Raw genomic sequence first — 57,671 nt, 5'->3', positions numbered from 1 at the left:
CGTCTCCCTGAACCTCGTTTGCTTTTTTCCGTGTTTCAATAACCAGAGTCCCTGAGCCAAAGTTTGGGTGAACAAACTCAGAGAGAAGGTCATAATAATCTAGTGATTTAGGGATTGGTCCTTTCTTTAACGCTCTTAAAGCATCATTGGAGTGTGTTTTTCGTACAGCTTCAGTTTCAACGTGTTCAGATGATTCACGTCCAGTTAGTTCGTATATAAAAGATGCCCAATCGAAATCTGAGCCCTCAAGCGACTTACGCAACCGCTCTATAGTCTCCAATTGCAAAGTGATAAATTCAGAATTCCAATTTTGTATTTTTTGCTCAGACGCTCCTACAAGTTTTGGGTAAGCGGCCAAAAGCTTTTTAGTCTGATTTGAATTTTTCAGAATCTTATTGTTATGAAGATAGAAATGGGCAATTTCTTCAAAAAGTGCTCGACAACAAGTCATTGCAACCAACCAATTTGCCGACTTTAATGCGTCTAAGTAACCTGTCCACAATGATTTCATCTTGTGGCCTGATTGATACAGCCATCTCCCTAAGAGACTTTCTACAACGTTTGATAGTGCTTCCACAGGACTCTTATACAAAACCTTCAACGATGATGGAGAGACCTCGTAGAATTCTCTGATACGTGCGCCTTTTAGATGGCAAATGATTTTGTCGAACTTACTGCACTCGTCTAAAAAATCAGAAAATTCCGACCGATTCTTTTCGGATAGAGAACCTTTAATGTCTGTATCTAACTGCCTAATCCAACTTGGAAAGAAGTCTTCCATCATCTGCCTCGTTACGGATAGAGTTTTTTAGTTTAAGACATATCCCATTCTTCAACTAAGCATAACGACTCTGGTGAGCAGCGCTTAATAATATTCTGATTTACTACGATATTCGGGATGTAATCTGCGCTGACATAGTAGTCATCACCGATCACATTTGAACCATACTTTTCCGGCTCTTTGATAAGTTGGGGTAGAACATAGTTAAATGGAACGGTATAGCGATTTGGGTAATAGTTGTTGCCGCCTCGATATTCAGCAATGCCTTGTTTTTCCAGTTTTTGTATCCATAAGCCGCTATAAGGGCCTACCTTAAAGGTGGCGAACAAATGACTGTTTCTGAGGCTGGCAAACTGGTCAATAGGGTGTTCTTTAACATCCTCATCAATCAGAAATATTTCATATTCAAAGCCAAGCAAATCAGTCTCCTGTACCTTTGAATATGTCAATTTTTGTCTCAAGACACTTTCTTAACATGAGGTCATGGGTTCCGATACCGAACCAGCTATCAGGCTTCTGATAAAAATCGAGGCCTCTGCCAATTTTAACCACCCAGCCGTTGTCGATGCGGATTTCTCGATCATGAAGGTGTTCATTGACCTTAATGTCCAGTTTGATGTCCAGTTCGAGCAAGCTTTGTTTAACCTCGCCGAGTCGTTCAGCTACCTCTTTTACATCAGTATCCTCATCGTAGCTCGTAATTAATCTAATGGTCTTGACCGTTGGCGTCTTAATTACTGCCTCGCAGAATCGAACGAAATTGTGAATTTGATGAGACAGTCGAATGTAAGGATCTTCTATTTCGACCGACTTAGCGCCTACTAGGTAAGGTGAAATAAGTGACTCGTAGCTATACCCGGTTGCCCCATAATGAATCGTAAAATGTTGTTCCTCAGGTTCAACCGTTTCGGCTTGTATTTCGTCTTGGTCAGCGACTTTAACAACGTTCTCTTTTGTCTTAATGACGGGTGCCGGCACATCATCATCAACAGGCAACTGCTCTTCATCAGCTTCGCCATGAATGTTCTTGCGAATTGGTTCTTGTGTCGCTGAAGCCTCTTTTGATTCAGGGCAGTAAACAACCACTTCTTCGCCTGATGATGAAACATAGGATAGGTTAATTCTTGCAAACTCATCATCCGACTTGCGTTTGTTCATTTGCTCTTTCACGCGGCGACGAGCTTCAACCGCATAAGCAACGTATTCTTCAAACTCTTCATCCGACGCCGTAACGCCCGGGTGCAATATCTTCAAGAAAGCAGCAACCGTCTTCTTTATGCCTTTCTCGTCTCGTCCCTCAACAGCACGACCCAGTCTGATGCGCTTACTCACCTCTTCATAGCGATTGGTTTGCTTAAGCTGATAATGAAAAGCTTCAGCTAAATAATCGGTAATGAAGCCATAGTTTGCGGTCAAAAAGTCGCTGCTGTTCTTTGGCATTTCCCAACCTGGCAAGTAGCATGCAAAGCGATCCATTACAGCGAGGTCAAATTCCTTGGGCAAAGGTTGAAATAGGTCATAGACATCTGAATTGACGATCTGCTCAACAGATAAATCAAGGTTTCCAACAAACGCCATCGACGCATCTGCAATCACCTCAACACCTCGGGAAAAGCGACCGTTCGCCATAAAATCTTTCATGATTTGAATGGTGTCGGGATCTTTGACTTTAATGCCACCTACTTCGTCGAATGCCACGGTATCCCAATAGCCGACCAAACCAATTTTTTTGCGTTGGTTATTGTAGAAAAGCGTCGCCTTTGTCGCTTGGCCACCACTAATTAGTGTTGAATAGGGCGAGAATTCACTGAAAAAGTAAGACTTACCGGTCCCGCGAGGCCCTAACTCGATAAAGTTAAAGTTTGGCTCAACTAATGGCAGTAGTCTGGCTATAAAATGCATCTTAACGCGATGCTCAAGCCTTGAAGGTTCCAAACCGACGGATCTTAGAATGATATTAATCCATTCTTCTCTGGAACAGCTTTTACGCCCTTCACAATATTGCTCGAAGCTAAAACGACTCAACTGTATAGGTCTTAAGTCCTCGATATAAAACGCGTAGTTGTCTTCCTCAATATCGTTGTAGGCAATCGTTACTTCAGCCCAAAGTCCTCCCTGAAGAAGGCGATCATTTTCTCGATAAAACTTTTCACCAATAGCGACTTTGCGCGAATCGAAATTTTCCAATGCCGCCCAATGTCGGCGGTCTTTCTCAACATAGTTCACGTGCACTTTGTCGATGAAGCGGTATTTACCCTTTGTTGCCACCTTCGACTGTGCTTTGTTGGCTTCGTTAGGCCTCACATAGTTGTCATTCAGTGTATCTAATACCGCTTCCATGCCGGCTTGAATTTCAGCTTCATCATCACTGGCACAATATCTGGCGAGCAAGAACTCAAGCACGAATGTAGGAACGTTTGTCCCTTTTTTTATGCGGTGTACCAGGTCTTTTCTGACAACCTTGCCTCCGAAGAGATCATTAAGCTTTTTATCAATTGAATCCATATTTACACCGTATAATCCGTCTCAAGTTCTACTTGGCAATAAGTCGCCATGGTCGTCGGGTTGAGTGCTTTAACCTTAAACACACCCTCGAATTCTAAGTGCATCTTAAGTGTAATTTGCGCTTTGTCACCTGGCCTTAAGGTTATAGTGCCCGTTGCTGGGTTAACTGCTCCCCCAGGTTTTGATTCGCCAACCACATTGTTTTTCTTGTCGTGGGCTTCAAGTAAGATTTCGAAATCACTGCCTTGTGAAAACATGTCTTGGGTCTCAACGGCAATTTCTATAACCGGCAACCTTGTCGTGATGCGTTTCGCGCCATTTTTGTAGCTCAATATCACGTTTGCCTGCTCAATGGGGGCTTGATCTGGAGCATCGAGTTGTAAAGTGATCACCGGTACCACGCACTCCTGCAATGAGGTGCCACCATGGTAATAAAGCATGCCCGATTTATATGACGCCATAGTAAGTGGCCCAGCAAGTTTAGGCATGTTGCTACGTATACCAACTTTATCTGAAGGCATGGCGAAATGATGCTGATCGGTAGCACCATCACCTAACAGACAGCGCTCGTGAATATTGAGCCAATCACCAGACAGTTTGTTACAAGTATCGCCCGCTTGTGCATGGGTATTCATAAAGAAACCATGGTCGGTAACAATCACGACATCACGGAATCCGGCAGATTTAAGTTTATGCGTGGCTACTCGGATGCGTTTGAGCGCATTCATTATTTCCGTTGGTGCCGTGTCAGGATGATTTTCAAAATGACCGTCAATTTCTACACTGCGCAAGACCAATAACTCGGTACCGTCGTCCACTTTAAACCGGTTTCGCACATAATCCTCCAGACGGCCTTCTTGAAAGCGGGCACCGTAACGCTTTCGAATCAGCTCCATGCGTTGGGTAACCGTTTTTATCTCTTGACCATTGATGGAAGGAACGAGCTTTCCATCTACCTTATTGAGCTCGAGACTCTTGCCTGCATCTGGTAACAGACTTGCCATACCAACTAGAGTGATACTAGGGAGCTGCGCAAGTGCTGGGGTAAGTTCAACTTTGCCGTCTTCTGCTAGTTGTTGCTCTAATGCAACACCTAGTTCGTAGCGAAGAGCATCTACCATTAAATAAGCAACTTTGTGACCGCTCTGGGCAAGTTTTGGTGCAACCAACTTGTCAAACACGTCCGTGTTAGAAAGATAACTAGTGAGTGGCCAGCCTTCACTCTGAAGGTGTTTGGTAAACAACAACTGAAGCTTTTCAATTAGTCGACCATATTGCTTGCGAACCTGCTGCTGAAGAGGGTGAAGGAGGCCTTGCGTGTCTTGCCAATCATAATCGCTCACTGCTTGCTCAAATTCCCGATGCAGCCGGTCAACTTCACGGAATTGCGAGATATAAAAAGTGACAAGAGCATCCATGGAACGAGTATGTTCCGCCAAAAGTCGTTCGTTATCCTGACACGCTTCGACTAACGCTAGGCTGGAACGAAGAAGATCCCACTGTGATTGACTCTCACCTTTACCCGTCCATACTGACTGAGCATGACGCGAGAGTATTTGACGTATTTTGTCAGTGTCGTCACGTTGCAGCGCCTCTATGGCTTGATTTAAAAAGGTTCGCTCTTCAAACGGAAAGGTATCCCGCTCTCCTAAATCTTTAATGCCGCTACATAAGGCTTTGAGATCTAATTCTGCCTCGGCACTTTCAGCGCGCTCGATATACGTAGCCTGTGTGCGTCGATCGCTGCGCAGCCGCTCACAAATATCTGTCAAAAGCGGCTCTGCTGCATCGGCAGCACGGGGCACGTCAACCAGTTGAGCCGGCAAGTCTTCTGGTAGATCAAATGCAAACTCACTAAATAACACAAAGCGCCATAACTCTTCAGCGATAGCAGACCAAGTCTTTCCTCGTGTTTTTAGTGTAAGACCAATGCTGGTATTAAGTAGATCTTTGGCTTCTTGTATCCAACTATCACTTGCCTTCAGGGCACTTTGCTGAGCATCGCTCGGTACCAACAGACTGAATAAAATATCGCGAGTTGACTCTACGTCCAATGTGGCTCGAAGATTTGGCCAGTTTAATCCACCACCAATGGCGTCGATTACCGCAAAACTAGGGTTAGAATCTTGATCAAATAGCGCTCTGACTTGGGTGGCGTGATCTGGCTTGGCTTTTAAACAAATACTTAAATAGCTATCACCATCGCTACTTGGGAAAACAGCACCGCAAGCACTGTATAATGCGTACGGGTCTTTTTGCTTGTCTTCATCTTCTAACGGTTTAGAGGCGGGTATATAAACTAACAGTTGGTCAATTTTATTTGACCCGAGCTCGTTCAACGCATGAATGGCCGCACCGCGAGCTTTAATGCTGGACTCCGTTGCATCAACTACTTCGCACTTTTCACTAGCTAGGGCTAAACAAGCTTCCCGGTAACGTTGCTCTGCGTCATACACAACTAGCACTTGGTATTTTTCTAATCTCGGCGCGAATACCTGCTCTTGAATGAATTTTTGAATACTCACTGTTTATTATTCCCCATTTGTCGCTCACTTTTGAGCGGCAAATTACTTTATAGATCATTTAAAGGCTAAAGTGGCCCACAAATATCTTCGTGGATATTCTATGCACGACAAGTTGGCTTGCCGTGCATATTTCTAAAAATATGAGCTAAAAAGCATTCACACCTTCGGCCAAGTTTAATAATTCCGGAAATATGTACACGGTCGCACGACGACCAGCGCCCTTGCGCATCGGCCGCAAAATTTCAGCATTACCTAATTCGGTCAGCAAGCGTTTGGCTGTTGCATCAGGTATGCTCGCATGGCCAGTAAAATCGGTGGATTTAAAAATGGGACGCTCAAATATCCAATCCAGCGCATGTATCGCATATTGGGATCGGGTGACCGCCGCTACTTTGACCTTCATTTGGTTATACAGGGCTAAAATATCAGCCGCCTTAGTTTGGTTGAGCTCGGCCTGTTGTTTAATCGCTTTAAGGAAGAAAATACACCATGGTGTCCAATCGCCTTGTGCAGAAACGGCTAAAAGACGGTCATAATATTCATCACGATTGGCCTCGAAAAAAGCAGAGATGTAAAACATTGGTGCTTTAATTAGACTACGTTGCCATAAAAACAGTGGCACTAGCATTCGCCCCAAACGTCCATTACCATCTAAAAATGGGTGTAGGGCTTCAAATTCTGCATGTAACACAGCCAGCTGTACTAGCATGTCTGGTTCTTCAGTATGAATGTACTTTTCAAAGGCAGACATACCATCGGGCAATTTGTCCGCACTAATTGGAACAAAGCGGGCAGTATCAATCGTACATCCGTGTGGGCCGATCCAATTAGGAATTTTGCGATATTCACCCGGGCTTTTATTGGTCCCGCGAACACCGCTCATAAGCACCGCATGAGTTTCTCGAATCACGCGTTGGCTCAAAGGAAATGTTCTCAACATTGATTCAGCATGTCTGATAGCCGCTCGATAATTTAATACTTCTTGAATATCGGCTTTTCTGTCTGGTGCAAATTCCGCGGTATCGCTTTCACCTTGTGCTTCATACTGCAATACCTCCCCCATAGTTGCTTGGGTGCCCTCAATTCGGGAAGATAGCACTGCTTCTTGTGTAGTAAGGGGGCTCAGCAACACTGCTGCATTGGGGATGGCGGCCAAAGTGCCATCATAGCGGGCGATGGCCGCATTGGCCGGACCTATATGCGGAATAAGTTGCTCCCAGTCGATGTCTTTGGGAGGAAATAACCCTAAGTGATATTGAACTGCTGCCATTATTTTACCTCTTCCGCGAGCTTTTTAACCAAAGCTGTCAGCTCTGCTTCATTAAGGTCTTTCGGTTGCCATTCAAGCTTGGTTTCTCCGGTGAGTTTTTTGCCGCGTTTTACCGGAACCTCAACCTCGTGCCAAAAGTGATCTTCTACATCATGAGCGATGGCGAGACTGCGATCTTGATGACACTTTCGCAATACTCGTTCTGGCCAAATGCTGCAGGCCAAGTGCGCCCAGTCGTAGTCTCCGTTTTCCAGCTTCTCCCAGGTTTCTTTGAGCTTCTTCTGCCAGGCTCTGTGTTGGAATAACTTCCACAACGGCGCAGCAGTAATTTGCACGCCATCATTTAAATTGGGCTTCCAGAATTTAGCCAAACGCAGCAATTCATCACGAAAGTCACGAAGCTCCGCGGCCAAGTCGCTGAGTTTCTCAAGTTCTTTTTCTTCCTGGTTACTACGGGCGGATTTGCTGCGAAGGCCAGTCAGGTCTTGTTCGACTTGTGTTAACTTTCCGTGTGGTCCATCAATGAAATCGTTGACGCAGGCATAGAGGGTTTGTTCATTTAGGCGGTTATAATAAACCCATAGGGTCATTGATTTAGAATGTGATTGCATTGGCAGATATATCGGGGCTTTTCGTCCGTTCTTACTGTATCGAGACAAATGAAAATCAAAGAATTTATTGGGATTTTTTAGTAGCTCAGATAAAGTTTCTATGTCTGACAGAAGAGCCGTTAATTGTTCGTCTGCTTGAACTTTAAGGCTATTAAATATCGCTAACAATTCTTCTCGTATACTAGCGATTGATTCTCCATGTAAACAGATAACGGAACGTCTAGACTCATCACTATTCAATGCAAGTGACTTCAAGGCTTCTTCTGCGAATGGATCTAGATTTGCTATGCAGGCATGCTTATCTTCGATCGAAACTAGTTTCCAACGTCCAAATAGCAAACCGAGTAGATATGAAAACGAGTCAAGCCAGTTGTATTTGTACCAATTCACTGCGCGTCGATTAGCCCATTTTGGCATTATTTGTTCATTGATGAATGCCAAATCTGATTCCTCTAGATTTAGCTTCTCTAGCATTAACTTGTTTGCATTTTCTTCTGAAAGATCGATCGCGGTGAGAGCCGTTTCCTTAGCGTGATCAAATTCTTCTTTACTAAAAGGAGGCCTCAAAAACGCGTGATCGATTTCGTCAAATGACGACAGGAAACGAACATTCTGATAATTCTGAAGTGCATATTTTTCAAGTGTGGCTTGTTCATTTTCACTCAATCTAGGAAATGGAATCCTAGCAACATCACCTTCTTGATATTGCGGGTTCATCGACCAGCTTTCCTTTCTTAAGGACACTAAATATTGGCATGCAGGTGTGTTAATAGCTTGCATTAACGCTGCATTGCTAATGTTCCTACCAAAAATGCCTTTCCCTGCGACACTAAAATAGCCTCCAGCAGGAATAATGCTGGTGCGCAAGAATGTAGTACGTTGACCAAACGTCAGGCCAGGCTCAAAATAATCGTTCTCAGGGTGTAAAACCCAATCTAGATTACCATTTAGATACGGATATTTTTGGATGAGATTTGCTTTAATTTCAGCAAGATCGCCAATGTCTTTTAATACAAGTTCTACATCTGAATAATACGCAGTTAGCTCACCGCCTTTTGCGTATGGCTTCCATCTAGTTTCATTTTGTGGCACTTCCCACCAAGCTCGTGAGTATCTGTACTCATCCCTTGGGGCAAGTCCCATTTGTACACTCGCATAATTATCATCCAAAGCTTTCAAACGAGGCAGTGTATTAAGAAATTCGTTACTCACCCAATAACAAAGTGGCGCATCTGGAAGCCTTAAGAAATCCTGAATCTTTCTTAGTCTTACCCTTGGATCCATCAAATCAAAGGATGCAAGAGCATATAAAGAGCTAGGCTTGTTTTCAATATCATGAAACATTCCAAAGCTAGCATTTGCCGAAAGGTTGCTTTGACTTCTAATGACATAGCATGCGGTTTCATTCATGGCGTCGTCTAGAATCCCTTCTCCTAGATCGGCCATAAATTCAATTTGGCTTTTGCCAATCGCAATATCTCGTCGCCATTGGCTGAGAGAGTTTAAATAAAAACATGTTCTTGAAGTAATTGATCCAAACAGGGCATTTGGATGGGTTATATCAATGGCTCTTGTATAAAAAGAAGAACCAAGTTCCGCGACACCGGAGCCCGAGTACTCAGTGTCCAAATACTTTGCGACTGATTTATTACCTTGACCGAAAGGAGGGTTCATTAACAGCACGTCAAATCGCTTTCGACATAAATCAATAAATGCAAATCCCTTAGCGGCATCCTTAGCAAACAATCGTTTCTGGTCCGCATTCGATTCCGCCTGGTCGGCGTATTCTCTCAGCGCCTCCAGAATACGCTGCTCGGCATCGTCCCAAAAGGTTTCATCATCTATACCACGCAAGTCAAACGTCTGAGTGGTTTTTGACGTCGCTGCTTTTAACTCTGCCGGAAACATATCTTTAGACATGTTTTTACCGCTTTCCTTCTGCCACTGCTCACGGGCTTTATGAATGGCGGTTTGAATTTCTTCTTCGATTTTCAGCAAGGTTCCGGCTTCACCGGCCAACTGCATTTTGTCGAAGATCACTTCTAGCATCTGGCCTAATACAGGAGGGTTCAGATTGCTAGTAAACTCTTGCAAAAGAGCTTTCTCGCCCGGCATAGGTTCGGCGCAGACGATATTGGATTTAACAACGGTCGGGCGCTGTTGAGGTTTAATACCTTGCTGGTGCCAGGCCCGTTGGGCGCGCTGCCATAAACTCAAACCGGCGATTTGTACCGCGCGAGGGTCAATGTCTACCCCGTGGATATTGTGCTCAATGATGAGTTTAGGTATCTGCTGCTGAAATGCCTTCAATGAATCAAACGTGCTTAGCAGCGACTGCTGACCTTCCTCCCGAGTGAAGGCATCTTTCCCCAATTGCTGTTCTAGCTGCCAGGCTTCGAGGTAAATGCGTTCAAACAAGTCAAAGGCATACAAACCAAAGTGCATGGAGCCGCAAGCCGGATCGAGCATGCGAATACTGCGAGGGTCTTTAAGAGGTCGATGGGGAATATATACTGGCTGTTTTAGCAGTTCCTCTTGGCTTAAAGCTTCTGTTTCGTCGTGCTCTGACTCAGGTGCATTCTCACCGGGCTTTAAGAAAATTTCAGACGGGCGACGTACCAGGTAACAGCAGCTATCCACCAGTGCGGTGTTGCCCTGGGTCATCTCGTACCAAATGCGTCCAAGGGTATTGTCCGTTAAAAACTCGACCACATAGCGAGGCGTAAAAAACTGGTTGCGTACCGCTAGCTCGCGGCTATTGCGCGGTGCCTGAGATTCGGCGCGCATTTTCTTGCGCTCTTCTTGGGAATTAAAGTACTGGTAAATCCATCCAATTGTCTCGTCTTCCGCCCACAGGTGCTCGATTTCATGGTGATTTATTTCGGCTAGAAGTTCTAACAGCGCACTTTCACGAGGAAACAATAAACCCTGGGTACTGTGACGGTCGAATAAGACAGCCAAGTCGAGACTAAATTCATCAAATAAGCTAAATAAGTAGTTGCGGTAAGCATCACCAGTTTCGCCCAGAGCTGTACCTGAAAGCTGTCGATAAAGCTGAAAGCCTTTTGAGTTGTGAGCTTTGGCAACAGACTCCAGCAAAAAGCCGCGTGCCTCGGCCATTCGCAGTGCAGACAGCCTATTAAGAATGGTAAATGCCTGTTCGCGGACTATACGATCTAATACTTGTTTAATTCGGTCCTTTTCACCTTTTCCCGGAGTCGTCGTCAAATAATGCGCGAGCGTTTCCCGCAATAGATGAGCGGTTTGCCGCTGGCGGTTGTCCAGGTGAGTAAGGCTTTCAATAGTCGCTATCGTACCTTGTTTTGGATCCAAGCCATAAGTCGCCTGAAGCTGGCGAGTAAATTCTTCACTCAAAATTGCCCGTGCATTACTCACAAATTTTTGCAGACGATTGCGAGTGCTTTGATCAAATGCCATTCAATGTCTTCCTATTATTCTTTTACGCCCATTGCCCCGGTTTTCCAGGCTAGTTTTGTTTATTCGTCAGTGTCATTTACATTGATTTCGAGTTCGAATTCATGGGCGAATTTTAATTCTCCACGCAGTTGCTCTAGCTGGGTAATAAGCTGGTTAAGCTCTGTCATGCTAGTAATGCGCTTTTTGGGCTGAAGGCTGCGGGTGATTTTCTGCTGGCCAGCTTTTCTTGCTTCTTCCTGCTCTTCTCTAAGCTTATCCTGCAGACGCTGCTGTCCAATATCTTGGATACGTCCCTTTAAGTGTTGCAACTGCGACTGGATGCTGTATTCCTGATTGACTAAGGTACGCAAGCCAACGAGATCTTCTGTCGCGGTTACTGCCAGATTTTCTAAATCACTTTGTATATTGTTTTGTTCTTGCTGAGTGAGTTCTTTCCACTCTGCAATACGCGCCAGGTCCTGCTCGGCATCTTTAATACGCTGACTTTGTTCGTTCTGCAGGGTAATAACCGTATCGCGCACGCGGCTCTTAATATGCGTAAGTTGACTTGCAAAGTCGGTGTGATATTTAAAAAAGTCACTTTGGCTTAAGCGGTCACTCAATTCGCTTAACGTGTCAGCCAACTCAGTCTTTAAGACTCCTGGCGTACCACTGGTTGGCAGGGCATCCAATGCGTTACGGTATTCTTGAAGCTCAGTGATCGTTTCTTCTAGCCCTTGCTCCAGACTGCGCTTGAGTTCAGCAGCCCACTTCAAATTATCGAAGAGCTCAGATTCCTCACCACCTAGTCTCGCAGGCGCATCGGAGGCGTCAATAAAAAGTACATCTTTGATTTCACCACTAAGGGTATCTACACGTTCTGTGCCTGGTAAACCCAGTCGACGCAGCTTTTCTGCTAAAGGCCCGTATTGGTGTTGTAACTGAGGAAATAACTTAATGGTAGCCTTACTGATTTCATCTTCTAATTGGATGACAACTTCACCGGAAAGCTCAGTCAGTCTTTGTGCAGCCCTATCCAGAGCTTCCATACTGGGTTTTTCGATCCTAAGCTCTACACCGACTGACTTAAATGAATTATTGGTTTTAAGAGCTTCTATTGCTTGTTGACCGATTACAGTCACTTCGCGGCCAGCAACCTTAAGTTTGATCTCTCCGGCATATAGCATTGCAGCTAATAAATAACGCAATGTATCCTGTGACCAGCCGTAAGGAGCATCAGTAAATATTTCGCTTAAGCGCTTGCCCTCAATGGTACCTTGGCGCTCGATAATGTCGCTGATACTCGTAATAGCTTTATGCTCGGTATTGATGGACGGCCTACCACCATTGCGTTGCACCAAGCCCAGCGGGTCAATTTCACTGGTGATGCCTGCCAAACTGTTGGCACTGAGAAACTTCTCGGCTAGGTTAGTGTTAGCTCTAACCGGTGCTTCGTTATAACGGTCAAAAACTTGTTCAGCTACCTGACTCAGGTGTTTTTTTGCGGCTTCCAGTAGCTTGAGGTCGAGACTTTCGATGGCCGTTACTTCACCCCTGAAAATAAAAGATCCTTGAGTCAAGCTGCGGCGCAGCAAGCCTTCTAGCTCGGCCATCTTGCGATTGGCGATATCGCTTTGGCTGGCACAATATTCTTTAACCTCTTGGTCTGGTTCATTGCGGTACTTGTTTGCAATTTCCTTGCAGCGGTATATATCTCCGACGAGCTCATCCATTTCTGGAGAAGTGCGCCCGAGTGCGAAAATTGTGTACTGCGTTGTTTTGTGTCGACTCTCATCAGTTAAGCGCGCCTTAGCCGCGTCGTAGTCTTTTACATCAACAAGCTCTACGATGGTCTGAACGGTATTACGTTCTCCGGCAATTGATGCAGGAATACCTCCAGCATATTGAGCCTTAAGCCCCGTTTGCACAGATAGTGTCCCGTGTAGGTGTGTTGATGGAAGAGGGGAGTAGGATTCTTTAAGGGCTTCACTCTGAATCCTGCGTAATTCAGCACTACGCAAGGGAATGCTGGCTCTCTCTTGCTCTATATCATTGAGCTTTTCGCTGAAGAAGCACAGATTGCCTTCCTGTTCACCGAAGGGGACGATTGCATCGTTAATCAGTTCATCAACAGCCTGCTTGACTGCATCGGCATTGGACACATCGCTAATGCCGGCATGCATTAAGCTGGTGATGTTTTGCAGCGAGATAGGTAAGTTACCCAAAATCTGCAGCACACATACGGTCTTTGCAATATTTTGATGTAATACCGAGTCAGGAAAGCGAATCTTCACTTTACTCACTGACTGGTAAAGAGAGAGATAGCCCTTTTCGATATCTTTCTTCAATGCATCGAACAAAGTAACGGTGTTGGCAAGCCAACCTACTGGCTGATTTGCTATTGGTGTAGAGTCATCAACGCCTTCGACTAGCACATCTTGAATCACTTTTATCGCAGAGCGCAGGCCGATACCGCCTGTTGATTTGGCGAGTGCGCCAAGAAGGTGCAGCAAAATATCAAAGTGTGCGGGTAAGAACGGGTATAGATTAACGAAGGTCTGCTTGTCAAAATCTGCACCATACGCGCGAGCGTCAACCAGCTTGGTGTGATTGCGAAGCGCTTGGCCATGCTTATCAAAAAGAGAGCCCAGTTCAGCTTCGCCGGAGGGGGATTTGCCCAAGAGTCTGCTATAGCATATTTCTTTGATGTCATTGGCTTCGAGATCGATTTGAATTGGGAAGCGGTCTTTCAGCTTGTATAACTCTGGTGAGTTTAATGACGCTTTTGGGTCATCCTCAGTCAACGTTTGTTGCGCTGTACCGATCACCCAAACTTTTCCATCGCCAATGTTTTTCAGGTTTTTAGCTAGGCCGTCCAAGTTCAGAATCAGGTTTTGGCGAGAGCCTACATACTGACCCACTTCGTCTATGATGAAGATGATATGTTCTTTACCTGACGCCTCACGTGCGATTTCTATCATTTCTTCAACGCGATCGTTTTCAAAACGAATAACCTCACTGGTTTCCGTTGTGAACGATGTTGGTGTTTTAAATAGAGCCGGATACATCTGGTGAGCCAATTCGGGAATGACACTGTCGACAACTAACTCGTCGTTACGATAATCGCCCCAATCTAGGCCTTCTGTGTAATCACTAAACAGTTTTAAGAATTCACTGTGACGATCATCTTTCTTTACTCTGCGTTCAAACGCAGCCACTTTAAGGTTTCGTGAATATCCTGCCCATTGCAGCACCTTGTAATAGAGCACGGTAGACACTTCTTCCATCGTTGCTCCAGCTACTTGCTCGCTGGCAAGGTCTAACATCAGTACAGCAGCAGGGAATTGCTTGGCAACCGACGATAACAAGGCTTTTGTTGTTGATTTTTTTAATCTGTCTTGAAGGTGCTGAATGAATGGGGTGCCGTCGATTTTGATATTGTCATCAAATGCAAGACCAAGATATTTAGTAAATGAGCTTTTACCAGAGCCATAGAAGCCCGACACCCAGACGCCGACCTCATTTTCTCCGCCGGCCGCCATTGCCGCTTGCATTTTTGAAAGTAATTTTTCGAATTGCTCTTCAATACTCTCAGTAACAACGTATTCTGAAATTTCTGCCTTGAGTCTAGCTTCTTGAGAAACGCCATAGGTGATGACTTTCTCAATATTACGATAGATGTCTTTGTTATTGTCGAATAGTGACTTGATTTCCATTTCTACTTCCTGAATCTTTTGCTATTGAATTAACCGCCAACGTGTACTGAACGATAGTTCCCATCTTCCGGATAAAACCCAAGAAACTTCAATCGGGTTTTTCCAGTTCGTACCCCAGGGTAAAAAAATACGGTTGGAACGTGGAACTTGCCTTGTAATTGACTTTCTATCGAGCCGATCCTGAGATAGGGGTGAAGCGCCTCTATATCGGTCACCAAAAGTATATTGCTTGGTTTATCCTCAAGCTCTGCAAGCACGGTCTCGAGCTTGTTTTGCAATGCGCCTTTTTTGGTAAGAGCTTCAGCCAACGAATTATTGGTTTTTTGCCATTGAAGCGGCGCTGCTGAATCCTGCTTTTCCCACGTTTTTTTTATGAACGGTGGCATCTCATCAAAAACCTCTTGGATTGCCTGAGCGATAGAAAAACGATGAACAGTCCAACCGTCATTCTTGAGCTTAGCCTCCCACGCTGGCATTTGGCGCTTTACTTCCAAAATTTGCTCAGGTCTAAAAACCAAATAGAAAATAGGTTCAAAGCTGGCGTGGGCAAATTCTCGCCCTGCGCGAACGCGTTCCATCAGTTCATTGAAATCAGCCTTCAATGATGACATCGATTACATCCTCCATCGTCTTTAACTGCCAACTTATACGGGTGACATCCCCCGCAGATTGAACAATCAACCATCCATTCTTAGCCAGCTTCTTCAGCTCCTCTCTTACATCTAAAGGTTCCAGGCCTAATAGTTTCCAGCATTTATGATTTATTACTGCGTTATCGCCTAATCCAGAAAAATGAAGCCAATAAGAGAGATAAAGTGCCGTTGACTGCTGCAATCTAACGGGTTGAATTGTGCGTTTAGACACTCGGCCAGAGGACAAAAGACCATAATCGGCGCAGCAACCAAGAAGGTACGAAGACACTCGTTTGATCATTGAGTCGGCCCATGGTTTTTGTGTTTTTCCTTCTCGGACAGCATTCAAGACGAACTCCCTTGCGTCATCATTAGTAATTATATCGTGGCCGCCGGAATACTTGCCCCAGAAAATATCTGTAATGAAATCGAATAAAACTTGATTTGCTAGTGCAGTGTGAATAAGTAAAAATTGAACAAATTCAGCAGAGGTGGCCTTTGAAGCCAGCCTTTTAAGATTTGTTGCCACGCCGGACTTGATATAACGAGGTACAAAACATTCGCTAATGATGTTACGTAACCTTCTTGCTGAAATCATCGGAAAAAGGCCTGAATTCAGCGATTTATTATACAATTCAGTACTCGTCATGCCCTCATCATATAAAGAGAGTAAAAGCTTGGTCTCCTCAACTAAACCGAGCCCAGCCCCTAACTGTGTGGTGTAAAGCTTTTCTGAGTTAGGCTTCGGCATTTTGTCCCCTCATGAATGGGAGGCATTTGATACCTTGTTTGAATGCACTTAGATATAAACCCGCACTAGTTAGCAGTAGATGCTCCAAATTCTTATCTTCAAACAATCCTATGTTGGTGGGGCCATCTTGTGCGATAGCTTCAATAGCCAATTCCGATAATCGTTGCTGCGCATCTTCTATGGACTTCAGATTAGCAATGGCTTGGTGTTCGGCTGTCATTTGTTGCACGGCATTTGCAACGTCTCGTTCAATTGAAACGGGAAGCCTGTAAAGATGATAGTTATGCCCGACTCCAACATACTCATCATGCACTAACAATGCGGCCTCAGCGACACCGTGATATTGCGACAGTAGGGTAGTCCTTGGAAAAGTATGTTGTAAGAATGCACCGCTAGAAGCGCCCAAAAAATTACTTCCCCACCAGTTGTGCTGTGCCTTTTCTCCAAGGTATCCGACAAGAAGCCTAATTTCTGCAATTACCTCAGCGACTTTATTTTGCATCCGATACTTTCTCCAGTAACTCGCCCACTTCACAATCAAATAACTCACACAGTTTGTCGATAGCATCAAGGTCGATGCGTTGAGCTGTCTCTTTGTAAAGAAGGGTGACTGTATTCCGGTTTAAGCCGGTTTCTCTGGCCACATCCATTATCTTCATCTTTTTTTCGCCCATCAAGCGAGCTAAATGACACCTAATCACACCGTTTAACCTCGTAAATGACTTAATGTCATTCAGGATGGCAAAAAGCCATTGACAAATGCATTTTGTGATGCATAATGTCATTTAGAATGACAAATTGAATTCTGAAATGAATATTTGCTTTTTAATCTATCACAAAATGAGGTAATAGCCATGCAAGTCATTTCTCACTATCTAACCACCGCGGAGCTATCGAAGCTCATCAAATACGACTGTCGTACCATTAGGGAGCGACTTAAAGACTCTGTTTTGATTGAGGGAGTTCACTACATCCGTCCTTTCGGAGGCCGGAAAATACTGTATGACTGGGAAGCGATCCAACGGGATATGAAAAAGTTTTCTCAGGATGCCATGGGTATTCCAATGACTAACGGAGGTTTGTCTCATGGCTAGCATCAATGTCAGAAAGGAGACAGGGAAATTATATATTGATTTTCGGTATCGAAATATTCGCTGCAGGGAGCAAACAGAGTTACGAGATACACCGGGTAACAGAAAGCGACTGCAGACACTGGTTGATAAGGTAGAGGCAGAAATATTACTTGGCCAGTTTGATTACGCTGCAACGTTTCCGAACAGTAACAAGTTAGCGAAGTTTCAGAAACTCGATGCGGCCAATAATAGCGTAGCGGTTGTTCCTACGTTCGCTGAGTTTGCACAGCTTTGGTTTGACGAGCTTTCCGTACAGTGGCGAGAGAGTTACAAAAAGACGGTGGAGCTGCTGTTGTCATCCCGTCTTATTCCCTACTTTGGAGAACTTTCATTAGATGAAATATCTAAGCCACAAATTCTGCAATTTCGTGCTGAATTATGTAAACAGCAAAAGCCTGATGGCACGTGTTTATCTCCCTCATATATCAACCGGTATATGAAATTGTTACGCGCAATCTTGAATGAGGGAGCAGATAGGTATGAGTTCCAGACACCTTATAAAGGAATAAAGCCGCTAAAAGTTAAGCGGACTGATATCAACCCTTTTACACCTGACGAAATAGTCACGTTGCTTGAGACTTTGCGAGAAGACTTTCGTGATTACTATACAGTTCGCTTCTTTACCGGAATGCGGACCGGCGAAATTGATGGGCTCAAATGGCGTTATGTCGACTTTGAGAAACGTCTAATCTACATTCGCGAAACCATCGTCGGTGGCAGAGAAGAGTATACCAAGAACGACTTTAGCCAGCGCGACGTGCAGATGAGTGAGCCGGTATATCAGGCGTTAAAGTCTATGCAGGAAAGAACCGGGCAAAATACGTTTGTCTTTGTGAATCAGAATGGAAATCCATTAGATCACAATTTGGTCACAAAACGGGTTTGGTATCCATTGTTAAGAAAACTTGGGTTTGAGAAACGCAACCCGTATCAGACTCGTCATACTGCAGCCACGTTATGGCTCGCATCTGGGGAAAACCCCACCTGGATTGCTTATCAGTTGGGGCATGCCAATACTGAAATGCTATTTCGTGTGTACAGTCGTTATGTTCCCAATCTGACTCGTCAGGACGGGCGCGAAGCGGATAGCTTGTTTCTTCGTATTCTTAATAAACCTAATGAGAAGTGACCTAAGGGAGGCGATGATGAATCATAAAGATGATATTTCAAAACAACCTATGCTGACCCGGGTCAATGAACTGAACCGGTTCATCGGTAAATATGTGATAACTCGCGTGCGACACGGATACGATGCCAAAAAGAGAAAATTCACAACATTGACGTTGTCAGATGCGTCAGCAGTGATTCAGGTGTATTGCGATTACGCGCGATATTTGGAAGCTGCCGTTACCCCGTCATATCCCGCGTTTGTCGAAGTCACATTACTCCAAAACGGTAATGTTTACTGCTTTTGGTGTAAATATTTGGAAAGGTGTGAGTACGGGAGCGCTATAGGAAATCATTTATCCGCGATCCCCTTAGATCTTTGCCAAAGCCCATCCTCACTGGCAGACCTGGTTGATTTGTACGAGCAAATTACGGACTGCTACCTTAGAGAGTTTCTGACAAGCGTTTTGCTGCAACCGGAAGTGTGTCACAAGTTTATACAGTGTCCGGCGAGCATTAACTATCATCATAATTATCCCGGCGGCCTGCTTGCTCATTCTGTTGAGACTGCCAAGATCCTTGCTAATGAGTGTTTCTTTGGGACTATAGACAAACAAGTCGCCATCGTTGCAGGTTTACTTCACGATATCGGGAAAACTCAAACATTGTCGCCTGATATACAAAGAACGCAGATTGGAAAGCTTGTGGATCATGGGCAACTGACACTGGAAATATGTGCAGTTCAACTCAAACGACTCAGTGAACAATCGCCTTATTTCGCTAATCAACTTCGGCATGCCTGGACATGTTACTCACCGAATGCAAGGTTTGGTTTCAAACCTCAAACAGCCGTCGCGAGGGCACTTCAATATGCTGACAAGCGCAGTGCTGACGGTGCTTTACATCGTCCATACAGACTGACCAGCTAAGATGATTCATAACCGTGGTTATGAAATTAATTAAATTAAAGAAATTAAACATATAGGACGACACTATGGCGCGTCATCCCGAAGTTTCAGAAAAAGAAATCATCCAAGCGGGTCAGGAGCTCGAGTCGGCAGGAAAAATGGCAAATCCCGGGGCAATCAGGGCACACCTTGGTTATCGGGGAGGATTATTGCGCATAAAGGAAATCTGGGAGTCTTTCCAACGGCGGAAGTCTGAATCGCTTCATGATAAGCAAGTTTTCGACATTGATTTTGAAGCGTTGCCTGAGGACTATGCGCAGAATGCGGGACAATTAATTACACGAGTCACAACTGCACTAGAGCAAATGACCATAGAAGCCTATATGCACAGTCAGCAGCTCTTTGAAAAAAGAATAAAGGCATTGGAAAAATCACACGCGGCGCAAATGGACACACTCAGGCAGGCAGAGATTGATGCTGACCGGTCAATCACAAATCTGGAGGATGAACTTGAACTCGCCCAGTCAGAAGCCAAGTCTCTGGCGGAGCAGAACGCCAAATTGCTGATTGAAAATGCAGAACTCAAAGGACGTCTATCTGCTTTTGAAAGCAAATAGCAGATTCGCAACTCTTATCGAACAGACGCTTCAATCTTGTGTACTCTAGATTCGTCATATGTAGTAGCTCATGTCTGAACTGTGCAGGTTGAGTCATCATCCGACAGGCAGCCTTAGAAGAAGCAGAGTACTTAACGAGCTTCAAGTCTGAATTATCAAAGTCGAGAAGTATTGATCTCAGCGGCTGATATGCCGATAGGAGCATGCTGATCGCATGATAACCCCCAGAATTTTATAGCCTATCCAAAGAATATGAAAGGCTCGTTAAAGGACTTTTTCATGTTCACTTTGATGAACGTGATTAATTGCAAAATATTCATTTTTACTTAACAATCAATCTGATTATATTTTTGTAGTTACGCCGTTAAAAGGAGTTAAGGCTGTGGACCACAATACGCAACTAGTCATGACTACAGTGGTAACATTGGTCATGTTACTAACGATGATTGGCACCTATCTGGTCAGCAGGAAAGAAGATTGTCTCGTAGATTGGATTGGCGCAGCGGCTGCGTTTTTCCTGAACAACCTTATTTCACTGCTTTATCATTTTGTTACGTTACCCACACTCCCCACTCTATTGGTCGTGAATCTGTTATTTGCCATGGGTCACGCATTACTGTTTAGCGGAGTGAGCAGAGTGACCACTGGGAAACCTGCCTATCGGGTATGTTTCGCAGCGACGGCCCTATTTTTTGCAGTTCATTTTTACCCAGGAGCTCTAGAGTCACCTGCACTACGTATTATTCTGTCGTCGCCGGTCGTCATTCTGCTCAATCTTGCTTCCATTATTTTGCTATGGCGGCATCGTAGTAGTGAATTAAAAGCAGCCTATATAACGATTATGGGTATTTTCGGCATCTACGCTTTCCTTTATGCGCTACGAGTGGCTGTCTTGGCATCAGGTAATATCACGCTTTCACTTCATGATAACGCGGCGCTTCTTTCCATGTACCTTGTGCTTGCCATAACTTTTTATTTTCTTATCACAGTCAGTTTTGCGTTTCTAATCGCGTTAAAAAAGGAAATGCAGCTCAGGTTAAATGCGATTACAGACCACCTCACGGGAATGCTCAACAGGAAAACACTCGATACCCTAGCTGAGAAAACCATCAATCAGGCAGCACGAAACAATGAGCATGTTGCCTTCATCGCGATTGATATTGACCATTTTAAAAAGATTAATGACAACTACGGACATGATGTAGGCGACGCTGTAATTAAGAAGGTCAGTGAGGCAATTAAAGAAGAAACACGTGACAGCGATGCCCTTTTTCGTTTGGGAGGCGAAGAATTCCTCCTGCTTGCAACGCTCAAACAGAAGGAAGAAGCCTCAGATCTTGCCGAACGCGTTCGAAACAACGTTTTCACGAGAACATTTCAAGTAAATAGCGATGAAATGAGTAATATCAGTGTGAGTGTTGGATTTGCAACCATCTCTGGTTCCGCAATCAGTTGGAAGGAAGCCTTGAAGCAAGCCGACCAAGCACTCTACAAGGCAAAAGAAAAAGGCCGCAACCAAGTGATACGTTGGACACAGGAGGCCTTAGTGTAAAGTTGGTTATCGTGGTCCTGTCTACTTTCTCTTTAATTGGACAGTTCTAAATTTTGAGTCCTCGCCGCTTTCCCGCACAGAAACTCCAGTACCTGGAGATGATGTCAATATTCCCGAGCCATCCCCGTTAGTACTATTACTACTTAGTCTGATTATGATCGTGTTCAGGCGCACATTAGTGCTACGCGGGCGAGGGTAGGGCCCCATTCACAAGGAAGTCCTCTATCCGGAACAGTATGGGAAAGCGTTGAGGGATCGAGAATCGCACTGTTCCCTCCACTGCATGAGTCTCACAAAGGACGTTGGTCATATTTTCCGGAGCAGGGGAGACAATGACGTCGATATTATCAATCGCCACGTTCACCCCCTGTTTCGTCCTGGCAGACTGAAAGCGAATGAGCTCCGCTCCCTGATTTCGTAGCCATGCACCTACTTTCTGGGTGGCGTTATAGTCTAGTTTGCTAGTCAGTATGGACTGCATGTCCTTGTCAGTGATCCTGGCCAGGTCCACGGCATTGGTGGTTTGAGCACGTACACTGAAATACTGGTGTTCACTGACTACCTTGTCCTGATAGGGCGTTTCCATCCCGTCAAATAACACGAACCGGTAGTACGCCGCTTCGGCCAAACAGGTTTCAACGTCTTCACTGGCATAATAAAAACTGTGTTCTGCCCGGGTGCCAAAGCGTGAGCCTTCTTTTAGCGGTGGGTATCGAAAGGGCGTTGCAATGAGGTAGTGGTAGCTATCGTAACCGTCACGGTTTGGCGGCTTATAGCCGTCAATGATGTCTTCCAGCAGGCTTTGCTCATTGAGGTCGTCCACCAACGTCAGCGTTGCCGCACGCTCCTGGGTTTCGACGATACGAAACACATCATTGTCATAAGAGCAAAATCCTCCCGCTTTTGCCAGACACGCCTCTGGAGTCATACTTTTGCTCTCATGGCATCCAGGTATTCATTGATGCTTACGAGGCCGGTTACGCGCATGACAAGTTCCGCGGGTACGCCGTTAAGGTGTTTGTTGCGTGTGGTGAACCAGTGCAGCATGGCGTTTTCGTCGCCACCCATTAAGGCATACAGTGACCGGTAGGCACGGATAAACAACACCTGAAGTTCATATTCCTTCGCATCTTCAGCAAAGCCGGGTTTGCGTTCCAGCGTTAAGCGGCTTTTGCCCAGCACCTTTGCTGCTTTTTCATGGCTCATGCCCAACGCTTTAGTAGCATTTTTGAAGGCTTTCATCACCACTGCACCTCGGTCACTGGCGGCTTGCGCACTCATTTTGCTCTCCGGTTTGATTGACTCTGTCTATAACTATAGTTCATTGTGTAAAGCTATACAATTTGATATCAAAATGTATTATTTTTATCATAAGACTTGGTGACGGTTTTAACGTTGCCGTCAGGAGATAAAACAGGTATCGGGCCTAATCCTGTGAAGTCGCCTGTAAGGTGTAGATGCCATCAGGTTCCTTGTAGGAATAATCAGTACCCCATGTCATATGAGCGCTATGCTTGTTCAGATACCAATTAATCCCGCCGTAAAGGACTAGAAATCAAACCGTTGCTGGTACGAGTCATCTTTATTAATGCTCTTCACATCTTTTATGTTCTTGTATTTGATCGTACGTCTATTGCATTTCAATGTGATAGTTACTTCAACCACTATGACAGCAGAGCACCGTTTATTTCCAATGCTATCGAGCGTCTCTGTTATGCTTAGATCAAACTTAACCTGCCTTTCTTTTTTTTGCCGGAACGAACCGTGAGCGGGGACAAAAATGTTGACGCAACCAAGTAACCAACAGGGTACGCTTATATATGCAACAACCGTCATCACTTCATTTTTTTGGACAGCTTTTTCAACGGGTAAAGGAAAAAACTCTATTTGACAGTTGGGCAATTTCATCACAAGTGGTTCAGGTAGCTTTTGCAAAGAGGCTAATAGTGTTTTGGCAAGTGCGTACTCCGCTCTTGAGTTAGTCGTAATAAAATGGTTATCAGCATCATCTGACGTTTCTAACAGATCTTGCTCAATGATACGTATTCGCTTGTCTTTTCCTGCCTGAAACTCTGAAGATAAACGTTGTAAAAACGCGGCCAGGGATGCTGCCGCACGGTGGGCTATCAATTCGTGTGACGCATTGCCCAGAGGAGGACAAAAGAGAAATGTGCTGACATGGTCTCCTTTCCTGTCTACGCCAGGCATTACTGACAACTCCGTTTGCACCCCGTGCTCATCCAGTTGGCGTTTTACGTAGTTTTTCGCCGCTTTTAAAACCTCTTCATATTGGCTAGTTTCATCAGCAGCATGCCTTATCCACGTTATATGATCGACAATAGTAGATGTGTATGACTCGAAAATTTCACAGAAAATAGCCATAAAGCACCTCTTCCAGTTTTTATCAAAAGTTGAAAGGCGCGACATTAATCGGACGAGTTTTCCTGACGTCGCTCTCTACAGCTAGTGTGTTAAAAAACGACGGTTCTGGGACTGTTGGTGCAAAAAAACTAAGAAGAGTACTCTGTGGCACAGTCTTCGTTTCTCCAGCATTTTGATTTTTATTACTATTTTTGTTTTTCGGTGCGCTTTTAGCTTTTCTGTCTCTACAATCGTTTCCCTGACTTCCAAATGATGTCCAGCGGGAATATGTCCAGCCCATGATGACAAGGTCTTGTTATCCGGGAAGTAAACATACGTTTTGCATTCGCCAACAATGCGTTCAAAAAGGCTTATGAGTTGCTCAAACTGTCGAAGGGTAGATATAGCGTTGCCTTCATATCTGGGTGAATACGACTTTCCCCAGAGTGACAGGCATTGCAGCATATCGGTGTGATAAAAGTCACCGGTATCAATGTCAGGCAGCGCTTTGTTTAGCCGTCGACATTCCTCTACCGGAAAAAGTCCTCCTCCGCTATTCGCTTCACCAAGTTTATAGCGTGTAAAGCCTGTTTCATTTTCCAGATCTGCGGCAAGTTCATAGATGGCTGTCTCCACTGCGTGCCCGGTATATAAAGGCTGTGATGGATCCTGTGATGTAAAAGAGCCTATTCTAAGGATCGAGTCAATATCCTGAAGTGAAAGGGTGTTTACTTTATTACTCTGGCCGACAAGCTGAATCGTTAATTCCGGTGGTACTTTTGTAAAAGAACGTGTATTCCTTTCTCGAGTGCCTTTGCTTGTCACCAATGCTTTTTTTTGTCTGAGTCGCTGCCTTCTTACACTGCCGTAAGCAACTTGCTTGCAATATGCCGCAGCCTTATCGGATAACGTTAGGGCGACTGCCTCAAGTGACATGTGAAGCAATGAGTCGAAGCAATGGCAATAATGAGTGAATGTCGTCTCAGGTAATGCATGCCCCATGCTTCTTGCTATCCCAAAGAGCCCATAAAAGTGGCCATTAATTTGTTCACTGCCTGATGTCACCCATTTTGCGGTTTCGGTATGGAAAAAGTGTTGTACCGCATTGGTGGCCTTGGTGTGACGAAAATGGTGAAAGTGTAATTGATAATCTCCCGTCAGGTTTTTCAAAAAGTAGTGAATGGTCGATCTTATGATTTGTGGCGCCAGCCTTTCTCGGCCAGCGCCCAGCGTTGTGTGAGCAATTGAAGCTAAGTGGTCTTCTCTTTTAGCGAGGTACTGTACTTTTTCTAATCGCAGTAACAGGCTATTTTCTATTTCATTGATGTCTCCGAAGGATAAAAAGCGCGGAGCGTTTTTTGTTTTTCCATTCCGATAGATATTGTTTCGCATATTGACATACAGTCTGTCAGATAAAATAACCACATCGGAATAAGTCAGTCCGAATGCTTCGTTAAACCGCAGACCGAACCGGTAACCCAATAAAGCCACCATCATCGTGATATCCCGTTCAATCGTTGACAACGAAGGCTCGAGATAAATATGTTTGAGGAGGGCTGAATATTCAGACTCTGTGACGTAATTTGCGTCTACCAGGGAAGCATACTTGCGAATACCAAGCTCGGCATAAATAGGACTAAAGTCAATCTGCACGACATCGAAATATTGGACAAGCAAACTATGGAATTGGCTGAAAACATTGATAAGTTTGGTGAGATCTTTTCGCTTTGATGTCCGGAGTGCTTCGATATACGTGTTTTGCCAGAATTCTTCATCTTCGGCCAGTAAATTCTGAGGCGTGGACAGTTTAATAAATGCGTTGATTAAGCTTTCCGTGTAATCGCACACCGTACTGTACGCGGGAGTCTCTGTTTTCTTGGTTCCGTATTCCACGATATGGAGAAGAAACGCACCGCACAAACAGCTCACCGTATCCCAGGACGAGGCCTGCAAGCTGTTTCGGACTAATTCTGCCAAATGGGTCTTTCGTTTCGTGTCGACATTTTTGTTTTCCCCAAAAGGCAGCAGAGATACCGCTTTCTTATGCTTTATGAAAAGTTTCTTAAACTGGCTTGTCGTCTTTGTTTTATTAGACGGCAGCAACGATAAAGTCCGGGGAAATAGCAATCTCGAATTATCCTCTCGCACATAATGAGGGTCGGCGTCTGGTAAAGCCTCGCCTTTTCCAATTCGCTTAAGTGTTAATGCGGGAAGTGGGGTGGTTTGTAGTTCGCCCGTAGCATGACTGAAGAGGCTACCTGCAGCGGCAACGCGCAATATTGAAGTGGATAAATAGCTCAGTTCACTATACGGTGAGCTGGTGTCAATATTCATTGTGTTCAGCAAAGAGCAAAGCGCCGATTCGATTTTTTTCTCACTAAATTTTTCACGCCCATTGAGCCGACTGTACCCCGAGAGTAACATGCGAGTAACGCTATCAATCTGCCATCGGTACTGAGCGCCATTTGAAAGTGCAAAATTAATATGCGTATCAGTGACACAGTTGATGGGTGGTGATGACAGTTTTGCCGCTAGCGCTTTTAAGTGCTCAGGGACTGCAAGTCCCCCATTTAGTGCTGCTGAGAAAACCACTTCCGCTATCCTACGCGGTTTATCTGGTTTAGCAGACTGCTCAGAATGAGTTAAGTAGCGCGCAAAGCCTGCTTTGGTATTGATTCCTATTTCATAATCCTTGGCAATTCTCTCAGCAATTGGGCATTTCTCGGTAGTATAGAAACCACCGGAATTGCTTTTACCTGTCCCATTTCGTTTCTTTCTTGCTCTGATGTAACGCGCGAGGCGGCTTTCGCATTGTAAAGAAACCACATCACTGCCTGACCGCTTCTTCAGCGATTTAGATAAGGATTTGAGTTGGGCAGTACTCAGGGTGTTAAAGTGGCGTACGCCAAAAAGCGCTTGTACAGCATTCTGTAGGGTATTAAAGGTGTCGCGCTTTTGAGCTTTTCTCGTACTTTCCCTCATTTCGGGCCCTAATGCCCTGATTGGTAAACGGTGGTTACTCAGGCCGTCGGGTATTTGCGTTGTCTCTCTAATTGGACTAGGTGTGGCCTGCCAGTTGTACCGATGAAGTAACGCCTCTAAATGTGGTGACAATAACTGGGTAAATTGCAAAATACTGAGCGGGGAGTTAATACCAAACGAGTGATGGTTACTGTAGTTGTGACCTAACTGGATTTTTATGAGTTCACCTGATACATCACGTCTAAAAAGCTCCGTAGCCAATATTTTTCTGTGAATATTGGCCGGGTAAGAGCCTAGAGCGCGGAGCCTTTCTTTAAACCACGATTCGGTGATTGATTGGATGCCTCCGGTAGCACCGTGACTGAGCGTAAAAAAATAGGCAATCTTATCCTCATGAGCTAATGAGTTCTTTAAGCCAATACCCAGCTTTTGGTGCCCGCTGTCAAAAAGCTTTGAGGGGAGAACAGACAGGTATTTATCATAAAATTCAATTTGTTTTACAGCTGTCTCACACAGGCTGGCAACACGCCATTCCCACCCTGGTGTTACCACTTTATCTGACAATACGACAAACTGTCCGGACGAAGAAAAATGAAAGCGTGATGCGAAAGGATCCAGTACCGCTCGGTGACCGGTGGTAATAAAAAGTAGCATCAGCGTGTAAAACGTGTAGGCGTTGTGGAGTTCTATGATATCGCCGCTCGCTTTTGCGCTTTTTATGGCCTCAGTCGCATTGCTTTGCAATGAAAAAAGCGCGTCAGCAGTGGGGTAATAACAGCCGGCCGAAGGTTTTTCATCCGTGTCACCGACTTCAGTTGACAACGGGCATACTGAACCTGCAGAGGAGTACTCCAAGCGTTGAAGTGCCAGACAATAAGTTGTTGATAATGCAGATGGTGAATGGGCAAGGTAATAACTAATTGGCGGTGCCAGGTGCTTCTCTTTTCCTGCAATAAGAAAAACCATGCTCTCAGTTCCGGTAAGTAGTTTCAGTTCAATGGGCAGTGCTGCTGGTATTAAACCTTGCCGAATTCTTGAAAAACCGGTCTGCTTCCTGACCTTTTTGAAAAGTCGCTTCTTAACTTTTTCAAGATCTTCTAGAGAAAAAGGCAGTGATTCATGGAGGGACTTACCTTCCTGGTAAACGTTTACCAGCCAGCAGGCCAGATCGGGCGGCAAGTCAAAGCAATGTGTTTGTGCGAGTGGCAACCAGCCCTCGGTCTCAGTGGGTTGATAAGCGTTTTCAGGGAGTTCTAATTTTCTTCTCAGTCGTCCCGTTGGTGTGATGTCAGCGTTGGCACCAAATTGCAGTTTTAAAACCCGGGAAAATTTTTGCCCAGAGCAATACATCAGCAGGGAAATGCCCGCGACAACTCTGCTGGCCAGGTCTGAGCCTGACAAGCACGAGGTAAAATATGAGATAAAAGCCTGCTTCTCTTGCTGTGTTAATCGGGTCTTGAAGTTAGACGAGAGTGTCGCATGACGGTTGACCCATCGCCGCGTTTTTGTCGGTAAGGTGGGTGGTAACTCGAAGACAGAATTTTTGGTATGGGCTATATTTTGTTCTGTTTGAGTTGCAGATGCAGGCCACTCAGTGGATTCATGATTAGCGACAGGTGATTCGCCAGAGAGCAATTCGTCCTCACTGGCCATCGAACCGCCAGCCGGAAGTGTGATTTCAGTCGAGCGGGTGACTTCCCGGGTCGCCTCTAGCAAATCTTTCAATGCACCCAAAAATTGAAATTTCGCTGTATCTAATTCTGTTGTGTTGAGTTTGTTGTTTATGTCGCTTAGTAACTCCCTTTCGTCCTTTTTATTTTCTAAATAAGCCAGACGTTTATAACTCTGGTGTTCCTTTGACAGAGCTACCCGTAAATCTCTTGCCACCCCTTTCAAATTGTTATGATTGTTAAGTAGCACTGCACACAGCAGCAGTGCATTTATCCACATTTGTTCGCGGTGATATTGTGGAGGGGAGGGCATCAAGAAGTAGGCCGGTACAGGATATTGGGTCATTACTCCAGCAAGAGGGTTTTTGTGATAAGAGGGCGTGAGGCTCACATCCTGTGCTTGATAGTGATCTATCACCTGGCCTAAAAGTGTTGATAGCTCTTTTCTCTCTTTGTTTAAGTCACCCGTCCACATCAAAGAGTAATCAACCGCGTCCTTCAGACGAACCGCTAAATCAAACCTGTAGGCAAATTTGCTGTCGATACCCAGCCTCTCGTCCAGAGCCTCGGCAGCTTGGTGTAGCTCAGGTGATACGCAGGCTGAGTAAGGTAGATTTACTATAGTGATGGAATCCCTCATTTCCTCTTCTCTTGTTATCTGAAAAACGGCCTTTGTTGATTAATGTGTAAAAACAGCGGAGAAACGGGTTTGAGGTTTTGGGAAAAACAATTCGTGGCTACGTCTGAGCAGACTGTTAAGAAGTTGTCGCAGTTGCAGCTTTGAGGCGTCATGATATTTATCTGGCTAAAGACACCGAAAAGAGGAAATAAATATGGAGGCCTGGAAGATATGGGGGCTTGCGGCACTACTGGTAGTGCCATTCGTTCTGGCTGCACTGACTACATTTTTTTATCCAATGGACAGATCAACAGGAAAGCGTCAGTGGCGGTTTAGGCGAAAACAAGATAAATAAAATGCGCTATGCATTTATTAGCAGGTTAAGCAGGTAGGGCTTTCGAACGCTTCTTTAATATGGGAGAAAGCCTTGCACTGAAGCATGGGGAATAAATGATACCCAGCGTTTTGTACTGAATGAGTGGATAGAGTTAATTCCTGCAAGGGGGTAGCAACATAAGGTAGTCCTTTGTGTTCAAACGAATTATTCGAAAAAACGGTAAGGCTTATGGTCAAAGAAAGTAATAAGCAACAAGTCTCTGAAGGCAAAGAAGAACCAAGGGTAGATTTTTCAGAACAGGCTGAAGCCTTGAACACATATTCAACTGCTCAATTGTTACAAACAATTTTTGCTCAAGATAAATGGCTTACGGCAAAAGAAGTGAGCGAGAGAGCGGGCTATGCCGGAATTAATCCGTCCAGTCAGCCAAGCAAATGGAAAAGATCTGGAAAAGTCTTTGCATTAACCTGTCAGGGGAAAAGCCGATTTCCAAGTTATGCGTTCGGTGATGACGGTAAACCAGTAAAAGCGCTCTCTGAGATAATTCGCATCTTCAGGGATGCCGGGCGTTCTGATATTTCATTAGCTTTGTGGTTCATATCTATAAATAGCTGGTTGTCAGGCTATACAGCTAAATCAATGCTCAAAAAGTACCCTGATGCTGTCATCGGTGCCGCTCACAAAGAAGTTTTGGGTTCTGGACATGGTTGACTGTTGTTAGCATCCAGCGCAAAAAACTGCAGCTTTCTGCGCAGGACGAATCGCCGAAATCGGAGCGAAGCTATACAGGGAAGTAATATCCTGGCGGCGATTACCAGAAGTTGCTCACGTGTTTGAATTTATAGAGTAGAAGCAGAGTGAGTGCTGCTGGTTATTCTGCTGGCAACGGATCATGCGGTGGCTTCTTCGACGTTCTAAAAGATGCGCATCTACTATCGACAATACCGAACTGAGATGTGAGACCAGAGCTTTGAAATATTCGATGGTTCCGTTATCCACGTTGACGTTTATAGCAAACCGTCCGTGAAAATGGGGGAGAACCGGCCGTTGGTTTTGGCTGCTCTGAGGCATTCTTTAGCTCAATACATATTTTTACGGGAAGGTACTGGTGACGGCTCAAGCAAAACAGATGAATAAAAATGCGTTGTATATTTTTTTAAGCTTAATCCCAAGATAGGAGTTTTTTTACAGAGTAAGTAGTAAGTGCCTTAGGGCGCTACCTCAAACCTAATCTGGGAGAAAATTATGCAAAAATTCGAGTGGACCCATGTGTCAGATGCGTTTTTGAGAGAAAATTGGGTAAGTATGCGAGTCGTAGATATTGCAACAGCATTGGGTGTATCAAAATATGCTGTTTTGAGAAGAGCAAGAACCCTGGAGCTGGATAAAAAAGGAAATATTGGCGCTACAAGACCTAACGACTACGCATGGACCTGCGAGCAAGACGGTTATTTGAAGAGCAATTATTACATTCAGACAAATGAAGAATTAGCTGAATACTTTAATGTATCAGTGCAGGCAGTCATGCGAAGAGCAAAAATGTTGGGCCTGAAAAAAAGCGCAGGTGTGAAGCACCATAAATGGTCAAGTCATGACTTACGTATTCTTATTGACAGGTTTTATCAAGGGGTGAAGCTCACTGATATTGCTAGCGAGTTAGATGTTTCTTTGCAGGCTGTGAAACGTAAACTTAAGTCCGAAGGATTTTCTCGGCGTAAGAAAATGCTGGAAAAATGAATGGGGAAGTGGACATCAATACTAGTGACATTGGAATGTCGTTTGACCATTGATAGCCAAAAACTACCTCAACGCTCTTCCCACTACAGCCCAAAAAAATAAGCAAATAAAACATTGGGTTACAAGAACTCATAAGATTTATTCCTCGCAACTCTTGCATTACATTATCAATGTAATCTATATTTAGGTTACATTATCAATGTAACTTTATTTGGAAGCAAACATGTCCTTGAGTATCAAAGTGAATGAAATAGTACATAATCCTCCGTTCTCAGAGTTGGACATCATGGAGATGGCTTTCTATGTCAAACAGACTGTACATCGATATTTAGATCTCATAAACATGGGTTACCTGGAAATGGAGCATACTTTTGCTCAAGAGGAAAATGACACCATCACTATCCAATTTAACCAAAATAACTCAGAGCATGTTGAATATGCGAACACAACGCTGTACCGCAACCTATTAAAAATCTACCAGTTCTGCTTTGTCGAAAAGGATAAAGCAGTGTTCGTTTCAGATAAAAACAATACAGACATGTTCGAAGGTTTAACAATGGGAGGGATGAATGATTTCCTATCTGAGACCCTATCTCCATGCCTAAGCTATCACTCTCTATCAGAGAATGGTGTGATGGATGACTATTACGAAGGTGACAAAATCCACAGATTGTTCATTGCCTTTTTTGCCCATCTAAAGCTTCACTTCGGTTCCCTATTGGATAGCGGCAACTGCCCAAGTTTCGAGATGCATCACCAGAATGTCTATCGTCTGGGAGTTCATGAAGAGCACTTTAGTTTTAGAGAATTGACAATGTTAAGTGGCTACCAAACTGAACGCGCTATTAGAAATTTGGCGTCTCCATCAACGCCAGAGCATAGGCGTATTTCGGTAATCAAGGAAGGACGACTCACATATATAACTTTCGAAGAAGCGACGCGATGGCTGCGTGCAAATAGTCGACTGGAATTTTAGAAAAAATGCGTTGATACCCCAGCGGGCGGTGGGGAGCAATAACACCCGCAACCGAGCCTCAACTCTCTCGTTGTCTATGGAAAGTGATATTACCTACTAATGCGGTAGCGAATGGGGGTTACCACATGAAAAGTGACACTTCTGAGGTGATCGGCTGACGGCGGGAAAGACCGCATACTTAACCTTAAGGAGCTTAATGTGAAATCCAATTATTTTGAGCAGTTCAGGGACAGCATAATTAATTATGTGAAAGGGACACCTTTTACAAAGGAACTGCATATTGATAGCAGTAATGAGACTGACGTTTATTTTTCTCCATTTGACTCCGTTAATAAGGATGCAAAAATTTGCATCATAGGTATTTCACCTGGCTCTACTCAAGCTGACATTGCTAACTGCTGCGCCCGAGATGCACTTAATAAAGGCGAGTCTTTGACAACAGCATCTGAAAAAGCAAAAGTTACGGCCAGTTTTTCCGGTGCACTAAGAAGTAATCTAGTGGCACTTCTAGACCACGTGGGCCTGACTCAACATTGGGGTTTGAACTCAGCAGAACAATTATTTTCGTCTGAAACACATCTGCTCCATAGTACATCAGTGTTTCGTTACCCAACTCTTCTTAACGGGAAACCTATTACCTCGGCCAAAAATGCTCTCAAGCAGCCACTATTGAAAAAAATGGTAGACAGCTACTTGTTATCCGAATGCTGTGAATTAGGTCGTGACACACTTTATATCCCTTTGGGAAACGGTGTTGAAGAGGTCTTAAATTATCTCGTGACAAGAGGCGTGATTGAGTCGAATCAGATTTTATCGCACTTACCACATCCATCCGGCGCAAACGCAGAACGAATTGCTTACTTCCTTGGAAAAAAAGAACGAGATGCACTGTCGATGAAAACAAACCCAGTATCTATTGATAGCTCGAAGGCTAAGCTTTTTACTCAACTATCGAACCTTGGTGTTACAACTCCTACTGAGCGTGGTACTCAAAAAGAAGGGAGCATTTACTCATCAAAACAAGACTTACCGATAGTTCGTCACAGCCAAATGAAAAGCCGTACCAATACTTCCAAGAATGGGGTTAAACATACTTTCCGTTCAGTTTTGGTATCCCCTAATGACGGGTTTATGCTTGAAAGTGTGGAACGCCAGATAAAGGAAGAACTAGCCAAGATAGGTCTCAGTGTCAGACCCAACAAATCGAGAACATCTAAGGAATTAGCCATTCTCAAAGGTGAAAAAGTTATTGCTTACATCAGCAGAAAATCTGGGTTAAAAAACGGCACTCTAACCCTTAGTGTTCATCCCAAAGCAGCTCGTAATCTGGACCGTCAGATTGGCGGAATTGATGGGGTGTCCATACACCAAAGAAGAGGGTCGCGGTATATTTCAAGTTCGAACTACAGTGGTTTTAATAGTAAAGGCTACTGCCCGCAGTTTAAAACGAACGAACATCAAGCCGCTGCATACAAAATAGATGTTTCAAGAGGCTTTTCTGGTCTTAGGTTGTTGCTCAATGAGTATTAAGAATAAAACAGTTGAATATCAGCATATGAAACCCTATCGGAATGGTTTGACATTGAATCGCCACTAAGTTCCTAGACACCTCTTAGTTAGATAAACTAACTGAAAGAGAGGTGCTTATGAGCGGTAAACGCTACCCCGAAGAATTTAAGATAGAGGCGGTTAAACAAGTTGTTGATCGCGGTTACTCGGTTGCTGATAAGGCCAAGCGACTTGATGTGCCTAGTGTGCTAGGGGAATTCCAGTCATTTGGGTTCAGCCCCGTTTTAGTTTATAAAGATGACATAATTGGCTGAATGTCAGTGGGCTTACTATCCAGCTCAATAACTCTGTCTACAAAACCTTCTTCTAAGTTATTCCGCTTGTTAAAGCCATACACCTTTCCGTTATAAAAAATGCGTTTCATTTGGCGCGTATCGATAGCCATGAACATATAAGGGTTGGAATAAATGCCGTTATACAAGCGCTGCGCCATGGGCGTCATCAGCAGGTTTTGCGCATTGGCTGGCTCTTCAAAGGTGAATCGATCTGCAAAGTTTTGCTCAGAAAATTGGATTCCACTTCCTTGTTCGTTTTCAGGAAGTCCATAAATACTTACTAAGAACCCTCTGACCATCGCGTTGTTGCTGTACTGTGATTTAAACCCGAGAGCGATATCGCGAATGGGATCTTCCGTTGCCTGCCAGATGTTTGGGTGCAGATAGAAAACATAAACTTTCTTTTGGGTATACCCAGGCATATTCAGGTTTGTCACATCGATTTCGTAGGTGCCACTGAACTCATCACAGTGTGAAGAGGCGCATCCCATAGTCAGGTTATGCTCACTGACAAAACGGTCGAGTGACGACTCAAGCTGGTCGTGCAGGAACCGACGGGCCTCATCGGGAGAATCTATTTTGATGTCGTCAACCAGTGAGGGGGCGAACCCTCTTTGCACAATTACCTCCTGCTCACCAGAGAAGAGATCTCTTCCCAAATTGAACGCCAGGCTGCCCATTGAAAAAAGCGTACCAAGCTTACTGTTTACTGAACCTGAAACTGCGTCGCCAAAAAGGTGTGACATGCCGATGCGGGAGACTTCATCGTGCTTTTGCAGTTTTTCAACATCGTTGATGATGGCAGGGTCCGCTGCATACGCTTTATAAACCTCACGCATGTCTTCGCCCTGCGTTAAATCTGACGCCAGAACACTGATACGCTTTCTCTCCAGCGTATCTGTTATGACTGTTCCTTCGCGCTGAACGTTGATATCAGATACTGCTGTACTTTCGCTGGTGGATGAGCAGCCTATAATTATTGTTGTGGAGATGCCGAGAATCATTGCACTGAGATGACGAAAATCCATATTCATATTCCTGAAATTGCGCGTTTAAACAGCGTGAAAAACAATCCTGCGACGAATAATAAATCCTTTTACATTTGAAATGAAGCTAATCAACCAATCTGTTCTCAATTCTTTCAAAAAGTTCGTAATTGAGATTTTAAAAACTTCGCTTAAATTTTATATTTTGATTAGGACTAATTTTTTGGTATTTTACCTCGGCGCTAGGGTCAATCTCGTGACCAGGATGTGACCATAACGATAGAAAATTGTAGACACAAACTGAGATATGAACGTTTCTGTGTCTGAAAAAGTAGGCGTTAATCGTTACAAATTGATATCGCTAAACTTTTTATAAAACAAGTGCTTAGGGTTTTATTTCGTCACTTTTCGCCGTTTGCCGCCAAATAAAACCTCTATTTACGACAACATTTTTAAGGCTCTCCGGAGGCAAAGGTCATAGGTTCGAATCCTATCGGGTGCGCCAGATAAATTAAGGTCTTAGCTGAAAAGCGAGGCCTTTTTTTATGCCCGGTGACCAAATGGTGACCATATTGTGACTCATCTTGTTTTTTCTAATCAACTAGCACATAGATTTTGACCCTTGCCCTAAGTTCCTTTTCTGGTAATGTGCATTACACGCTGTTTACCATGGAGCGGTAATAAAGCCGTTCCTATTCAATAGGGTAGCTGAAGATATGCGGCTTAGAGAAGTTCTTGGAGTACTTTCTAAATCCTCGCCTTATGCGGTTAAAACTGAGCGTGAGCTTGCAAAAAGTGATGCGCTAGATGAAGTTAAAAATTACCTTTACGTCGAAACCGACATCGAAAATGACTTCCATAACCAGCTTAAATCGCTCAGTTTTGGTGAGAAGAAAATTATTTTCCTGTGTGGAAGCAGCGGTGACGGTAAATCAGAAATATTAACCCGCTACTCCAAGCAATATAAGCATAAAGCCCACTTTCACCTAGATGCTACTCATAGTTTTGGCCCACAAGAAACGGCAATACAAAGATTAGATAAGGTTTTTGCAGATTATGATTCGGGTAGTTTGTCGTTAGTTGTCGGTATTAACACCGGTATGCTTGGTAACTACGCCGAAGAGGGCGGTAACGACAAGATCAAACTGGCTGTAAAAGCGTTCCTGCAAAAGCGTGAAGTTAGCAGTGAGTTTGTTTTTCTCGATTTTGAACAATATCCAAAATTCAAACTTGAGTCTCACCGCTACAGCTCAAAATTCACCGAGCAGCTAATACAGCGTATCACAGCACCAGAGGATAATATTATTCGTCAGTATTTTGATAAAGAGCGTGCTTTGCCGGAGCCGGCAAATGTTCTTTGTCAGAATTTCGAGCTGTTATCGCTACCTTCGGTACAACGCATTGTTGTTGAATCACTGTTTAAAGCTAGATTGATGAAAGATCAGTTCTTAACAGCCCGTGCCCTGCTTGATTTTATTTATCACTTGTTCGCGGGTGACAACTACTTATCGGAAAATCTGTTTACCTGTTCAGAAAGTGAGATTGTCGCCAAGATTGCTGACTTTGACCCGGCGCTATTAAGAACAAAATTAATTGACCAGTTTGTGCTAAGCCATAAACTCGGCATTGACGAGCCTGAATTTGAGGAGTTTAAGCAGGCATTAAGAGACAAGGGATTTGATTTTAGGAAGCTGCGCTCACCTGAGAGTAATATCCGGTTGTTTTATCTGTTACAGCATGAGGATATCGGTAATAACTATCACCACCGCTTCAAAGCAGACTTTAACGATAGCCTGTTAGGCAAATACGCCACCATATGGCGTTTACACAACATGCCAGAGCACGCCGATGCGAAACAAGAACTAAAGCTGTTCTATCGGGATGTGCTGCTCACAGCCATCAGTAAATACAATAATCGAAATGCGCCCCAGTTAGGAAAGGACGAATTGTTGCTGACGACGCGCGGTGGCTACCATATTGCTGCTCAGGTTGATGTTAAGCAGGACAATGCTGCTATTAAGTTACAAGCGGCCACAGATTCTGAGCATGTTGGTTACTTTTATGCCTGCCTTAAAGTTGATGAACAACCGTTACGCAAAATGGCAGTAAACATTAATTTACTCGGTTTGTTGTACAGGATCTGTGAAGGTTATCAGCCAAATAAACACGATAAAAATGCGGTGGTATTACTCGACGAACTGGTTGAAGAGCTGCATGACATCGCGAGTAAAGCCAAAACACTGCTCATTCTTCGAGGCTCTAGCCGTTATCGTTTATACAACGCAGAGGGTGATGGCAGTGAACTGGAAGTAAGTGGAGGCTAAGCAGGTGTATTTAAGTACTAAATTAGAAGTTTCAAAAAATCGCCTGAATACGTTTTTTCCATTAAGAACCAAAGATGAGCGTAAAGAGTTAGACTGGGATAGCATTCTTGGCAATGTCATATCTGAGGTGTATCGCAAACAACTAGCAGTAGAGAGCTTGGCTGACTTTCAAGCGTTGTGCGAGCAAGAGTTAAAACAACGATTGGATGATGATGCTTTCTGGCCAGTTTTAAAAGCTATGTATTTTGACACCTCAGATGTATTGAAAATTGCACCTGAGTTTTTGCTTTTTCGCTCAGAACAGGCTGAAGACAACAAACACAATCAACGCATCGGCGATATGTTTGTGAACTTATTAGGTGGCAAAACGCTGCTTAATTTATCTCCAATGCGGCTTAACTTTATTGAACAAGTGCTGTTTGATGTTTTTGAAAGCAAAGCGCTTAAACCTGAAGCAAAGATCAAGAAGAAGCCTATAAAAGAGCAACCTTATCTACCTTTTTTGGCAGAGTGCTTTAAGCAAGACTTAGCCTTTCTGGGATCTAAGCCGCGCTATCTACTAGAGAGTTTCCATGACTTTTTACGCCTATATGGTTTTTTATACACCAGCCAGCTGGCGCATAACCTAGTTAATTGGTCTGCAGGTGAGCCCACGCCTCATCTAAATTATTTGATTTTAGATACCGAAAAAGCCAGTGCCGAGCGACAGCAATTAAAAGACTTTGGTTATCACCAGCTTTATAAGCACGTTCAACTTATTTTCCCTTATCTGACAATGAATGAAATGTTGCAGAGTGGGCGGGATGAAATAATGCCCTTATGGGCATTATCAGAGAGTATTCAGAGCTTTGAAGCAGCAATTACGATGCTGAATGAATTTGCAGGGAAGTTTATAGAAGACCGGCAACTTCTCAAAGTTGCCGTGGAGCATAAGTCCGATGGCATTTCAGCGTTGCGCCAGGTTTTGAAATTATCGGTTGAACAATTTAAAACCGGTAATAAAGATAAAGACGATATCAATAGTAATTTTGCCAAAGCTACGATTAAGCATTTATGTGCCGATTTTATCCAGCAACGTGGTGCGGCAGGTTCGGTATTAGTTATAAATCAAGATTACCTCTTACTACTTACTAACCTGGTAATTGGCAGCAACGAATCATTACGATTGAACGAGTTAATTAAAGGCTTTAATCAGCGAGGCGTATTTTTTGATAAACAAAGCCAGGCTGAAATTGTGCAGTTTTATGAGCGCATCGGTAATGTTGAGCGCATGAGTGATAGTGGAGATGCAGTATATGTCAGAAAAACAGTTTGAGCGCTTTCTGGTTGAGCAGTTAATCAGCCGTTGCCAGAGTGAACTCAAAGCGGGTTTTCGCTATCAGTTTAAGTCACCAGACGACAACAACAGCCGGCTACTGATTAAAGCATTGTTGGAAAAGCAAGTCGCATCTATTACCGATGTGCAAACGCCATTACCTTGTATTCAAATAGGCTCGGTGAAGTTGATTCCTGTGTTACATGGTAATGAAGCGCCTGGCTTTACTGAAAATTATATCTCTCGCCTGCGAGATATGGTTGCAGGACAGCAAGGTGAGTTCGCTGGCACGGCCTTGCTGGTTGTGCACAACAGTATGCTGGATACGATTATTAATTCTGCTGAGGACCTTGCGCAGCAAGGTAAGGTTTGGCACCCCAATACACTAAAAGATGAGTTAAAACAGCTTATTAATCCGCTAGACCAGCAGCGTGCGGTTTCAGAGACTTTGCTCGATTTGGTTTACGAGCAAATTGTTGATAACGGTGGTACGGTTTTTGGTTTTAACAAGCTTTACAGTGCTATTTTAGACGGTGATTTAAGGTTTGATGAACTGGGTTTGCTGCAAGATAGCGACTTAAAACGCTATGAAAATCAAAAAGATCAGATCCAAAAACGTTTAGAAGAGAACCAGCGATTGCATGACCGAATTGCCCAAATTACCGAGCGATTCCCTGGCGAATTGGTAGAAAAGCTTGGTGAGCTCGATTTTGGTGAGAAATTTATTGAAGAGCATTTCTCAGAGCCTGATCGTTGGCGCAAAACACTCGAGTTAGGGGCCTGTTTCGAAGAACAGAAGAAAAATCGCAAAGCTGGCTTAAGTCTGGAAAACGAGGAAAAGGGCTTAACCGTTGATTTAATCGGCCGAGATAAAGCCGCTACAAAAGCCGGTAAGCGGGAGCGACATTTAATTTTATCGTTGCACCCCGGTGAGACCAGCGCTGATTTTGAGTTAGTGTTTATTGGCGATGCTATCGAGAAAGAACAGATAGAGATAAAAGATGTCTCTGAAGACAAAATTAAATTTGTTGGCATCAATAACGCTGGTGGTAAACGTAGCAGAGTTAAATTTAGTTGCTTTGATATTACCGCGCCACTGTTTTGTTTTATTCGCTTAAACCGTGAAAATACCGGCGAGCGTTACGGCTTTAAAATTGTTATTTTGCCAGCGTCAGATTTCCCTTTAGAAAACATCTCCCATAGCTTTCTGGTGCAGGTCAAGCAGCGCAAGCTGCTACTACAGACCGATGATAACCAGCTACGCATTTCAGACCTCTCGACAACAGCTGTGCTTGAGCAGCAGGGCCAGGTATTTGCCTGCACCGATATTGGTGTGGTTGATTTTGAAGCGATGGCGAATGAATCCGCTGAGATTGGCTTTAGCATTCAAACCAACAGTTACAACCTGGATTTTGAAGTTGAAGGTGCCGTGGCCTCAGAGGCTTTGAGCCTGCCATTATTGTTAGATACCGAGCGTTACCCGAGGTTATTTGATGAAAATTACTTTGGTGTGTTTAACAAAAGCAAAAACAAAATCATCATCGATAACCAGGAAGTTGCACCAAAAGGCCGTCGGCTAACCATTTTGCAGTGGGAACATCAACTGGTCTCCGAGCAGTTGCTATACCGCCATGATGAGGCAGAGCGTAATTTAACACCGGCCGATTTTAGTCAGTTTCCCGCTGTACAGCAGGCTTATACCGATCTGCTGGCAGAACTGTCTAAACGTAAGTGCTTACCTTCTTTATCCGGTTGGGATCAGCACTACATTAACTTGGTGCGACAGGTGGTAGCCGCCTTTTCAGAAGCGGTCAACGGTATCGAAGAGAATGACATTTTAAATAAGCAACAAAAGCAATTAATGCTGATTGGTTTTGCTGTATTTGATGGTGCCGAATATATTACGCCGTTGCACCCCATGGTGCTGTCATATTATTTGTACCTGGCGGAGCAAATGCTGGCTGATAAGCAGCAGGCACAGAGTTTTGCTGAGCTACCCCGTATTACAAAAGAACGGTTAAACCCACAGGGTTTAATGCCTTATTTGTATCATCCAAAGCATAAATTTAGTTATGTGCAAACCGAGCGAGATAACAGTTTTTGGCTGCAGTTAGTGCCGCAACAAGAAACCAGTTACAGCTATGTGCGTAAGCTTGTTGATGAAAAAGCCACTGAGTTTCAGGCGGCATTTAGTATGCTTTTCAACTGCGGTCCGAAAGCGAAATTGCTGATTAATTCGGTAAACAACCACGACAACTTTGATTTGTTTATGGGGCTCGTCGACCTGGTTAAAACTCTAAAAGACAAAGTGCCTTTTATTCATGTATGCCTGTACGACGATGAGCTAATGTACAACGAGTTTGATCGTTTTGCTGACATGGGCAAGCACGAAGAGCTAAAACAGCGCTACGAGTTAACCAAGGGTAAAGCCAAAGAATATGCCGATCTGGTCGTTGATTTGCTGCGCACCCGCTTAACCTACAGCAAGTTTGAAAACAGCAAAGTTAGCGAACAGCAGTATGCGCACATAAGCTTCTTCAGAAATAATCAGCGGGTTGAACGGTCTGATGTTGACCCGGCGCAAGAATTAAGTGGTGTAGTATGTCACGGCCTCATTGCCGGCGAAGCCGCTGCCAATAAGCAAGATAGCTACTTTACAGCGTTTGGTTTAAAAGGTGTTGATACAACAGAGTTGCCACACTTAGCCTTGGCGCAGCAGTATAACCGCCTGGTAAAACCGGCGTACAAAGCAAATGAGCAGCACGGCAAAGCAAAATCGACGGCACTGGCGGTGAATGACAGTTTCCGTAGTCTTTTAGAACGCTCGTATGACTCTTCTATCTGGACCTGTGTTATTGATCCAAAAGTAACGTTGGACTTTTTCGAGTCATCCAAAGATGTGGTGCTTATTCACTACTCTGATAACTACACCAACTCGACTAACTACGATGCTATCACGCTTACTAAGCAAACCGATTTGTATCGCAAAGTGTTAGAGCGAGATGAAAAAGGCGGCCACATTGAAGAGTTTAATGCTTTCAATGGTGAGTGGTTATTGAAGATGATTACTGATAATGCCAATGAGCGTAAAGCGAAGCGTGGCATCATCGGTGCTTACAAGTATGTTAACTGCTTACTTGCGCATTCAGATATTACCTGGGTGCCACTATCGGTAGCCGAGATGATCCGGGTCGCAGGTAATATCGGCCTTAAAATTAGCGAGTCTGATTTTTCCCGTTCAGTCCAAGGCTATAAACAAGGTGCTATTTCAGACGATGTATTGTTTGCTGGTTTTAAAGACGACAAGTTGTATTTATTGCCGGTAGAGGTAAAGACCGGTAAGCGACAAACTCACAGTAAAGGCTTTTTACAAGCGCTAGAGTTAAAACGTTACCTAACGGAAGACTTGCTCGGTAAGCGTGACCTAGCAGGGCTGTTATATCGAGGCCTATTTGCCCGCCAAGTGCTAATGCAAGTCGAAAAGTACAAACTTTACAACTTATATGACGATGGCTACTTTGATGACTTAACCGCAAAACGCGAATGGTGGCTGCAAGGTGACTATCAGCTTGGTGAGCTGGCCGATTATCCTCAAGGCTTTTTGTTCGTAAATGTTGAAGACGGCACCTTCTTTGATGCTTGCTACAGCGAAGAGCAGGAAATTTTAAAAATTGAATTACCTAGTGGTTGGCTAGGAGATTTAATTCGTCAGCCGCTAAAAACTATGCTGGCTAAAGCAAGTAGCGAAAGCTTATTCCGGGTGCCTGCGCAGTATTTTTTACAGCCACAAACTGTAGCAAAGGATGCAATTCCATACCCTGAGCATAGCCCGACAGAATTTAGGAAAGCTGCTGAAGAAACAGCGGTTATACCGGTTGATACAAGTGCCAAGCCGCAGCCTACGGAAACTCAAAGCGCGAATGAACACAAGACCAGCCACAGTCCGCTTAAGGTATTGTTCGGCCATGATGCGAGAACTGAGCAGCCACTATATTGGGAGCCAACTAATACCGCCCGCTTTATGAATACCAATACCGGTATTATTGGCACCATGGGTACAGGCAAAACCCAGTTCACTAAGGCGATGATTACCCAGCTTTATCGTAACCAGCATAACAACGTGAACAGCGCACCTATCGGCATGCTGATATTCGATTACAAATCAGACTATGTTGATGATGCGTTTATCGAAGCGACTAGTGCTAAGAAATACAATCTTTATAAATTGCCTTATAACCCCTTAAGCTTATTTGGTGATACCCCAATGCTGCCGGTGCACACTGCCCGAGCGTTTTCAGAAACCATGGGTAAAGCATTTAACCTTGGGCCAAAACAACAGCTGAAATTACGCCGTTTGGTGGGCGATGCTTATGAGCTCGCAGGTATAAGCAAAAGTGATCCATCAACGTGGCAGCGCCCTGCACCAACTATCAAAAATGTTTGGGCTCTATTTGAAGAGAGTGAACCCGCCGAGGACTCATTGTTTGCAGCGCTTGAAAGCCTGAATGAACTCGAGGTGTTTGAAAGCGACAACAGTAAATGCGTCAGTCTGTATGATTTGATTGATGGAATAACTGTTATTGAGCTTGCGAAATACCCGCCAGAAGTACAGAGCTTGGTTGTCGCTTTAACACTGGACCTGTTCTACTCACAGATGCAAAAGTACGGCAAACCTGCAGTACAAGGCGATTTTAGGCAAATAACTAAGCTCATTCTGGTTGATGAAGCAGATAATTTTATGTCGCAGGATTTCGCCAGCCTACGCCGCATTATGAAAGAAGGCCGCGAGTACGGTGTTGGTGTGGTGCTATCAACTCAGGATATTACTCACTTTAAAACCGGTGAAAATAACTACGCTTCGTACATCCTAACCTGGGTAATCCACCGCGTAGCCGAAATCCGCAATGCCGATATCAAAGCGATTTTTAACGTGGATGATAAAGGTGAGCAAGAAAACTTAATGGAAACCATCCGCAAGCTGGAAAAGCATTACAGCTTGTATATCGATGGTAAAAAGACACTGACAAAAATGCGTGATAAGGCTTTCTGGGAGTTGGTGAAATGACGATAGTAGAGGCCATAAAAAACGTCCTAAGTAAATTTAAAGACGGATTACCATATACAGAAATTTATAAGAAAATTGTTGAACAGAAGCTTTATGAGTTCGGGGCGAAAGATCCTCAAGCAATAGTAAGAGCTAAGCTAAGACAGCATTGCTATGGCGTTGAGTACCCATCTGCGAGCCCTACTAAACACTTTATTTCCGATGGGGGGAAAGGAAACAAAGCGTTATATAGAATATGGGATGGTCAGGAAAAATTAAATCCGAAAGTCGCAAATAAAAAAACATCAGGAAATGAGCTGCCGGAAGAGCTGATACACCAACTTCATATTGATCATATAAATAACATTAAAAACCAAATGATGGACGCGATCTACAATTCTGACCCAGGCTTTTTTGAAAAGCTCGTACTGAATTTACTCAACCGAATGGGATTCGGCTGGGACAAGGACAAGTCTGCTTTTCATGTTGGTGGACCGAATGATAGAGGGATAGACGGCGTTATCTTCGAAGATCAACTTGGATTGGAACGGGTATATATACAGGCAAAGCGCTATGGGAAAAGTAACGGAGTAGGTAGCTCAGATATACAGCGCTTTATTGGAGCGATGAATACTAAGAATGCTAATAAAGGTGTCTTCATAACTTCTTCTTACTTTACAGAAGGTGCGAAAATTGAAGCAAAAGATGCGAGGAACATAAGTCTTGTTTTGATTGATGGAGAAAAGCTAAGTCATCATCTTCTGGAAAATGGTTTAGGTGTGTCTGTAGCTGAAACATATAAAACTTACACTATTGACTCAGATGCATTTAGAGATAGTTGATTTTATTTTATTTTTCATCTTGTTTGGTAAGTGGCATTAAGTGTCAGTTATATTAATATTGGGGTTTTAAATTGAATCAGCACTTGATTACTATAATTTTAGGGATTCCCAGCGGGATATTTTCAGCTTTCTTCATATGGCTTTTTTTCGTGTTCTATCAGAAGCAAATTAAACCTTGGTTTCAAGATTTAGTATATCGAGGAGTTGAGATAGAGGGAGTTTGGCAGAGCGAAGAACCAGTTGATAACAGCGATGGCGCAGAGGGTAAGCCAACCGTAATTTCAATGCTTCAAATTTCGACGCAACAGGGGCATACAATTAAAGGTGCATTCTCCCAGCAATTTGAAAGTTCTAGTGGTATGCGTTCTGGGGCATTTAAAGCGGAAGGGCAGATCATAGACGGGATCGTTGTCATGACGCTTATGCCGGAGAGCAGAAGCAAATCTACCTATGGCACTTTGGTTATGAATTTAGGTTCAGCTTCGTCTTCACTCGAAGGTATCTTCACATATAAAGGTGCAATTAGTAATAATGTTACGTATCAGAACGTGAAGCTAATTAAAAAGCCGTAATTAAGGGCATTTCGCTATGGGAATAGTAAGTTGTTTGTTATCAGAAGAATACTTAATTAATAGGGAATATGTTAGTTCACTAAGAAGCGAAATAACTGCGATTGGTTCAAGTTGGCAAGAGTTAAATCTTTTGCAAGATAATCTAAACGAAGTTCCAGAGCAAACTGGTGTTTTTATATTGTTTTTTAAGGATTTAATTTCGAGCAGTGAATCAAACTTATATACAAGAAATATAGTTTTTATTGGTGGGGACGATGGGGGAAACCTTCGTCATCATTTTTCTGAGTTATTGTCGATTTTTGAGAGTAGGTCAATTTCTAATAGCAAATTTTCTGCTGATATTCTGAAGTTTGAAATGCGATGCCGTGAAGGAGATTTGATATTTAGTTTCACAACGACAGAGGCAGTAAACATTGAGCTTGTAAAAACAGCGCTAAATAAGCTCAAGAAGTCTTATTCACCAATTGGCAATAAGGTTCCAATGCTAAAACTAGACCATTCAAGAATTGAACCCGCATTTTGAGGATAATATGTCGAACAAAACTCTAATACCAGCGTTAAAGGCGAAAGTAGGCGATTGGAATTACTACATTTGTGTGATGAAGTACGCCCAAGTTGCAAAGGAGTGCTCATTTGCATACGAGCTGGGTGGAAATCCAGAGCTCAATGAGTTGCTCCAAAGAGGGATCTCAGATAGAACGCAAGGCATAGTTGAGTACTTAATAAAATCCGAACATAGGTTTTTGGGCTCGTTGATTGTCGCGGCTTGGGGGGGGCACCCAAATTATATACCAGTAAAAATGGACGAAAGTGACGATCTAATAAAAGGTCTAGATAGCGGTTTTGGCGTTCTGACATTTGACGGCTCACAGCAGTATTTTGCTTTGGATGGCCAACATAGATTGAGAGCGATTAAAGATGCCATTAAGAGAAAGCCTGAATTAGGTAATGAAGAAATTAGTGTGATTCTTGTTAGTCACTTTAATACTCCAGAGGGCCAGGAGAGAACTCGTCGTTTATTTTCGAATATTAATAAAAATGCGAAATCCACAACATCTACTGAGAATATTGTTCTAGATGAAGATGATGGTTACGCTGTTATCAATAGGCGCTTGATAAATGAGCATCCTATTTTGTCCGATAATGGGGTTGTGTCTATTTATAGACGTCAGAATAGTGAAGGTGGTCTCTCTATTTCAACTAGTGTGTCTAACTCAGATAGAAAAGCCATAACGTCTATAAAGCAACTTTATGAGATGGTTAAAGCACTTTCAGTAGGCACAGAGATAGATGGTCACAACATCAATATCAGACCTACTGACGACGATCTAGAACAAAGTTACAATAAGATTTCTGACAGAATTACTAATCTATTTGAAGCTTGTGGAGATGTTCTTAGCCTTTCTCAGAAAGACGACATCAGAGTCTTTAGGAAGAATAAGATGGATTCTGGAAAAGAGCACGCCTTTTTAAAAGGTGTAATCCAGCGTGTTGTTACGGATGTTATATCTCAACTTATCAGAGAAGGTCGAATCACTTGGGAACAGGCATTTGTCAAGCTGAGCGAGCTGGATTGGAATGTTAAATCTTCACCTTGGAATTGCGTTTGCAATATCTCGGAGACCCCCTCCGAGCCAAGCAAAATGCTAACCAGTAGAGATTTCACTGCGTTGTTGGAAGATATGTTGAAAGTTCATATCGCGCCCAAAACACGAGCTGATATTAAAAAAGCGCGAAAAGCGTTCTTGGATTTAAGAGGATTTCACTATCCTGTTAGCGAAGATGTCCTTTCAGTTAATCTTGAGCAGCAAGCTAGCTCTATAGGCAGCTAAAGAGCGAAAATTTTATGAAAGATGTGATTGTTAATCCCGCAAGCACATCTTTTCTCCACTCCCAGTGTGAGATGTATTTGTTATATAGATTTACTGTAAAGGTTTATACCTCTATTCAAATGAATTTTCAAAAAGGTCGATAAATCTGTTTCTCCGGCGCTTTTGAAAAATTTGCGGTATGACTCTTTCAAAAGAGTCATGTAAACATCGGCGTATTCACCAGCAAAAGTTTTCCAGGTCATTTCAACATTACTATCCGAAGGAATATCTTCCTTCGGTGGTACTGTTGGGTCGGCCAGTGACATGCATAGCGCCCAGCGGCATAGCACGTTCCAGTTCTCGATGCCGGTTTTACGTTTTAGGATAATCAGTTGCTGCTTTTGCTTTTCTGATAAACGAATGATGTCAATGCTTTGCATAATCAGAAGTATCCCTCGTTAAAACCGGAGCTTTTGGCTGGCTCGTTGTAGCTAATATGAAACTCGCGGGCGATATAAGGCTTAAGTTGTTGGTAATAATCACCAACAATTTCCTCGTCAGTAGACAGCAAAATGACCTGCGGCCCGGCTTTTGGGAAGTAGTTATTTACCAGGTTGCTACGGTGCTTGCCATCTAAACGCCCCAACGGGGTGTCGATAACGGTAGGCAGTTCCTTACCTGATGCTTCTGCCAAGCCCCATAGAATAGCAATAGCGAGCAGCTGGCGCTCACCGGCTGATAGGTTAGCAGGCTGCAAGGCATTACCTGCTGCGTCGTACAGCGTAATCGCAAAACTGGTTGGGCAGATGGTTAGATCGCTAATCAACTGTGATTTGCGGCCCAATGCATCAAACTTCTGCTTTACCAAGCGTTGTAACTGATCGATATTTTCACTAATAAGCTGTTCAGCAAAGCCCTGTAACGTGGTTTTAAGCTTTTTAATGTGCTCACTAACTTGAATAGTGCGCTTTTGCTCAAAGGTGTCTTTGTTTTGCTGTGCTAATAAGTTGGTGTAGCGCTGTGACAATACATTGCTTTTCGCAATTGCTTGGTCGAGCAGTTGTTGTTTTTGCTTATGGCGGGTGCTGAGGTTTTTAAAGGTAGCCTCATACTCTGCCAATTCAGTAATTAAATGCTGAACTGAGTCGTAAGCCGGTATGGTATCTAGCTGCTTTTGCAGCAAAGCGTATTGTTCCAACAGCTTGGCTTCATCCTGCTTTAAGCGTTTGCGTAGCTTATCTTCTTCCGCTATCCGCTCATCCAGGCCATTAAAAATACCCAAATCAGTATTAAGGTAGCATTCTACGCTGGCTAATTGCTGACGAGCTTCGGCTTGCTCAGCCATGGTATTGCTAACCTGAGCAATGGTTTGTTCGGGCGCTGCACTTTGGCTTAATGCTGCCAGAATTTTTTCATCATATGCACTAATGGCCTCATCCAACACCTTGGCTTGTTTTGCCTCTGTTTCCAGCTTTATTTGTGCTTTGGTTTGTGCAATCAGATCTTTGACCAGTGCTAACGGGCCAACACCGGCGGCGAGCTTTATTTGCTCTGCTTTATTGAGTTTAAGCTTGGCTTCAACCGCACCTAGTTCAAATTTGAGCTCGTCACGCTTTTCGATTAGGTGCGCGCCGCTATTGCGAACAGCTTGGCGTGCTTTATTAATGGCAATATTGGTATCGCTCATCTGCTGTTCGATATCGGCGATGGTTTTTTTCAGATCAGACATCAGCACATTGTGCTGTCCCATCTCATCTTCACAAGCCGATACTTTGGCCATCACACTTTGGTCAACGTTACCGGCGCGGCGCTTTTTATCAACCTGGGCTAAGTCGATTTGCAGCTGTGATAATAAATCTAGTCCCAGCAAGCTCTCGATACCGGTTTTTACTAGCTCTGATGAACGTTGTGGGTGCGCTAGGTTCTCAATTTTTTCACCATCGAAAAAGAATAGGTCGGATAAACTGAGTGGGATAAACTCATTTACAAAGTCATCCCAGTATTGGCTTAGGTGCTCGTCATAAACCGCGTTTACCAACACGCGCACTTTATCTTTAGCCTCTAACCCTTTTACCTGCCAGCTACGCTCAATGTCATACAGACGCACTGTATTGTCGGTGCGGTGTATAAACGACAAGCTGAGTTTGACTTCGGCATCATGTGGCGCGAAGCGGTTTTTACAGCTGGCTAAAAAACTGCCATAAGCCGTGCCGGCACGGTTAGAGCATTTAGCATGTTTGCCATAAAGTACGAGTTGAATGGCATCTAAAAAGGTTGTTTTACCGCCACCGTTAAGCGCGCCAAGTAATACCACCGGTTTATCTGCCGTCACATCAAGCTTAATACTGTGCTCACCCTGGTAAATACCAAAGTTTTGAATTTGCAGTTCCTTAAATATCATCGCTGACTACCTCAGTTTCAATCAGCAATGAGCTATAACCCTCTTCCTTAATTGAGCGAGTAATAACGGCAATTTGTTCGGCGATAGCCTCTTTTTCTTTTGCTGTTAGATTAGGTGAATTGTCGTATTGAATTTGCAGTTCATGCCTCTTGCGCTCCAGCGCAAAGGTTTTCGCATCTTCTAATGAAGAGAATGCACCTTTTTCCAGACTGTCATCTAATTCAGCTGCCAGGTTTGCCCGGCGCAATTGGTTTTTGTGCTTGTTGGCTATCGCCATTACAGCGCGTACTTGCTGATACATTAAACCGTCTTTGTCATCTTGCTTGGCGCAATAGTCTTTCAGTTTGTCCAGTACCGATCTATTTAATATCGGGTGATGCGCCCGCTTCTCGCCGGGATACGGCTTTTTGAGCACTTTTTCATAAATAGCCGGTAAGCTATCTTCAACCTCGAGCTTTTCTTCCAGCCAAATACGGCGGATCTCTTCTAGTTCTTCAAGCGGCAACAGCTCTAAGGTTTTAACCTCGGGTGGGCCCATTTGTTGAACGGCGACTTGTGCTTCCAGTACTTTTTTCAATAACTCTTCGCGAAAGCTTTGAATGTAAGGTCCCGGTACGATATCAGCGCCATGTTTGGAAATGTGCACAGTAAGGTTGCCATTCATACGACGAAAATCACGGCGTGCTTTATCACGACGCAGTTTATCCAGCTTCTTATCTCTGTTGGCATCATTGACGTCGATTTTATTACGCAAATTTAACAGCGGTAGCATCCATTCTTTTTCATCGTCGTTGGCAATCATCGCCGACATAGATTTGTCTTCTGACACCATGGTGCAGACATAACAACCGAAACGGCTATCACCACAGCTTTGGGTGCTTTTATCCACGACCAGCGGGCATTCGCCACCTTCTGTAGCACCTTGGTACATACCCATCAAGTCGTGGTTAGGGAAATTCCATGGGTTGGACACTGAGTTTAGGTAGACCCAAACGTCGTCATTGGTCCAATCGGCAATCGGTGTATAAACCCATACCCGGTCTAAACTGCCGTTGGCTGTAAGGCCGTCGGCTCGACGTGTATTGCTGTCTATACTTTCGTAATGCTCCATTGAGGCTGCTCGAGCAGTACTTTCCGCTTTACGCGTGCCTAGTACTAGTATCGCCTCGCCACGCTTGTCGACCAGGTTATTTATAAAGGTGTTCGACGGAGATATTTTTAATCGATCAGTACACCAGCGGAATTTATAGCGTGGTGCAGGATAGCCTTTACCAATTAAGTTAACCCAAAAGCGATCTTTTACAGCTGGGGTTAAGCGATGAGGAATAATTGGTAAGCTTTGCTTGGCAGTGGTTTCCTTCATCCGTTCCAGTGATTTCTCTACCCACATAGCAACAAAGGGGTTTTCCACTAAGGTATCCGTGCTTATAACATGTACATCTTTATGACACTTACCTTCAGCCTTTAAATCAATTAGTGCGTACCAGATAAGCTGCAAAATAGCAGTAGAGTCTTTACCGCCGCTATAGCCGATGACCCAGGGGATTTCATCAGACAAATAGAGTTGCTTCACATGAGCTTTTGCATCTTCAAGCGTTTGCTTTAAACCTTTTTTGGTAAAGGCTGAGTAAACGTTTACAGCGAGTTCACTACTCATGGTTGTTACCTGTTAATTTGGCTTCGTCTTGTTGTTCTTTGGCACTGAGGGGTAAACCTAATAACAGCTTGATGCGAGTTGCAGTGGCTTTGGCTCGGCTTGAATTATTGCTCATCTCACCATTTATCATACAGCGCCCCTCCCAATCGGCTTTATTACTTCTATCCCAGTTTATTTGTTTTAGTTTTTTTAAGGATTGCTGCCATTTAGGGACTTTCAATAATTGACGGCCTACAAGACCCAAAGCTTGTAGTGTTACTGAGTGCACATTAACAGAATGCTTTCTGGCATCGCCCGCAGAGAGTTTATCTTCATATACGAACTGCCACTCAGTCATGTTCTCATAAACCGTCTGCCAATATTCAGCAGCGACTATGCTTAACTTCTGATAGTTATCAGCGGTCACTTTATCAAACAGCTCTTTTGTTGCTCGATTAAACGCGCTATGTGTAAGTAGCTTCTTTGAACGTGGACTTAAGCTGTTTTTCTCTAAATCAATTAGTTTCTGTAACACAGGATTATTGTAAATAAGCTCTTTTGAAAGCATGGCGCAGGGCGAATTGTCGTAGGTTATACCTAGTGAGCGGTCAGCCTTTTTCGGGTAGAGGTTTAAATCTTTAAAGATTTTTTGCCTATCTTCTAAAGTTTTATCCGCAAAAAACACCACGGAAATACTTTCATCAGCCAAAGTCGGATCTTGTTTTAATGCCTCTGCAATAGCAGCATTGCGATGTTGTCCGTCTGTAATATAAACCTCGGCATCGGCATCAATAGTCAGGGTGCCAATATTGGTCTCATGCGCACCGCTACCTATAGGAGTAAAGGCGCTAGCGCCTTCAATACATGCGGTAATAGCTGAAAAAGCGTAATCTTCGCGTTGAGACAGAATATAATTGGTTATTTGGGGAATGCGCTCTGGATTCAACGTACGCTGTGCCCGTGCTTCAACCGGTAATGCGCTCTCATCGAAGGTAAATACCTTACGAAGTCTTTTTAATGGACACATAACAATGTAGTATTCACTACCTGCTTGCACTCCACGAATGGCTGGAAAAGACGTCCCTGACGATATACTGTTCACACCAATACCTAACTGTTTAACTAATTATTGTTTGTACAAAATTATAGCTTGTTTGTACAAACAGGGGCGATATAGTATCAGTTAGACTTTTACATGTCTGCTAATTTAGGCAAAAAACTTCGGCAATATTTATGACTGTATATTTGGATTTTAACGCTACAACCCCCGTTTTACCTGCAGTTGCTGATTTGGTTTATAAACTGATGGTCGAGGAGTATGGCAATGCCGGTAGTCGTACCCATGAATATGGTGTGGCGGCTAAGCGCGCAGTGGAAACAGCCCGTGCGCAAGTTGCTGAAATTGCCAAAGCGGACAAAACAGAAGTGATTTTTACCAGTGGTGCTACAGAGAGTAATAATATCGCCATTTTGGGCTTACGTGAATTTGCAGAGCGTAGCGGTAAAAAACATATTATTACCAGTAAGCTGGAGCATAAAGCAGTACTTGAACCTATAGAGCACCTTGAGCAGCAGGGCTTTGAAGTTACCTACCTGGATGCAACAAGTGATGGGCAAGTGGATATTGAGCAGCTAAAAGCGGCACTGCGTGACGATACCGTGCTGGTGTCAATAATGCACATCAACAACGAAACTGGTGCAATTCAACCCATCGCAGAAATCTGTCAGTTGCTGGAAGAGCATGAAGCTTATTTGCATGTCGACGCTGCACAGAGTTTTGGTAAGTATCCGTTTGATCTTGATAGTAGCCGTATCGATTTTATCAGTGTCAGTGGCCACAAATTGTATGCCCCCAAGGGCATTGGTGCGCTGATCATGCGTCGTCGGGGCTTTATGAAACCTCCGCTGAGACCTATTTATTTTGGCGGCGGGCAAGAAAAGGGCTTGCGTCCTGGTACGCTGGCGACCCCGCTAATAGCAGGATTTGGCCTCGCATGCGAGCTGGCTGCAGAGAATGCCGAAGAATGGCTGGCGCATGTCAGTGAGTTAAAAGCCAACTTTATGGCTGCAGTAAGCGAGCTGGGCGGTGAAGTTAATGGTCAGAATACTTCGCCCTATGTCGTTAATTTTTCTGTACCGGGGATTAACTCAGAAGCGGCGATGGTAAAGCTAAAGGGTATTATTGCTGTATCAAACGGCTCTGCTTGTACATCAAGTAGCTATACCCCATCGCATGTTTTAACTGCTATGGGGTTGGATTCAGATCGCATCGCTGGCGCTATTCGTGTCTCATTTGGCGTGACCACAGAACAGTTGCCAATTGATCAGATTACTTCGGCACTACGAAGTCTGCTTTAACGAATCCGGTATCTGGTAAAAATAGGCGTTACCTTGTTTTTTAAAAGGTAATTTGCCAGAGACCCGAAGGTGCATCAGTTCACAGCTGGATACCTTAAGCACCTTCTTCGCTTCTTTGCTGCTAAGCCAGATATCATTTTTGACAGTTCTATTCTCTAATTCCATAAATGCTGCTCTTAACTTTAATTGTCTTCATAATACTCTTCTGCGTATCTAATTGGTTTGCTTTTCGGCGAGCATTAAAAAACGAAAATGGCGCAATGAGAAATATGACTATGGCGAAAAATGGGGCGGGAACGGCAAGCGCCTTAAATAGCGCACTGAGAAGCTGGTTGTCTGTTTCTATTAACGGCAAAACGTAGCCCATTACGAAATAGACAATAACTGCCGTGATTACAGAAACCCACCATGGCGCGTGAAAAAGATCGTCAGCAAATGACATGTTTTTTCTGGGCATAATCAAACATCCTTGTTTAACAACCATGACATAGTAACTCAGAGGGTGTCTTAGTTGGGTATTAATTCCAACCTTGTAGTATTGACTTATTGATATGGTCAATGAAACGTGGATACTTTTTGAGCTTATTTTTCCGCTTTGCCGGTAGGCACCATAGTTATATTGATGCAGTCGTCCCCATGGTAACTGGTATCCATGCGATACACCTTTTACGCAATACCTTCACCAAATAAACAAAATGTCACTTACCGGATTCACGCAACTGCCGTATTATAGCGGCGTTGTAGGTTTGGGATTTACATGCAGTATCTATGAGCCTGATTTCAACACTATCCGGTTGGTTGCTGGTCATTCTGTCGCTGGCGATGTACATCTTTGGCTATCTTGACTCGCACGTGGTCAGGCTGGAGGAAGTGCGCGGCACGCTGCTTATTGCTATTGTTCTTATGTTGCTTGGTGCGTTGCTGAAGCCGGTTGAACAGTTTTATACCGCAGCAACCGCAAAAAAACAAAAATCCCGAACCCCGCCTGCGCCACCCGTGTGAGGTTGCTGAATAATCCACTGGCAACAATTCCTATCCAGGACTATACCCGTAGTAACTCTTCATTTTTTTTGCGAGCCGAAATGCGTTCGCAGTGTACGGGCACTATCATGGATATGCGCGAGGCAGAAGCCACAGCCCAGGCTAACCTGGATGCAATCTACCAACAACTGGGGGTAGGCCGTATGGCTGTTGCCAGCGCGGATGATGCACAGCTGGATGCGCTGCTGTCTGAGTTAATAGAAATGTATCCCTACCGTGACCTGGATAACGCTACCATAAAAAAAGTGGTTTCCCTTCGCGGGTCGCTGGCCAGGTTATTGCTGCTTCGTGACGGATTTAATCTGGCCGACCTGCCGTCCGATTAAGTCTGCCAACGCACACAAAACCGGGCATACTTTCCTTTCCGTTGCAGAGTCCGGCCTCAGCCTTATCGCAGCACCCAACCACAGAAAACAAAAGAATCCATCGTCAATTCTGGGTAGTATGAATAAGTCGTTTATTACACATAACAATACCAACAACACGATGGGAAACTCATGGTTCAGATAAAACGCTTTATTCTGCCGGTGGCGTTGCTGTCACTTACCGGCGCAATCAGTGCCTGTCAGCCTGATACAACGTCTTCGCAAACACAAACCGCCGATGCCAGTGCACCCGCTGCGCCGGCAATTAACTATCCGGACACCCGTAAAGGGGAGGTGGTCGACACTTATTTTAATGTGGACGTGGCCGACCCGTATCGCTGGCTGGAAGATGATCGCAGCGACGAAACCGCGAACTGGGTGAAAGCGCAAAATAAGGTAACCCAAAGCTACCTGGCTAACATTCCTTATCGCGGGAAAATCGCTGAAAAGCTAAGCGCGCTGCTTAACTATGAGCGGGTATCTGCGCCGTTTGAAAAAGGCGACTACACGTATTTCTATAAAAACGACGGGCTGCAGAATCAGGCCGTAGTGTATCGCCAGAAAGGGGATGGCGAGCCGGAAGTGTTTATCGATCCTAACACCTTCAGCGACGACGGTACGGTGTCGCTGGCGGGGCTGTCGTTCTCGGAAGATGGTTCGCTGGTGGCTTACCAGACCTCTACCGGTGGAAGCGACTGGCGTGACGTGTACGTGATGAACGCCGAAACCAAAACGCTGATTGGCGAGAAACTGGTTAACGTAAAATTCAGTGATCTGTCCTGGTACAAAAACGAGGGGTTTTATTACTCCAGCTACGACAAGCCAAAGGGCTCGGAGCTAAGCGAAAAAACCGACCAGCATAAAGTGTACTACCACAAAGTAGGCACAGCGCAGGCCGACGACCAGAAAGTGTTTGGTCATACTGACGAGCAGAAACACCGTTATGTGGGCGCCAAAGTGGGTGACGAAGGCCGTTACCTTATTGTTAGCGCAGCGGTGTCTACGTCGGGTAACCGCGTGTTTATTCAGGATCTGCAAAACCCGGATGCCGGGTTTGTTACTGTTAAAGACGATCTGGAAACCGATGCCGAACTGCTGCTGGTAAAAGACGGCACGCTGTACTTTAAAACCAACCTGAACGCGCCGAATTCCAAAGTGGTCAGTGTGGCAGCCAGTAACCCGGCCGTTGCAAACTGGGTGGATGTACTGCCTGAAACTGATCATGTGCTGTCAGTGTCGACGGTGGGTGGCTACTTCTTTGCTGAATACATGGTGGACGCTATTTCGCAGGTGAAGCAGTACGCGCTGGACGGTACGTTCGTAAGGGAAGTGGCGCTGCCGGGTATTGGCTCGGTTGAATCATCAGGCCGCGACCTGGGCGGCATTGGTTCGTTCACCGGCGCCAAAGACGCCACGCTGACTTACTTCATGTTTGAAAACTACAGCACACCAAAAACCACCTATCGCTACAACATTGAAAGTGGTGAAAGTGAACTGGTGATGAAGCCGGCTACCACGTTTGACGGTAGTCAGTATGTGTCTGAGCAGGTGTTTTACACGTCGAAAGATGGCACAAAAGTGCCCATGATCATTACCCACCGTAAAGATCTTGAGCGCAACGGCAAGAACCCCACCATGCTGTATGGCTACGGCGGGTTTAATATCAGCCTGACACCGCGTTACAGCGCCACGGTAGCCGCCTGGCTGGAAATGGGCGGCGTGTATGCGGTGCCCAATATCCGCGGTGGCGGTGAGTACGGTAAGGCCTGGCATAAAGCCGGTACGCAAATGCAGAAGCAGAACGTGTTTGACGACTTTATTGCCGCCGGTGAATACCTGATTGAAAACAACTACACCAGTTATCAGTATCTGGCGCTGCGCGGCGGTTCGAACGGTGGTCTGCTGGTGGGTGCGGTGATGACACAACGCCCTGATTTGGCAAAAGTGGCGCTGCCCGCGGTAGGCGTGCTGGATATGCTGCGTTATCACACCTTCACTGCAGGTGCAGGCTGGGCGTATGACTACGGCACGTCTGAGCAAAGTGAAGAGATGTTCCGCTATCTGCTGGGCTACTCTCCGGTTCACAACGTAAAAAGCGGTGTGGATTACCCAGCCACAATGATCACTACCGCCGACCATGATGACCGTGTGGTACCGGCGCATTCGTTCAAGTTTGCTGCCGAGCTGCAGGCGAAAAATACCGGGCCCAACCCCATGCTTATTCGCATCGAAACGGACGCGGGGCATGGTGCGGGTACGCCGGTCAGCAAAACCATTGAGCAGTATGCTGACATTTACGGCTTTACCCTGTACTCAATGGGTGTTGAGTCGCTGTAAGCTACTTTTGATAAATGAAGCCAGGCACTTGCCTGGCTTTTTTCTGTTTAACGCTATGTATTGCCGTTGTCGGTAACCGGTAGCTAAACGCGTATTTGTTTCTTCGGGCCAATCTCTGTTATAGATGTTCTATCGTGCTGTGCGAAACAGCAAGCCTCAGGTTGCAAAGGAACACAACACCTTGTCTGACAATATCCAGTACTACTCGGACAATGCGAAAACACTGTCACAACAGTACAACAGTGTGCCGTTTGAAACCGTGCATAAAGACTGGCTTCACTATATTCCGGAAGCGGGTATGGCGCTGGACGTGGGGGCTGGCTCTGGTCGCGATGCGCGTTATCTGGCATCTAAGGGGTTAAGCGTTGTGGCGGTAGAGCCCGCCCGTGGTATTCGTGAAATAGCCAAACATTACCGTGTTGATAAGCCCATTCACTGGGTGTCAGACTCGCTACCGTCCCTTTCGCGGGTGTTCGCGTTACAAACTAAGTTCGATCTGATTCTGCTAAGCGCAGTGTGGATGCATATTCCACCGTCCCAGCGCGAAAAGTCGCTGCGAAAACTTAGCGCCTTACTTAAGCCAAACGG

General features: G+C 44.4%; 42 protein-coding genes and 2 pseudogenes (2 of these 44 cut by a window edge). 23 read left to right on the top strand and 21 right to left on the bottom strand.

Going from position 1 to position 57,671, the window contains the following annotated elements; genetic code table 11:
• The 11 genes from AB1N33_RS07785 to AB1N33_RS07735 form a co-directional block, all read right to left on the bottom strand.
• Positions 1 to 511, bottom strand: the 5' portion of a protein-coding gene (locus AB1N33_RS07785; protein ID WP_411270983.1) for a hypothetical protein. It extends 191 nt beyond the left edge of the window; the window shows 511 of its 702 coding nt (coding positions 1–511); it begins with the start codon at positions 509 to 511; its stop codon lies beyond the left edge, outside the window.
• Positions 512 to 813: 302 nt separating this feature from the next.
• Positions 814 to 1,200, bottom strand: a complete 387-nt coding sequence (locus AB1N33_RS07780) for a hypothetical protein (protein WP_411270982.1) — start codon at positions 1,198 to 1,200, stop codon at positions 814 to 816.
• A 1-nt stretch (position 1,201) separates the two neighbouring features.
• Positions 1,202 to 3,286, bottom strand: coding sequence for a BREX system Lon protease-like protein BrxL (brxL, locus tag AB1N33_RS07775; protein WP_411270981.1), 2,085 nt, complete (start codon positions 3,284 to 3,286; stop codon positions 1,202 to 1,204).
• 2 nt (positions 3,287 to 3,288) lie between these two features.
• On the bottom strand, positions 3,289 to 5,811 hold the full coding sequence (locus tag AB1N33_RS07770) for a PglZ domain-containing protein (RefSeq protein WP_411270980.1): 2,523 nt from the start codon (positions 5,809 to 5,811) through the stop codon (positions 3,289 to 3,291).
• Positions 5,812 to 5,956: 145 nt separating this feature from the next.
• Positions 5,957 to 7,081: a Fic family protein gene (locus tag AB1N33_RS07765; RefSeq protein WP_411270979.1), complete on the bottom strand. Its 1,125-nt coding sequence runs from the start codon at positions 7,079 to 7,081 to the stop codon at positions 5,957 to 5,959.
• Complete coding sequence (pglX, locus tag AB1N33_RS07760; protein WP_411270978.1) at positions 7,081 to 11,130, bottom strand: BREX-1 system adenine-specific DNA-methyltransferase PglX; 4,050 nt, start codon at positions 11,128 to 11,130, stop codon at positions 7,081 to 7,083. Before pglX ends, AB1N33_RS07765 begins: the two co-directional genes overlap by 1 nt.
• A gap of 59 nt (positions 11,131 to 11,189) precedes the next feature.
• A complete protein-coding gene (gene brxC, locus AB1N33_RS07755; protein WP_411270977.1) occupies positions 11,190 to 14,825 on the bottom strand; it encodes a BREX system P-loop protein BrxC in 3,636 nt (1,211 codons plus the stop codon).
• A gap of 29 nt (positions 14,826 to 14,854) precedes the next feature.
• Entirely contained in the window at positions 14,855 to 15,436 is a 582-nt protein-coding gene (locus tag AB1N33_RS07750) for a BREX protein BrxB domain-containing protein (protein ID WP_411270976.1), read from the bottom strand.
• Positions 15,417 to 16,208, bottom strand: coding sequence for a DUF1819 family protein (locus AB1N33_RS07745; protein WP_411270975.1), 792 nt, complete (start codon positions 16,206 to 16,208; stop codon positions 15,417 to 15,419). The genes AB1N33_RS07750 and AB1N33_RS07745 overlap by 20 nt, the downstream gene beginning before the upstream one ends.
• Complete coding sequence (locus tag AB1N33_RS07740; protein ID WP_411270974.1) at positions 16,195 to 16,710, bottom strand: BrxE family protein; 516 nt, start codon at positions 16,708 to 16,710, stop codon at positions 16,195 to 16,197. Before AB1N33_RS07740 ends, AB1N33_RS07745 begins: the two co-directional genes overlap by 14 nt.
• Complete coding sequence (locus tag AB1N33_RS07735; RefSeq protein WP_443983618.1) at positions 16,700 to 16,885, bottom strand: helix-turn-helix domain-containing protein; 186 nt, start codon at positions 16,883 to 16,885, stop codon at positions 16,700 to 16,702. The genes AB1N33_RS07740 and AB1N33_RS07735 overlap by 11 nt, the downstream gene beginning before the upstream one ends.
• A gap of 177 nt (positions 16,886 to 17,062) precedes the next feature.
• Here AB1N33_RS07735 and AB1N33_RS07730 point away from each other — a divergent pair, with 177 nt between their 5' ends.
• The 6 genes from AB1N33_RS07730 (at position 17,063) to AB1N33_RS07705 (ending at position 21,724) form a co-directional block, all read left to right on the top strand.
• Positions 17,063 to 17,302, top strand: coding sequence for a hypothetical protein (locus tag AB1N33_RS07730; RefSeq protein WP_411270972.1), 240 nt, complete (start codon positions 17,063 to 17,065; stop codon positions 17,300 to 17,302).
• Positions 17,295 to 18,470 carry an Arm DNA-binding domain-containing protein gene (locus tag AB1N33_RS07725; RefSeq protein ID WP_411270971.1) on the top strand — a complete coding sequence of 392 codons (1,176 nt, stop codon included), beginning with the start codon at positions 17,295 to 17,297 and terminating at the stop codon, positions 18,468 to 18,470. Before AB1N33_RS07730 ends, AB1N33_RS07725 begins: the two co-directional genes overlap by 8 nt.
• Before the next feature lie 13 nt (positions 18,471 to 18,483).
• On the top strand, positions 18,484 to 19,377 hold the full coding sequence (locus tag AB1N33_RS07720) for an HDIG domain-containing metalloprotein (RefSeq protein WP_411270970.1): 894 nt from the start codon (positions 18,484 to 18,486) through the stop codon (positions 19,375 to 19,377).
• Between the two features lie 65 nt (positions 19,378 to 19,442).
• A complete protein-coding gene (locus tag AB1N33_RS07715; protein WP_411270969.1) occupies positions 19,443 to 19,973 on the top strand; it encodes a DNA-binding protein in 531 nt (176 codons plus the stop codon).
• Positions 19,974 to 20,355: 382 nt separating this feature from the next.
• Positions 20,356 to 21,525: a GGDEF domain-containing protein gene (locus tag AB1N33_RS07710; RefSeq protein ID WP_411270968.1), complete on the top strand. Its 1,170-nt coding sequence runs from the start codon at positions 20,356 to 20,358 to the stop codon at positions 21,523 to 21,525.
• 109 nt (positions 21,526 to 21,634) lie between these two features.
• Positions 21,635 to 21,724 (top strand): PEP-CTERM sorting domain-containing protein, encoded by a 90-nt coding sequence (locus AB1N33_RS07705; RefSeq protein ID WP_411271017.1) that lies wholly within the window; start codon positions 21,635 to 21,637, stop codon positions 21,722 to 21,724.
• On the opposite strand, the gene AB1N33_RS07700 is transcribed toward AB1N33_RS07705, so the two are convergent.
• The 4 genes from AB1N33_RS07700 to AB1N33_RS07685 all read right to left on the bottom strand — a co-directional run bounded on the left by AB1N33_RS07700 (position 21,707) and on the right by AB1N33_RS07685 (position 29,178).
• Positions 21,707 to 22,453 (bottom strand): RES family NAD+ phosphorylase, encoded by a 747-nt coding sequence (locus tag AB1N33_RS07700; RefSeq protein WP_411270967.1) that lies wholly within the window; start codon positions 22,451 to 22,453, stop codon positions 21,707 to 21,709. The two genes, AB1N33_RS07705 and AB1N33_RS07700, sit on opposite strands and share 18 nt — an antisense overlap.
• The gene (locus AB1N33_RS07695; protein ID WP_411270966.1) at positions 22,450 to 22,806 is read right to left on the bottom strand and encodes an MbcA/ParS/Xre antitoxin family protein; all 357 of its coding nucleotides are present in this window, start codon (positions 22,804 to 22,806) and stop codon (positions 22,450 to 22,452) included. Before AB1N33_RS07695 ends, AB1N33_RS07700 begins: the two co-directional genes overlap by 4 nt.
• 267 nt (positions 22,807 to 23,073) lie before the next feature.
• Entirely contained in the window at positions 23,074 to 23,907 is an 834-nt protein-coding gene (locus AB1N33_RS07690; protein WP_411270965.1) for a hypothetical protein, read from the bottom strand.
• An 81-nt stretch (positions 23,908 to 23,988) separates the two neighbouring features.
• Positions 23,989 to 29,178, bottom strand: a complete 5,190-nt coding sequence (locus tag AB1N33_RS07685; RefSeq protein WP_411270964.1) for a site-specific integrase — start codon at positions 29,176 to 29,178, stop codon at positions 23,989 to 23,991.
• Between the two features lie 544 nt (positions 29,179 to 29,722).
• On the opposite strand from AB1N33_RS07685, the gene AB1N33_RS07680 reads away from it, so the two are divergent.
• The 5 genes and pseudogenes from AB1N33_RS07680 to AB1N33_RS07660 form a co-directional block, all read left to right on the top strand.
• Complete coding sequence (locus AB1N33_RS07680; RefSeq protein WP_411270963.1) at positions 29,723 to 30,205, top strand: hypothetical protein; 483 nt, start codon at positions 29,723 to 29,725, stop codon at positions 30,203 to 30,205.
• A gap of 534 nt (positions 30,206 to 30,739) precedes the next feature.
• Complete coding sequence (locus AB1N33_RS07675) at positions 30,740 to 31,231, top strand: hypothetical protein (RefSeq protein ID WP_411270962.1); 492 nt, start codon at positions 30,740 to 30,742, stop codon at positions 31,229 to 31,231.
• Positions 31,232 to 31,454: 223 nt separating this feature from the next.
• Positions 31,455 to 32,207 (top strand): hypothetical protein, encoded by a 753-nt coding sequence (locus AB1N33_RS07670; RefSeq protein ID WP_411270961.1) that lies wholly within the window; start codon positions 31,455 to 31,457, stop codon positions 32,205 to 32,207.
• A gap of 198 nt (positions 32,208 to 32,405) precedes the next feature.
• Positions 32,406 to 33,737, top strand: coding sequence for a hypothetical protein (locus tag AB1N33_RS07665; RefSeq protein WP_411270960.1), 1,332 nt, complete (start codon positions 32,406 to 32,408; stop codon positions 33,735 to 33,737).
• Between the two features lie 116 nt (positions 33,738 to 33,853).
• Positions 33,854 to 33,955 (top strand): annotated as a pseudogene (locus tag AB1N33_RS07660) (transposase); the annotation flags it as partial.
• 50 nt (positions 33,956 to 34,005) lie between these two features.
• Here the strand turns inward: AB1N33_RS07660 and AB1N33_RS07655 are convergent.
• The gene (locus AB1N33_RS07655) at positions 34,006 to 35,079 is read right to left on the bottom strand and encodes a hypothetical protein (protein ID WP_411270959.1); all 1,074 of its coding nucleotides are present in this window, start codon (positions 35,077 to 35,079) and stop codon (positions 34,006 to 34,008) included.
• Between the two features lie 674 nt (positions 35,080 to 35,753).
• Here AB1N33_RS07655 and dptF point away from each other — a divergent pair.
• From dptF to AB1N33_RS07620, 7 genes are all read left to right on the top strand, one after another.
• A complete protein-coding gene (dptF, locus tag AB1N33_RS07650; RefSeq protein WP_411270958.1) occupies positions 35,754 to 37,361 on the top strand; it encodes a DNA phosphorothioation-dependent restriction protein DptF in 1,608 nt (535 codons plus the stop codon).
• On the top strand, positions 37,351 to 38,676 hold the full coding sequence (dptG, locus tag AB1N33_RS07645) for a DNA phosphorothioation-dependent restriction protein DptG (protein ID WP_411270957.1): 1,326 nt from the start codon (positions 37,351 to 37,353) through the stop codon (positions 38,674 to 38,676). Before dptF ends, dptG begins: the two co-directional genes overlap by 11 nt.
• Positions 38,657 to 43,741, top strand: coding sequence for a DNA phosphorothioation-dependent restriction protein DptH (gene dptH / locus AB1N33_RS07640; RefSeq protein WP_411270956.1), 5,085 nt, complete (start codon positions 38,657 to 38,659; stop codon positions 43,739 to 43,741). The genes dptG and dptH overlap by 20 nt, the downstream gene beginning before the upstream one ends.
• Positions 43,738 to 44,562, top strand: a complete 825-nt coding sequence (locus AB1N33_RS07635; RefSeq protein ID WP_411270955.1) for a restriction endonuclease — start codon at positions 43,738 to 43,740, stop codon at positions 44,560 to 44,562. Before dptH ends, AB1N33_RS07635 begins: the two co-directional genes overlap by 4 nt.
• 83 nt (positions 44,563 to 44,645) lie before the next feature.
• Positions 44,646 to 45,134, top strand: coding sequence for a hypothetical protein (locus AB1N33_RS07630; protein WP_411270954.1), 489 nt, complete (start codon positions 44,646 to 44,648; stop codon positions 45,132 to 45,134).
• A gap of 16 nt (positions 45,135 to 45,150) precedes the next feature.
• Complete coding sequence (locus AB1N33_RS07625) at positions 45,151 to 45,657, top strand: hypothetical protein (protein WP_411270953.1); 507 nt, start codon at positions 45,151 to 45,153, stop codon at positions 45,655 to 45,657.
• A gap of 7 nt (positions 45,658 to 45,664) precedes the next feature.
• A complete protein-coding gene (locus AB1N33_RS07620) occupies positions 45,665 to 46,966 on the top strand; it encodes a DNA sulfur modification protein DndB (RefSeq protein WP_411270952.1) in 1,302 nt (433 codons plus the stop codon).
• An 80-nt stretch (positions 46,967 to 47,046) separates the two neighbouring features.
• Here AB1N33_RS07620 and dndE read toward each other — a convergent pair whose 3' ends face one another.
• From dndE to dndB, 4 genes are read right to left on the bottom strand one after another with little or no spacing between them, the layout of a single operon-like run.
• Positions 47,047 to 47,385 carry a DNA sulfur modification protein DndE gene (gene dndE / locus AB1N33_RS07615; protein ID WP_411270951.1) on the bottom strand — a complete coding sequence of 113 codons (339 nt, stop codon included), beginning with the start codon at positions 47,383 to 47,385 and terminating at the stop codon, positions 47,047 to 47,049.
• Positions 47,386 to 47,387: 2 nt separating this feature from the next.
• The gene (gene dndD / locus AB1N33_RS07610; protein ID WP_411270950.1) at positions 47,388 to 49,346 is read right to left on the bottom strand and encodes a DNA sulfur modification protein DndD; all 1,959 of its coding nucleotides are present in this window, start codon (positions 49,344 to 49,346) and stop codon (positions 47,388 to 47,390) included.
• Positions 49,336 to 51,003, bottom strand: coding sequence for a DNA phosphorothioation system sulfurtransferase DndC (dndC, locus tag AB1N33_RS07605; protein ID WP_411270949.1), 1,668 nt, complete (start codon positions 51,001 to 51,003; stop codon positions 49,336 to 49,338). The genes dndD and dndC overlap by 11 nt, the downstream gene beginning before the upstream one ends.
• The gene (gene dndB / locus AB1N33_RS07600) at positions 50,996 to 52,084 is read right to left on the bottom strand and encodes a DNA sulfur modification protein DndB (RefSeq protein WP_411270948.1); all 1,089 of its coding nucleotides are present in this window, start codon (positions 52,082 to 52,084) and stop codon (positions 50,996 to 50,998) included. The genes dndC and dndB overlap by 8 nt, the downstream gene beginning before the upstream one ends.
• A 131-nt stretch (positions 52,085 to 52,215) precedes the next feature.
• On the opposite strand from dndB, the gene dndA reads away from it, so the two are divergent.
• Positions 52,216 to 53,340, top strand: coding sequence for a cysteine desulfurase DndA (gene dndA, locus AB1N33_RS07595; protein WP_411270947.1), 1,125 nt, complete (start codon positions 52,216 to 52,218; stop codon positions 53,338 to 53,340).
• A gap of 196 nt (positions 53,341 to 53,536) precedes the next feature.
• On the opposite strand, the pseudogene AB1N33_RS07590 reads toward dndA, so the two are convergent.
• Positions 53,537 to 53,797: pseudogene (locus AB1N33_RS07590) on the bottom strand (DUF2034 domain-containing protein); the annotation flags it as partial.
• A gap of 311 nt (positions 53,798 to 54,108) precedes the next feature.
• Here AB1N33_RS07590 and AB1N33_RS07585 point away from each other — a divergent pair.
• The 4 genes from AB1N33_RS07585 to AB1N33_RS07570 form a co-directional block, all read left to right on the top strand.
• Positions 54,109 to 54,342 (top strand): hypothetical protein, encoded by a 234-nt coding sequence (locus tag AB1N33_RS07585; RefSeq protein ID WP_411270946.1) that lies wholly within the window; start codon positions 54,109 to 54,111, stop codon positions 54,340 to 54,342.
• Positions 54,343 to 54,449: 107 nt separating this feature from the next.
• Positions 54,450 to 54,707, top strand: coding sequence for a hypothetical protein (locus AB1N33_RS07580; RefSeq protein ID WP_411270945.1), 258 nt, complete (start codon positions 54,450 to 54,452; stop codon positions 54,705 to 54,707).
• Positions 54,708 to 54,878: 171 nt separating this feature from the next.
• Positions 54,879 to 57,083: a prolyl oligopeptidase family serine peptidase gene (locus AB1N33_RS07575; RefSeq protein WP_411270944.1), complete on the top strand. Its 2,205-nt coding sequence runs from the start codon at positions 54,879 to 54,881 to the stop codon at positions 57,081 to 57,083.
• Between the two features lie 181 nt (positions 57,084 to 57,264).
• Positions 57,265 to 57,671, top strand: partial view of a class I SAM-dependent methyltransferase gene (locus AB1N33_RS07570; RefSeq protein WP_411270943.1) — the 5' portion only. 202 nt of this gene lie beyond the right edge of the window; the window shows 407 of its 609 coding nt (coding positions 1–407); it begins with the start codon at positions 57,265 to 57,267; its stop codon lies off the right edge, out of view.

Source organism: Alteromonas nitratireducens, assembly GCF_040812025.1.
Lineage (GTDB): Bacteria > Pseudomonadota > Gammaproteobacteria > Enterobacterales > Alteromonadaceae > Alteromonas > Alteromonas nitratireducens.
This window is presented reverse-complemented; position numbering and strand designations above follow the sequence as displayed.

Bases quoted from the DNA above. Each gene is read 5' to 3' on its own strand.
- AB1N33_RS07585 (WP_411270946.1), top strand. From the start codon at position 54,109: ATGAGCCTGATTTCAACACTATCCGGTTGGTTGCTGGTCATTCTGTCG.
- AB1N33_RS07635 (WP_411270955.1), top strand. From the start codon at position 43,738: ATGACGATAGTAGAGGCCATAAAAAACGTCCTAAGTAAATTTAAAGAC.
- dptF (WP_411270958.1), top strand. From the start codon at position 35,754: ATGCGGCTTAGAGAAGTTCTTGGAGTACTTTCTAAATCCTCGCCTTAT.
- dndC (WP_411270949.1), bottom strand. From the start codon at position 51,003: ATGAGTAGTGAACTCGCTGTAAACGTTTACTCAGCCTTTACCAAAAAA.
- AB1N33_RS07675 (WP_411270962.1), top strand. From the start codon at position 30,740: ATGCAAAAATTCGAGTGGACCCATGTGTCAGATGCGTTTTTGAGAGAA.
- brxC (WP_411270977.1), bottom strand. From the start codon at position 14,825: ATGGAAATCAAGTCACTATTCGACAATAACAAAGACATCTATCGTAAT.
- AB1N33_RS07745 (WP_411270975.1), bottom strand. From the start codon at position 16,208: ATGCCGAAGCCTAACTCAGAAAAGCTTTACACCACACAGTTAGGGGCT.
- AB1N33_RS07695 (WP_411270966.1), bottom strand. From the start codon at position 22,806: ATGAGTGCGCAAGCCGCCAGTGACCGAGGTGCAGTGGTGATGAAAGCC.
- dptH (WP_411270956.1), top strand. From the start codon at position 38,657: ATGTCAGAAAAACAGTTTGAGCGCTTTCTGGTTGAGCAGTTAATCAGC.
- AB1N33_RS07580 (WP_411270945.1), top strand. From the start codon at position 54,450: ATGGATATGCGCGAGGCAGAAGCCACAGCCCAGGCTAACCTGGATGCA.
- pglX (WP_411270978.1), bottom strand. From the start codon at position 11,130: ATGGCATTTGATCAAAGCACTCGCAATCGTCTGCAAAAATTTGTGAGT.
- AB1N33_RS07685 (WP_411270964.1), bottom strand. From the start codon at position 29,178: ATGAGGGATTCCATCACTATAGTAAATCTACCTTACTCAGCCTGCGTA.
- AB1N33_RS07765 (WP_411270979.1), bottom strand. From the start codon at position 7,081: ATGGCAGCAGTTCAATATCACTTAGGGTTATTTCCTCCCAAAGACATC.
- AB1N33_RS07620 (WP_411270952.1), top strand. From the start codon at position 45,665: ATGTCGAACAAAACTCTAATACCAGCGTTAAAGGCGAAAGTAGGCGAT.
- AB1N33_RS07655 (WP_411270959.1), bottom strand. From the start codon at position 35,079: ATGGATTTTCGTCATCTCAGTGCAATGATTCTCGGCATCTCCACAACA.
- AB1N33_RS07750 (WP_411270976.1), bottom strand. From the start codon at position 15,436: ATGTCATCATTGAAGGCTGATTTCAATGAACTGATGGAACGCGTTCGC.
- AB1N33_RS07575 (WP_411270944.1), top strand. From the start codon at position 54,879: ATGGTTCAGATAAAACGCTTTATTCTGCCGGTGGCGTTGCTGTCACTT.
- dndA (WP_411270947.1), top strand. From the start codon at position 52,216: ATGACTGTATATTTGGATTTTAACGCTACAACCCCCGTTTTACCTGCA.
- AB1N33_RS07725 (WP_411270971.1), top strand. From the start codon at position 17,295: ATGGCTAGCATCAATGTCAGAAAGGAGACAGGGAAATTATATATTGAT.
- AB1N33_RS07700 (WP_411270967.1), bottom strand. From the start codon at position 22,453: ATGACTCCAGAGGCGTGTCTGGCAAAAGCGGGAGGATTTTGCTCTTAT.
- AB1N33_RS07720 (WP_411270970.1), top strand. From the start codon at position 18,484: ATGATGAATCATAAAGATGATATTTCAAAACAACCTATGCTGACCCGG.
- AB1N33_RS07740 (WP_411270974.1), bottom strand. From the start codon at position 16,710: ATGCAAAATAAAGTCGCTGAGGTAATTGCAGAAATTAGGCTTCTTGTC.
- AB1N33_RS07690 (WP_411270965.1), bottom strand. From the start codon at position 23,907: ATGGCTATTTTCTGTGAAATTTTCGAGTCATACACATCTACTATTGTC.
- AB1N33_RS07715 (WP_411270969.1), top strand. From the start codon at position 19,443: ATGGCGCGTCATCCCGAAGTTTCAGAAAAAGAAATCATCCAAGCGGGT.
- dndE (WP_411270951.1), bottom strand. From the start codon at position 47,385: ATGCAAAGCATTGACATCATTCGTTTATCAGAAAAGCAAAAGCAGCAA.
- AB1N33_RS07680 (WP_411270963.1), top strand. From the start codon at position 29,723: ATGGTCAAAGAAAGTAATAAGCAACAAGTCTCTGAAGGCAAAGAAGAA.
- AB1N33_RS07730 (WP_411270972.1), top strand. From the start codon at position 17,063: ATGCAAGTCATTTCTCACTATCTAACCACCGCGGAGCTATCGAAGCTC.
- brxL (WP_411270981.1), bottom strand. From the start codon at position 3,286: ATGGATTCAATTGATAAAAAGCTTAATGATCTCTTCGGAGGCAAGGTT.
- AB1N33_RS07670 (WP_411270961.1), top strand. From the start codon at position 31,455: ATGTCCTTGAGTATCAAAGTGAATGAAATAGTACATAATCCTCCGTTC.
- dndD (WP_411270950.1), bottom strand. From the start codon at position 49,346: ATGATATTTAAGGAACTGCAAATTCAAAACTTTGGTATTTACCAGGGT.
- AB1N33_RS07625 (WP_411270953.1), top strand. From the start codon at position 45,151: ATGGGAATAGTAAGTTGTTTGTTATCAGAAGAATACTTAATTAATAGG.